Consider the following 57,671-nt stretch of genomic DNA (forward strand, 5'->3'; position numbering starts at 1 on the left):
AATTGAAATGCTTTTAATTGTATTGGAGAATAGCTTCGACAATTTCATCAAGACGCGCGCGTGCGATGAAGCCAGGTATATCCAGCCTGAAAAATCCAAGGTGTCGAATTTATAATTTAGCAACTGCCTTAATGGACAAGAAATTAAAACTTGCATTTGCAGATGATAATGTATTGCACCTGAAAGTAATTGAGCATCTGGCCAGAGAAATGGGAAACTATGAGATGCTATACTCCTGCCATAATGGAAAAGAGCTTTTGCATCTGCTTGAGACAAATATGGAACAACCGGATGTGTGCATTCTGGATTTGCATATGCCGGACATGGACGGCATGGAAACAGCCCGCCTACTAAGACGCCGCTATCCCATGATTCGATTATTTGGTTATTCGGCCAGCGAAAGTGCAGATGAAAAAAAGAGGTTTCTTGACAGCGGTGTTAAGCTCGTTTTCTCAAAACAGTCTCCCCGTAAAATGCTGATCTCTATCTATCATTATACGAGGCTCTGTGAAAATCTGGATAGCATTGATTTTGAAAAGAATTTATTAGGGAAATGGAATTTTGTAAACCAACTATAGGAAAAGAAAAGATGCAATTCGGTGGGTTAGAATTAGCAGAGTATTGTAGTCAGCTGGGTAAAATGCTACACAATAACTTGGTTTTTTCCATCATTCGAACCGGCTCTCCTGTGCGCATAAAAATTGGTCCGACGGTATATGATATTGCTGCTAACGAACTCCTATTTATTGGACCACATTATGAAGTTGGGGTAGTCGAGCCTATTACCGCTGACGGATTTTTATTGTGGTTTACGGCTGATTTTTACGAAAGATCAAAAGCTGACACCAAAATACTCAATTCGGAATTGTTTTTTGGAAGTCATCCCTTTCTTTCTATGCGGGACTATAGAACAGAGCTGGTATTCAAGAAGCTATTTGTAGAACGTTTGAAAGGCTGCGCTGAGTACCGTACCATTGATATGATGGTTGCCCACCACTGCTTTGAGTCCTTGTTGCTCGAAGGATATCAAACTATGTTATCGCTAGAAACAACGCGTGTATCTGCAGAGATCGCTTCCGTTCAGCTATTTAACAGATTTTCGGTCTTATTGCATAAGCACTACCGCGAACATACCAGTGTGCAGTATTATGCGGACCGTCTGCACCTCTCTCCACGAAAGTTGACCGAGTTGTGTTCTGCTGTCGCCGGAAAATCGGCTAAATGTGTGATATCTACTGTTGTGGCCCAACAGGCTTTGCGCTATATAAAGCATACTGATCTTTCGATATCTCAGATTTCCTATGAGATGGGCTTCTCGGATGAATCTAATTTTCGCAATTTTTTTAAAAGACAGACAGGTAGTAATCCGCTTGCCTATCGTCAAATTTAACTTTGGGAACTCGTTTATGCTTTTTTAGATTCTTTTTTGAAGTATAAATATGGACGCTTATTGGCCGGCATCCGGCGGGCAGTTCTCGGCAAGGCTTTTTTGTCGAGGATTCCACTGCCTAAGTATTTTAACAGCAAGGCATATAATCTTTCCGAGGTGAAAGCTGCCTGGTAATCTTTCCTAAAGTCGGCGACCATCGCTTCGAGTGTTTTTGGACTGTCGAAATAGTCGGATCGATAGATTATATAGGCGATAAGCTCGCGTTGTTGGCGATGGTGCTCGCTTTGGCTGTTGCTTTCATCAAATGAAGATGCCGGACTCGTTAATTCTTGATCCGCAAAGTAGCTCTTCTTAAATTCCTTTAAATCTGGTAGGTGTTCTTCGTCTATCTTTAAAGCTAGGGCCGCATCAAAGAAATCTGCTAGTTGAATGGCAAATGGCCGACAGATTTTTGAAAGGCTATCCACAGACAATGAACCGGTTTTACGGTACGCACTCCGAATAGTGGATGTGGATACCCCTACAAAACTGGCCAGGCTCTCTAAGGTTAATCCTGTTAAATCGATGATTTCCAGTATTCTTTTTGAAATTAATTCTGCTATTTGCTGATCTGATATTTTTCCCATAATTCATCTTTTCTTGTCTGCAGTTTTATCATGTGAGCGTATTGCAACACTGTTTAATCCATAAGTTCCACTAGGTACATGAGGGTCTACCGTTGCTTGTTTTAAGAAACTGATCTTCAAAGCTAGGTTAATAAAGTAATAAATAACGTGTAAGAAACAGGGATTATCGTGTGCAAATTCCCATTTCTTTCCAAAGTTCAGCGAGAGGTTTGTGTTATGACAAGAAATTTTCAAAATACCAAGCTGTGGAAATCTATATTTTTGTCCTACAGTCTGTTCTTTTCCTGTGCTCTACTTGCTCAGGAGAATAAAAATTTACCGGACAAGGTGCACCATGCTGAGCCCCTTTATAATGACCTTGTACGCGACCTTGGCGCAAGAAAAGGGGAAAAAGAATTTAATCTGGGAGCGGATATCAAACGAACAAGTCTAAAGGATGACTTTGGATATCTCATGGAGTATGAATTTGCACCAATTGATCGCTTAGGACTCGAGGTGGAAACGGATTTTGCCTATGCTAAAAGCCGTATTGCCAATGTACCTTCAACAAATCAATTGGAAAGATTGCGATTGTCGTCCCAATATTCATTCTATGTATCAAAAAAGAATGCGACAACCTTGGCTGTCGGGTATACACAGATCTTTAACTTTGTCAACGGTGGTACCGCCTTTAATCCTTTTTTTATAGCCGCCAAAAATTGGCAGCGTCATTGGCATACGTTAATTTACACCGGACCGGAGATTGCTTATCAATACGCCACATCCAAAACGGCTTTGAATTGGCAGGTCAATACGTCATTTCATTATACTGTACCGAATACCGATCATTTTGTCGGTGTTGAGATCAACCAGGAAATTTCGTCCGAAGGCATACATACAGTTTTGCATCCCCAGATCAAACTCGGCCTCAGCAATAAGTTGGCCATCGGTATGGCAGTCGGCTTACCGATAGGGGGAGCGGAAAATAGGCTAAGTTCCTTTTTGCGCATTATTTATCAGCTTTAGCGGAACTGGTTTTTCTGATAGCAAAATGTTGCCAGCTGTCACCTATTTAACTTAAAGCAGTTATTTCTCCAGGTTTTAAAATCTCTTCGGAGGAAAATTTTATATCGATTATTAATATATAATTATTTTCAAATAACTATATTTGATCTGTCCATATTATTGAACTTAGTCGATTGTGTTTGAAAAAGCGCTAAAAATTCTATTGCTATTAAGCACTTGTTTTGCTATGCCTGTTTTTAACAGGTTAATGGCTTCAGGCTATTATGAAATCGAAATTCTTTCGGGAATTGATCCCTTTCACCGTAATATAGAATCTGTGGCCCGGGATAAACAAGGGTTTATCTGGTTTGTTGCAGGAAGCCTTCTTTACCGGTATGATGGCATTGCAATAAAAGCATTTAATGAACTTTATACAGAACCTTTGGGTTTCACGGAAGTGAATAAACTGACCACCGATGATTTGGGGCGGTTATGGCTGGAGACAAGAAATGGGCTGTTCATCTTTGATACACAGCTATGGCGATTTATTCAAAAAGATATGTTTTCAAAAGGGCTCGTGGGCGAGGATGTCATTGCACTATTTAATCAAGGGAAAAATCTTTTTGTTGCAACCCGATCGGGTATTCTCTGGCAGATCAGCGGTTCTCGAAAAAAAAAGCTGATGGAGTTTCAGCCCGCTTTATCCGAAATGCGACGGCCGGTGGGTAAAAGTCTCCTTGCGGATGAAAGCAGGCTTTGGTTTGCTTACAACAGCTTACTCTTTTTTGTAGATTTAAAAACGGGGAAAACGCAGCATGTTCAGATGCCAAAAAGGGTCTATCAGGGGCTAGATGATCTATTTTTATTGGAAAATGGTCTGCTGCTGCGAAATTATGGCTTGGGTTATATGACCTTTGACGGAAGGGAATTTCACCAATTACATCTTCAGGGGCTCAATGCAGGTGATATGCGTGATTGGGCGCATTGGTCCTTTGCGGAAACGGAAAAGATCATATTCCTTTTCGGTGATGGCCGCTATTTTGAATTTAGAAATAACCTCGCAATGACGCTCTTACGTCAGGACAAACACGATATCCGCAGAAATCTGTTCAAATCAAGGCTCAACCAGCTTGATTTTAATGGGCACGAAGGTCTCTGTGCAACAGAGAATGGCTTGTATAGTCTTGCCAGAAGAGCCTTTGAGCTGAATTACTGGAACACGGGTACGGCCAGGGCAATCGTAAAACAGCAGGATAAGTACTATGTGGGGGGCTATGCTCCGTTAAAATATTTTACGCCAAATAACCTTGCCATAAAAGAATCAGCCCCGCTCAATAATTATTATGCTTTTCTGCCAATTGACAAAGACACTGCGCTTGTCGGTTTGGAGGGTAATTTTTTGGGTTTATTGGTCAATGGAAAATTTAGATCTTTATCATATAAAAAGGCTAAGGGCACCCTCGAGGATTTGTCCACCATGGTGTACAGCCTCTGTCACTATCGGAAAAACACCTATCTGGTTGGCACGTCCTGTGGACTATGGCTCTACAATCGCGATACGGGATTAGTTAGTCCGTTAAGGGATAGCATGGGAAAACTTGTTGGAATGGGCGAGCGTGTCAATTCCATTCAAGTACGACAACAGGTCATCTCCTATACCACCGAAAACGGTTATTTTGAATACTTGGCGGGCCGGCTGAGGAAAATTTATCCGCAACAAAGCGAGAAACTCCAGGTGTACAGCCATTCATTTCGGCATAATAAGGTTTTCCTGGCCACAAAAGGAAAGGGGCTGATAGCCATTGACGCAAGCACAGGACATGTTGATACCTATAACACGAATGGCGGGCTAGCACATAATGTGGTTTTTAATATGGCATGGGTGGATAACCTGTTGTTTTTGGGGACATTCCGGGGGCTGTCGATTTGGGACGGTAAAAATTTTTATAATGCTTATGCGATGCATGGGCTGCCATTTGAAGAATTTAATCAGGCTTCTATACTCGAAGATAAGCTTCAAGGGCAATTGCTTATCGGCGGTGTGCTCGGCTGTATTGCCATCCAGCCGCAGCAGTTTTTGTATAATCTGAAGCAGGAAACAGTGCCTCCGCCGGTATTGTCAACAATTTCTATGGGTACCAGCTCCGGGAATATCGTAACTTCCTTTACACCAAAGGATGGTCAGGACACGCTGATTTTCGACAAAAAAATTGAATTTGCAAATCTTAGGATAGCAAAAATAGATGCTTATAAGCAAAATTACAAAATCTACTTTCGCCTCCGGCCCCTCATTAAAACCTTTCAGGAAGTGCCGGCATCGGGAGAAATTAACCTTTCCGATCTGAAAACAGGCGAGTACGAACTTGAATTGAAGACGATAAGCGACAATGGTCTAAGTGTGAAAACCAAGCGGTGGCTGTTTTATAAAAAGCCGAAATTTTATGAGACACAGCTTTTTTATGTGTTGGTTACACTAGGGCTGGGCGTTGTTCTTTATGTCATTGCAATTATGCGGTCTTCGCAGCTCAAGCGGGATAAAAAGCTCCGGCTGGAACTCGCGCGCGATCTGCATGACGAGGTTGGCGGCCTGCTCACTGGAATTGCGATGCAGACTGATCTTATGGCTATAGGTCAGCAGTCCGCTGGACGGCATCAGTCGCTAGAAAAAATTGCAGCCTATAGCCGGGAGGCGGTACAAACGATGGATGATGTCATCTGGGCAATAGACTCGCGCAATAATAGTCAGGGAAGCTTAGAAGACCGGATGAGGTTTTTGGTTTCGCAGATCCTGCCGATGCAGGATGTCGATGTCAAATTTGATATAAATCTGCAGAGCGCCGGCCAGCTGCCTCAATATGTACGTCAGAATGTATACCTTATCTTTAAAGAAGCATTGCATAATATCTGTAAACACAGCCCAAATGCGAAAGTTGATATATTTTTAAAAATAGATCATCATCAGCTTATTTTAAAGCTGTCAAATTCCTTAAAGAAAATCGAAGGAACGGCTTCATATCCAGCGTATGCAAGACGTCGCGGTCAAGGTACGATTAATATGAAACGCAGGGCAGAGGCTATAGGGGCTAAATTCGAAGCAGCAAGGTCCGAAGACCGTTATTGCATTCAATTAGTAGCGAAGTTTAAAGTGAATAAACTTTTTCTTGACTTTTTTAATTGATATGATGCAGCATAACCCTCAATTTTGGATAAGTTTAAGCTTCGCTATATTGGGGGGAGTTTTTTGCATATTAGGTCTTTTATCACGCTTTTATCGTTTTTTTAAATACAAGGATATAGGGCAGCTACTGATCAGTGTGGGGGTGATGGCTTTGATTTGGCATGTCATGATCTATTGCATGATCTATACGGGAGAAATTCAATATTATCCGCGTATTTATAACAAAGGGATACCCTTTTATTATCTTGTGGGCCCGTTTTTCTATTTTTATGTTTGGCTCAAATTTAATCCCAATGCGACACTGCCTAAGCATTGGATATTGCATTTATTACCGTTTTGCTTTGGATTGATTGATGTCATTCCATATGCGGTAGCCCCTGTAGAAGAGCAGAAAAAACTACTCAGGATGCTGGTGGAAGACATTCCGCTTGGATTTAAGCACCATTATGGTTTTGTGGATCAGCAATTACATTATATGCTGCGATTTGGGCTCGCTATTGCCTATGTCATTGGGCAATGGCGGATATATTATAATACAGATATAGATGCGAAAGTTACGAAAAGGGAAGTACTGATTTTTAACTGCGTTTACAGCACCTATCTATTGTTGCAATGTAGTATCGTGTTAGCTATTATCCTTAACAGCAGTCAGGAGGCCTATATTCTTAAAAGTCTGGATAAACTTGTCTGGGTAAGCTTTTGCTTTCTTTTGTTTAGCCTGTGGTTTATGCTGGATGGAAATAAAAAATCAACATTATACTATTAAAATAACACACATTTATCTTATATTTTTTATGCCAAACACAAAATTTAGACTTGCAATCATAGAAGACCGTATGCCTGTTCTCGAATCGTTAAAGTCTTACTTTGAGGATAACGCTCAGTTTGACCTGGTCGTTGCTGCACGTGAACTTGATGAGCTGCTGGATGCTGCCTGGAGCCCTGAATGTTTAGATCTACTGCTCTGTGATATTGGGCTGCCAAATAAAAATGGCATTGAAATAACTTGGTTTATAAAACGTAAATTCCCCCATATTCAGGTTGTTATGTTTACGGTGTTTGATGATAAAGAACATATATTTCAGGCACTTTGTGCGGGTGCCGCCGGTTATCTGCTTAAAAGTACACCCTTACCGGAGATGGAGCAGTTGCTCGTGGAAGTCATGAAGGGAGGTTCGGTGATGAGTCCGCAGGTGGCTCGTCTGGTCATATCTCACTTTAACCCTGCACTCGATCATAAAGCCGATTACCGGCACCGTGAGCAGCTTACCCCCCGCGAGATCGAAATTGTATCCCTTTTGCAACAGGGGTATACCTATAAAAAAGTTGCTGAAACCGCGTTTATTAGTGTTGATACCGTGAAATTCCACATTAGGAACATCTATGGAAAATTACAGGTTAACAGCCGTTCGGAGCTTATGCTGAAATATAATAAACCGATTTGACAGAACTTCTTTTCGTGAAAAACAATGCCTAAAGAAAACATGCTGCTCGTTTCAATCGGTGGATTAACTCTGCGGTGCATACACTATCTGTTTTTGAGATCTTCTTAAGAACATCTTAAGAAGATTCTATCCTACCGACAAACACCTATTTTAAGTTAATTTTTTTTGTAAAAACCACCCTTATGGGCGGGTAATCACTTTGCCTGTATTTTTAAATTTGTGATGCCATTTTAAAGCAACTTAATCTATTTAATTAAAAGTATGCAAAGTTATGATCTCCCACCTAAGCAACGTAGGGTGTTTTCGGTATTGCATGCAGACAGCGATCTGCTCATGCGAAAAATAATTTCGAATGTTTTCTCCAATGAAGCATTTCAGCTGGATTCCGCTGCCAATGGAAAAGAAGCCTTTGCCCTTTTAGAAGCGAGAGACTATCAGTATGATATCGTCATTACCGAAATGCATATGCAATATGCAAACGGGTATGAAATTATTAATAAGGTGCTGAAGGAATCGCCGCGTACCCGGACAATTATTACATCCAACATGAGTTACCTCCATATTCGTGAGGGACTGGAAATTGTCCGTGAAGACTGTTTTAAAAAGCCACTTGTCGTGGGAAAACTATTGGAAAGAGTGAAGCTCATCATGGAAGGTGAGCTTGGGCCGAAGGTCATAAATATGCCTGAGAGCCAGTGCGACGAAGCTTTGCCGCATCAGATGCAATTAGATTCTTTCCTGCAAAACTCAAAAATAGCACATTCCGAGCAACCTCAGGGAATAGTAAGTGTACAAGATTTGTTAGCTGGGGAGGAACTAGTAGCTGTGCAAGATTTAGTAGTTGTGGAGGAGCTAATAGCTGTGCAAGATTTAGTAGTTGTGGAGGAGCTAATAGCTGTGCGTGAGATAGAAGAGGTACAGGAAAAGATAGATATGCAGGCGGTGGTACGTGCGCAAGAAGATGCGATGAATGAGCTTTTTGTCGCTGAATATGTGGCAAGGGAAGAAATCTTGGCAATAGATATCGTACCTGAACAACCTGTTTTACTAGCGGCTACACAGAAGTTGCCAGTCATGTCAGGTAAACGATGGTGGTAAATAATTAGTACACACGAAAAATTTTATGTATACAATACAGTCATTCTCAAGCCTAATGCAGGCGACAAATTCCCCCTTGGTAAACACCGCCAATTCACTATTGACCGGCTTGAAAATACAAATGGGGCAGCAGTGGTATATCTGTGGTAAATTGGCACTAAATGAAGGGAATAGCCCTAGAAGACCGCTGAATGCATCTCCGGAATCACTGGAATGCCAGCTGTTGTTTAAGGCTGCAATTTTAACCAGTGGAGTCAGCGCTGATACCCCACTGATGATAACCATCGGCTTACCCAATAGCACCTACCGCTTATACCGGGAAACGGCTGAACAAACGCTCCGTGGTAAACATATTATCCAGTCGGATCCCGCTGTTTATGGTGAGGACGGATCCGGTATCTTGCCAATTGAGGTTGCGCATATTGACGTATTGCCGGAGGTAGTGAGTTGCATGGTGGCGTTGCGCAGGGGAGAAAGTTGTGAAAAGGGGGCTTTCTTCGTTTTTAGTTTTGGCTTCGGCACATTGGAAACTGGGCTAAGTACCGATGAAGGCGTAGTAGAAAATGCGATGGGGAGTGCTCCGGGTATGCATTATGCTGTCAATATCCTCCGCGAACAGCTGCAGCAGACGTATGACCTCTCTTTTCAGAGCATCCAGCAGCTCGATGAGGCTTTTCGAAACGGCTACCTCTATATCAACCGTAAAAAAATTGACCTTCAGGGACTGCGCAAAAAAGCGATACAGATCTATTATGCCGAAATTGTTTCGCCAGCATTGGGTGATGTGGTCAATGATAGAAATCTGGCTAAATCAAACCGGATATTTCTGTGTGGCGGCGGGGCGCACTATGGCGATCTCATCGACTGTATTCTCGAAGAGTTTGGCGATATTGCCGGTGTCAAAATTGTCGACCAGCCTGAATCCCTCGCTGTAAAAGGCTATTTACTAAATTCCATGCGTTACATTCAGGATCAGTCCAAATTACCGGTCGGAATCGATCTTGGGAATATACAAACGCGTGTAGCCCTTGCTGAAAACTAAGGTATGACGGTAGATCAAACGTTTATTGCGGTGATTCAGGGGATTGTGGCAACATCCTTTATTGGAACTTTTGTCGCTTATGCTGTGATCATGGTGCTCCGTTTCCGAACGGCAAAATCACAGCGTCGGCAAGATAAGCTTGACCAGCTGATTGAAGATCGTATACTGCCCCAGTTTATTCAGGAAATGGGGAACGAAAGTGCGCATGTATCCATCGATCAGGCCGTGCTTGATGAGTTAGCCCTGATGGACAAAAGAAACCGCCAAACCTTAATTGATACCTTAATCCGTCTCCGATGGCATGTGGCGGGAACTAATGCGTTGATTCTTCATCGAATTTATGTGCTACTTGGGCTAAATCTGGATTCGCTGCAAAAGATGAAATCGCGCAAATGGTATCGCAATGTTCAGGGATTACACGAACTGACGCTAATGGATTACGCGATCTCTGATATTGATATTCTCCGATTCAATCTCAGCGAAGAATCTGAACTGCGCTCTGCAGCCCGAAGCGCTTTTATGCGCTTCAGCAAGAACGAGCCTTTCCGCTTTTTTGATGAGGTGCGCGATCCATTGAGTATTTGGGAATTGATCGGTTTTTTTCGGATTCTCGAACAATCCCGCGATACGGTAAAATCAAACTTTGCAAACTGGATCCGTTATTCGCGCAACAAAACAGTTGTTATTTGCTGCATGAAGCTTGCCGCACACGAGCAGAGTCTGGAGGCCATAGACAGTATCGAAGGATTGCTCAATGTGAACGACCACAGTTTACGTTCGCACGCCATCAATGCGCTGGGGCATTTAAGGGCTATCCATACACAGGAAACATTGATCAAAATGTATCCAAACCAACCTGTCGACTGCCAGTGCGAAATTCTGTTTTCGCTCGGCATGTTTCGGACGACGAGAGCTATGGAATTTCTAACGGAACAATTCCAGTCAGCTTTTGATTTTGAAATCGAAAATCATGTTGCGTCAATACTCGCCCGCTTAGTACGCAACAAACAATTGGCCTGGAATCCTTTACATCTGCCTTCACGAAAAGAGCGCATTCTAAACTATTATCTGCACGAACAATAACGCATACAATATGATCCAAGATATAATTGACGTTTTCCAACTTTTTATATTTTCCTACAGTAGCCTGACCATGGTGATCTATGTCATCATGGCGGTGCTATCGTATAAGGGAATTATGTTATATAGACGGAAAAATAGAGAGCACTATACCCAAAATGTAATTTCGAGCCCACTTTCACCGGGCATCTCGGTCATTGCCCCGGCTTACAACGAGGGCCTGACAATCATTGATAATGTATATGCATTAATGCATCTGAATTATCCATTGTATGAAGTTATTATTGTCAATGACGGTAGTACGGATGATACATTGGAAAAATTGGTTCAGCATTTCGAACTTAAGGAAGTAGATCTTCCTTACAATGAAAAGATCAAAACGAAGACTGTAAAGCGCTTTTTTCGATCTACTAATCGTGCCTACGAAAAGTTGCTAGTCATTGATAAAGAGAACGGAAAAGGTAAAGCAGACGCTTCGAATGCCGGCATCAATGCCTCAAAATTTGATTATTTTCTCTGTACAGATGTAGATTGCATCCTGCATGAAGACACACTTTCCAGACTAATGCGTCCCATTTTAGACGAAAAGAGCCGGAGCCGCCTAAAAGACATCCAGGTGATACCCGATACCGGATACATCCACGTGGAGAACAATCAGCGACGGGTCATAGCGGTCGGGGCGCCCCTGCGGATGATCAATTCGTCTGAAGTGGATAATGGAGTAATAACACGCTTTAAACCGCCACATAAAGTACTCCCACGTTTTCAGGAACTGGAGTATATTCGTGCATACCTGCTTTCAAAAATGGCGTGGAGCTCAATTAATTGTGTTCCAAATGTGTCTGGAGGACTTGGTCTTTTTGACAAGCATATTGCCGTTAAGGTTGGGGGCTATGATCCACGCTCATTTGCCGAAGATATTGATATGGTGACACGCATGAGTGTTTACATGATCCAGAATAATCACAAATATGCGATTCGGTATATTCCTGTTTCATTGTGCTGGACGGAAGGACCACAAACCTTGCCGGTATTCAGTAGACAACGTGTACGCTGGGCTAGGGGGTTGATCCAGATCATGCTGCTCCACCGTCATGTTTTATTTAATTTTAAGTTTAAAAGGCTCGGGCTGATAGTCTTTCCTTATAACTTCCTATTTGAGTTTTTGGCGCCTATTTTCGAGGTATTGGGGCTGTTGTTTTACATCTATCTTATTGTAATCGGCGCCATCAATTGGGAAAATACATTTACATTACTCGCTTTTCTATATATGTTTTCTGTCCTAGTAAGCTCCATAGCCGTGCTGTGGGATCAATTAATTGAAAGACATTACCGCAAAACGAGTGAGGTGATAGGATTGTGCCTCACGGCCTTTGCTGAACCGTTTATTTATCATCCGCTCATTGTTTTTTTTAGTATCAAAGGCTACATACAGTCCATGTTCAGGCAAAAGCTGGTATGGGGGAATATGCAGCGTAAAGGTTTTGCAAGCCAAAAGTCTACTGTCAAAAATCAAGCTTAAGCTATTATGAATTTCCGTTATACTATTTTTATTCTCTTCCTACTGTCTACACAGGTGCTGCGAGCACAGACCTGGAATTCCGTGCGTGCCGAAAAATTGTACCAGCAGGCTGTGGTAGAAATTAAATCTGCTCAGCAGCAGAAAGCTTTGAAGTCATTGGAGGAGGCCATAAAGCTGAATCCAGCCCATATCGATGCGCAGGTGCAACTTGCCCGAATCTATATGGCGCAGAAACACTATGATCAGTCGATCCGTACTGCACAACTGGTACTGCGTGCTTCGCCCGAATATGAAGATGTGTATTATTATATTATAGGTTCTTATTTATCAAAAAATCGGCCTGCTGAAGCCTTGCGATACGTCGAAATGGGATTGTCGCGTTTTAATGCCAATAAAGATTTCGGAATCAAAAAGCTCAATATACTGGATATGCTCAAACGCTATCAGGATGGAGATTCCTGGGCACAGGTTCTGATCCGGCGTTTTCCTACCGATGGGAGTGTAAGACTCGCGATGGCCGGTCATTATGAAGCAAAAGCGGATTGGTACAAAAGCAATAAAATGGATAATCTGGCCAATTCTTATTATGAAAAGGCGCTCGAACTCGCGCCGAAAAATACAGATCTCATCGAAAAAATGAACAATATTGTGTCCCAAGGCGGTGATTATGACGCCCGAATTGCCAAGGCAAATGCGATATTGAACAGCGATAGTAAATCTTACAATGCATTATTCCAAAAGCTCGGCCTGCTACAGGAATCACATCGTTATGCAGAGGCTTTAGAAGTGTTACGCCTGATCTTACGCTACTATCCGAAAGATAAAAAAGCCCTTGATCTAAATAATAGTTTACGGAAAGAAGCAGCCGGATATTATCAGAACACGGATACTTATGCACTTTATCAGTCGATTTTGGATCAGAATCCAGGCGATCGGGAAGCCTTGGAAAAGGTGGTTGGCATAGCCGCTTCTCGGGGCGAGACGACACAGGCACTGTATTGGGTAGACCGTGCTTTACAGCGAAATGCAGGTGACCGTATATTGCTGCGCCGAAAAATGGATTTTGAATTTCAACTGCGCCGTTACCAGACAGCGGCAGATATTGCTGTTAAGCTGTATGGGGGCAATGGTGATAAAGCTTTCCGATCAGAAGCATTGCAAATGATCAATGCCTGTGGCAGTTATTATTTGCAGCAGCAACAAGCCGACAGCGCCATCGTTTACTACGATCGTACGCTTCACTTAGATCCGAGAAATATGCCAGCTCTGCAAGGGCGTATTTCCGCTCTTATCCTGCAAAATAATTTATCCTCGGCCCTTCGGGAATTGGAGCAGGCGATCAGTTATTATCCAAATGATATCGATTTACACTTAAAAAAGGCGGGTTTCCTGGCACAATCGGGCAAAATACAGCAGGCTGTAGCTTTAAGCGAAAAACTTTACGCCAGTTATCCGGGAAATCCGAAAATTAAATCGCTTTATTTGGAGCAAAAGCTGGCCGCAGCCAATGCCTGCATACTGGTGGAAGAGTACGGAGAAGCGGAAACGCATCTTCGTCAATTACTCATCGAAGACAACGATAATAAAGAAGCCCTACACTACCTTTCTAATATTCTTGACCTCAGAAGACGCTATCCGGAAGCTTTGCTCGTTGTTCAGCAGGCCCTGCAAAGTTATCCGGGTGACCGCGAATTTCTTCAGAAGAAAGCTTCAATCCTTCATAATAGTGCGCAGTATATGGCAGCTGCTCAGGTCGCCACCATGCTGCGGACAGAATATCCGTACAATCAAAAGTACCGTACTATGGTACAGGATGCGTGGATGTCGGCTGGATTGTCTTTTCAGAAAAAGGGGGTAGCCGATAGCGCAATTTTTTGTTTTGATCGCGTGCTTGAGGGCAATCGAACAGATTCGCTTGCTTATAGTAATAAAATAAACCTTCTGATGGCAAAAGGAGACTTTGTATATGCCCTACAGAGTGTGGATACGGCATTACAGCATTTTGAGTATGCCGAGCCTTTTCTTCTAAAAAAAATAATCGTACTCGACAGTTTGGGTCGATTTGTTGAAGCGGCACATTATGCCGATACACTCTCCAAGCGCTTCGACCTACGGAAGCACAGGGAATATGCAGCTCTTTTGCGAAGTAAAACCATGCAGAACGCTTTTGGAATTTCTTTGCTGAATAGCTCCTTTTCAGGTGTTGATGATAATCCAGCGCCACCTGCATACCGTATTGCGACACTGTATTACACCCGTCGATTGTCGCCAAAAATAAGTTATGGTGCACAGCTGTTATTCACGGGAAGGCAATCAGGTGCGGGCATTATGGGAGAAGGCGACCTGACGTATACGGCGAATAAATTACTTTACTGGAATGCTTCGATAGGTATATCCAATAATGTGTTGCTTCCCAAATATAGAATGGCCTATTCGCTTTATCGGCAGCTCGGAAAAGGTTTCGAAGGGGAGATTGGGGCGCGTTTTCTGGAAGTTGTCGCGATCAAAGCGGTATCAGTGGTTGTTGGTGCGAGCAAAAGTTTTGACCCTTTTCTGCTGAATGCACGAATCTTTGCCATTAAGGAGGAAAAGGATTTCTACTTCGCTTTTCAGGCAGGCGCAAAATATGAGCTTACTGAAGCTGATTTATTACAGGCAAATTTTGGACTTGGAACTTCACCAGACGACAGAAGCAGGCTTATTCTATTGCCTGAATTGGGTGGTGTTATGAGTCGAAGTGTGGGCGCGGGATACAGACGTACAATAAATTATCGTACATCGATAGGTTTAAATGGTACTTACACAAGTCAAAAAATTGGTACGGCAACATTTCGTAATCAATATGATCTACTGCTCGCCTTACAGGTGAAATTTTAACTCTAGCCAATAACTGAACAATGAATCGTACAATTTTAATTTTAGGTGCCGAAGGGTACTTGGGCTGGCCGCTGGCCATGAGGTTAGCGCTGCACTATCCAGACCAAAAAATTATATTGCTGGATAATGGCTGGCGCAAAAGCACGGTTGCCAATCTCGGATTTGGGCCCTGGCTACAGATTCCGGATCTCTCAAGTCGTATCGAAGCATTTGGCCGAAAATATCGTTTAGCTAATATGTGTGCTGTGCACGCTGAGGTTTGTTCGGACGAATTGGCGGAACTGATTCGTCGGGAACGGCCGCATACAATTTATCATCTCGCACAGCAGTGTTCGGCGAGTTATTCGATGTTGGGATTACAACAGGCTCTTTACACCATCCGTAACAATGAAGAAGGCAATATGCGTCTGCTCTGGGCAGTACGCGAATATGTTCCGAAAGCCCATATTATTAAGCTTGGATCGTTTGGTGAATATGCCAAGGGCGGATTGCCGATAGCCGAAGGCTATTTTAAGCCTGGTTATAAAGGGCAGTTGGCGTCGAAACCTTTACCTTACCCTAGGGCGGCAAACGATATATATCATGTTTCCAAAATAAATGACTCGAATTATGTAGCGATGGCGGCGCGTACCTGGGGGCTTCGCATCACGGAAGTGATGCAAGCAACAGTATTTGGTCTGCTAACTTCAGAAATGGATGCCTCGCCTGATCTTTTTACCCGTTTTGATTACGATCCGATCTTTGGAACGGTAGCCAACCGTTTTCTAGCGCAGGTAGTTTCTGGTTCTCCGATGACAGTATATGGTAGCGGAAACCAGCGTACTGGACTCATGGCGTTGAACGATGCGGTCAATTCGTTGGCCCGGTTTGTTGAAGATGTACCACCAATTGGTGAACATCGTGTGGTGAACCATGTGACAGAAACACACTATTCCATCAATGAATTAGCGGAGGATATTGCTGACATTGCCAGAGGTGTTGGGTTGGATCCCAAGATTTCTTTTACCTCCGATCTTAGGGGGGAAAGTGCTGCCAAGAAGCCTATATACAGCATTGAGACAAGTTTGCAGGGGAGTCATTTGTATCATACCGATTTCCATACCGTGATAAGGGAATCCATCAGTCTTTTACAAAAGCAATATAGTACACTTCTATCGCATCATTTTTCACCCCATAGTGCCTGGAACGAATTTTCTGATGGGAAAAATCTTGATCTTAAAAGAGTAGATGCCGTCCGAAAAATAGAAAATGAAGCGTATTGGGATCAGATCAGGGTCAATACATTTCCTTCTACCCGGGTGAATCTGAATCCGGGCTGCCTGGCTACGTTGCCACAGGATCGGCTCGAAACCATCAAAAATCAGGTAAACGGCAATCCACTTTCTTTATATGCTTTAGGGAGGGAAGCTTTTACTTCCATACAGGAGGAATGTGCTAAATTGTGGCCGGCTATCGGTTATCGCTGTAATGTGACTTCCAGCACATCTCAGGCCATGAATTTATTGGCATTGGTGCTTTTACGGAGGTTGCAGGAGGATGGGAAGAGGTGTTTTCAGGTCCTGACAAGTGAGCATGAACATCCGGGCGGTATCGGCCCCTTTGAACATTTGCCAGAATATAAGCTCACTTATCTCCCTGATGTTGTCCTTAATGACGCGGAGGAATTTAACAGATGCTTGCGCGAAATGCAACCAGACATCGTGTTCTTATCCCATGTCTATTATCCCACAGGAAAACTGATGCAAGACAAGTGGCGCCTGAGCAATATAAAAAAGGCTGTTCCGAATGCAATTCTGATTCTTGACGTAGCACAGTCGTTAGGGATTCAGCAACTTCCTTTTGGGGATGCTGATGTATTGATCGGGAGTACACATAAATGGTTACATGGACCTTTGGGCGGTGGTTTAGCTTGGTTCAAAGAAGATTTTGCAAGTTGGATCGGGGCCTTATATTGGAATAAGCAGCATCTTTTTGAAGAGCCGCAAACCCATGGGTTCAGCATTCCGGGGGGGCAGGATTTCTTATTGTATGAAAGGTTGAGGCAAAGCCTAAAACGTTATCGAGAAATTGGGCCGAAAGCAATCCTTGATCGCAGTACCTATCTGGCAGCTTATCTGAAAAGAGAGCTTAATGGGATCTTGGGCCATGCAGGCATTACGTACTCTTTTATGGGAGACGATGTATCTCCGGTCGTAAGTCTGCTGGTGTCAGATTATGATCCTTATCCGCTGTACGAGTTTTTGAGAAAGAAAGACATACATATTAAATGCATTAAGCACTGTAGAGTAGAAGCGAAGGTTGGACATGTACTGCGTTTTGGTATACCGTATTATGAAAATATGGGCCGCTTGCGCATGGTACTTGATACGATAGCTTCTTTTGTGGATTGTGCGATCATGGATAAGCAAGAAGTGGACTTGTTGATCTAGTTTAATATGCAATGATGAAAGATGCAAATTATAAACTGAACCTGTTCGTTCTTGTTGGATTGCTGTTGATTAGCAGCTGTATGGCGCAGCAAGTGGACATCGTACGCGATAGGAAAGCCGAAACTGAAATCCTTATTTCCTCGCATCCAACAAATTTGGAGCGTAAGGCGGCTCTGGTATTGCAAGAGTACATTAAACGTATTACTGGCGTACCATTAGCGATATTGTCGAGCCCTTCTGGGACGAAAAAACACGTAGTATATATCGGGAATAATTTTTATCAACAGCGGATTGGAAAGAAGGTTGAGCTTGGAAACGAAGGTTTTGAAATTAGTATTCGGGACGGACAAGTTTATCTGACTGGAGGTTCAGGAAAAGGACTACTGTATGGCGTATATGAACTTATCGAGAAGCAATTTGGCGCTCGGAAATATGATCAAGGGCCTGCATGGGTCCCGAAGCGTGCGAATCTGTCACTTCCTCAGGATTTCAATTTTCGCTTTGAACCTCCATTACGTTATAGAGAGTCTTACTACCCTGCTTCTGCGGATGGTGAATACCTGGATTGGCATCATTTGCATCGATTTGAAGATCTGTGGGGCTTATGGGGACATTCATTTTTTAAAATTATACCACCGGAAGACTATTTTCAGCAGCATCCTGAATATTTCGCTTTAACAAACGGAAAGCGCAGCGCAACACAACTCTGTTTAACAAATTCTGACGTCCAAAAAATAGCAATCAATTATTTTCGACAGGCCATTGCCGATAATCCTGATGCGGTCTATTGGTCTATAGCGCCAATGGATGGAAAAGGTTACTGTACCTGCGATCGCTGTACAAAGGTTGACCAGGAGGAAGGCGGACCGCAGGGTACACTGATCCGATTTGTGAACAGTGTGGCAGCTCAATTTCCAGAACAGAATTTTACGACCTTAGCCTATGGTTACACCGCAGAAGCTCCCAAAATATCTCGGCCATCGGCCAATGTACATGTGTTGCTAAGTACGATAGATGCAACGCGGGAGCAGGGCCTGGCTGTTAATCCGACAGCTGCTCCTTTTCGACGCCAGCTCAAAGACTGGTCAAAGATCTCATCGCATATTTTTGTATGGGATTATACCACGCAATTTACAGCCTATTTAAATCCTTTTCCGATGTATGATCACTACCAGAGTAATATCGCCTATATGTATCAAAACGGTGTAAAAGGGATCTTTGAACATGGGCCTGGACATACGCTGGCTGATATGTCTGCCTATGCCAGTTATATGCAGGCCAAGAGCCTATGGAATCCTGAGCTAGATCAAGCTGAGGTGGAAGAGGATTTTTTGAACGGTTATTATGGTGCAGCATCAAAGGATATTAAAAAGTATCTAAAACATCTTATTGAAGCTCGAAAAACAAGTCGCTCGACGCTTGATATATACGGTAACCCCATCCTTTCGCGACATGGATATCTGCGTTTAGAAAAGATGAAAATTTTTAAGGAACTTTTGAATAACGCACAAAAAGCTGTAGCTGGAGATCCGAAATTTTTAAGTCGTGTCAAATTGATTGCGTTAGGTCTCGAGTATGCAGCCTTGGAGCAGGCAAAGGCTTATGGAGACCATCCGTTCGGCTTTTTGAACAGGAAAGCTGATGGTGAATGGATAGTCAATCCCAATTGGATGAAGCGGATAGATGAATTTTTGGACCATGCAATTCGAGGCGGAGCTATCGAATTGGCTGAAACCGGTGGTAGTCTTGAGCAATACCGGCAGCAATGGCTAACACTATTAAATAAATCCTATTTGCCTTCATTGCTCCAAGGAATACATCCTCAGTTTACACCTTCGTTTTTGGAAGATTTTCCCGCAAATGGAAAAACAACACTGAATGATGGCTTATCGGGAACAACAGATTATAGTTACAACTGGCTATTATTTGATAGTAAGGATGTGGAGATTACTTTTCCTTTTCCGAATGAAACAATGGCTTCGCAAATTCAGCTTAATTTTCTATTGGATCCGGCGCATTATCTATTTCTTCCGGATGGAATAGCGGTAGAATCCTCAGAAGATAATATTTCGTACATGAACATCGGGACGTATAAGATCGATACTGGTCTTATTCCTGAAGGCCCGATATGTTTTCCAGTTTCATTTGGCCTAAAACAACAAAAAGCACGTTTTTTAAAAGTGAAAATTTCTTTTTCGCAAGAATTTCCACATTGGTTTGAAGGGTCGAAGCATCGTAACCCGCTTTTTGCTATAGATGAAATTCACGTGAGAAAATAGGGACGGAGGATTTAGAAATATTTGGGTAATCTTAAAGGGAATTTTTCCTAAATTTATTGAACCGATTATCTGACCTAAGAAAATCATTATGTCATTAGGAAATGGTTTTTTGTCTTTTTTGCTGTATTTACCCTGTGCTATGCTTGGGGCTTTTTTTAGCTATAATTTGATTTGCTGGGGCTATCGAAAGGCTACTGTCGTTAATAGCGCAGGACTAATTTGGGAGCGGATAGCATTTTTTTGTTTACTTGCGCTCACGTTTTCGGCTATGTTAATAGCTGCTTTGAGTATCTCAGATAATGAATTGATCGTGTTGTGGCCGCAGAAATTATTTTATGCTTGTATTATTGTAGGAATTCCCACGCTCGTGATAACGACTTTTGTCATCCTTTTTAGATGTATAGAATCCTGGTCTGAATGCTGTTCGAGCCGCAGAAGAGCCCGATCTGGTTATTTGCTGTTTCTTACCATTTGGTTGTTTTGTTTTTTGGTGCAAGTTATCGTATACATCATGCTGATTAAGCAGATTAGCTGAATCGAGTCAGTAATCATCTTAGTATATAATGAATTAAGCTTGGAGTTTGAGTTCAAATCAAACCCGGAAATAGGTGTTTTAACGAAGTTTGTAAGGGTGTAAAAATAAATGGGGCGAACGCCTTCGCCCCATTATATCCATTAATATTATCAAGTCGAACGCAAAAAAAATGACTTGATGGCCCAAATGTAAAAAAATATTATTGAAATTCTCTGGTAAAAATTTACCATTATCGTGTAAAAATCTACGGGGTAGTTGAAGGGCTACATCATTCATAAAAAAAAGACGGCTAGAATTTCTAGCCGTCTTCGTTTGGTTGCCGAAGCTTTAATTATTACTATTTTTAGTTTGCACGTACGCAGCGAACGTTTTTGAATGATGTACTTAGTACATTTGCACCTAATGCGCTTACACCATTTAAAAGTTCTCCTGTATTGTTTGCCATATGGAATCTTGTCCCTAACGATGGAACAGGTAGTAGAGCGATTCCTCGGCCAGCATTACCATAATAACCCCATGTACCTGCGCCGACTAAGCCAACAATATTTGCGCCTTGTTCATTTGTCCACAATGTAGTTGCTCTACCGTAGCTGTCAAGAAGAGGAAGACCCAAGCTTACAACCTGGAAGTTTGAGATATCAACGCTAAGATCATTCAAGCCAACATTGGCTAAACCACCATTTCCAAGGAGAGGCAATATGTTTATATTTGAAATTTGCCCATTGTAATAGAAGCGTAGTCTGTTGGATGCGCTATTGATATCGCCAAAAGCATTGGAGCCTGAGGTGGGAGCCCCATTAGCTCCGGACGCAAGTGTGTATTGACCATAATTATATGGACTTGATGGTGCCAGTGATGAATTAGGAGCCGCCGTATTGACTAGTACAGATACAGTGTTTCCTAAAAGATTGGTAATGATGTTTAAAACACCGGTTAACCCTGTGGCATCAACAACTTGACCCAAACCTCCCAGCGCTCCTGTAAGAGAATTCAACTCGATGTCCCCACGAACCATATTGGCAAAATCTGCCTTTGCTGGTTGTTTCCAAAGTCCCGCTGGATAAACCAAAGCACAAGGATCTCCATTATTTGTCGTTGTGGTCGCAAATTGTCCAGGAACAATACTTCCGAAAGCAAAATAGCCATTTGCTCTAGCGGTCAGCTGATTATTCGCGTAGAATGCATAATTGCGGCCGTTTCCATTATTTCCTCTATAGAACAAGTTGGAGCGCGCCCATCTCACCGTACGGCCAGCATAACTTGTCACTAATGGAGATTCCACCACGTTTAACAACAAGCGATGGCTATTGCCCAATTGTGGTGTAACAGAAAATCCGAAGTTGGACGCTGTCGAAAAATAGGTGCGTGCTAAACTGCCGTCGACGTGGCTAATGTTTAGGTTTTGGACTTGAACATTAACTGCACTTTGTGCTGCTGTAGATGCGGTATAAACATAGGCAATTTTTGCATCATTGAAGGCAGGGTCAATATTTGTAAAGTTGGCATATGTTAGCGTCGGGGTAAAACTTGCTCCTGCAGTAACAGTTCCACCCAGCAATGCGATACTACCTGTTGCTAAATTTAAACCCGTTACGTTCACTGTAGGATTGCCTGTGATATTACCAAAAACGCCTTTGGTATTCAATTCAATTCCTATGCGTGAAAACTTATGACTGAATTGGATACTGATGTTTGAATTGGTTGCAAGGTTGACAGTTCCACTAGCATAAAGGACATCTTTATTTTGCGCAAGAGCAATTGATCCATTTGTTGGCGTAAGTGCAGGTTGATTAGCATCCGATGTATTGTAAGATAACGCGACCCATGTATACGTAGTCGCGGGATTAAGCCCTTCAATAGTACCCGCTGTTCCTGCCGTAAATTCCTTTGATGTAACTAACGTTGTTCCAGAATAGATATAAACAACATACTTTGTGCCGGATACCATATCTTCTGTGACACCGGGGGCAACATCAGCCGCTGGACCGCCGGAGCGTTTTACGCCGATCGCATCGCTAGTTATGGTTGGTAAATTGTTGTCCGTAGAAACAACCATGTCGACGTCCGAAAATGAATGTACTTTGCTGGTCGTGGCGTTCGATTTTGTCGAGCCGACCTTCACTGCGTCACCAGTACCGTTTGTCTTAATTCCGCCTACGGCGAAAGTAAGTACATTGCTTTTGTTTTCGACATTTTCAGTCTTGTTGTCCTTGGAACAACTTGTGATTAATGTCCCGGGGATTGCTAGCATTGCCATCGCAACAACCCAGTTCGCTCTTTTAGTCAGATTAAATCTCATTTTAGTGCTTTTTCGTGTTGTTAGAAATTTTGATGATAATGCGTTAAGCGCCTTCTCCGGTAGTGGTACCGTCTGGACCTGCTCCCCAACCGTCGGTTTGTGGTGTTACACCGGGTTGTGCCTGAGAACCTGCAGCAATACCTTGCTCAAGTTCTACAACGTGCTCCTTGATGGACGGAGCTACGTACATTTTTTTTGCGTTCTTATTCATGATAATATTATTTGGATAATCCATGCTGTTACCAACATGGGGTTTAAATTTAATGGACAATTTAACCCTCGTTTATTTGGTAGAAATACTTAAGCATATAACGGCTTGCCTTTGCGTATAGGCAATATATTGCTGTTATCACTTAGGTGCTCCTAAATTTTTTGTCTGTTTGTTGATTCCTAATTTAATTGTTAATACTTTTTCGCTATCGGCTAGTAATATTTTTCCCGAATTGAATTGTAATATTACGACTTAATATCAACTTGTGCAAAAAAAAATTGTAAACTTTTTTTTCAACTATTATTGATTTTGTAATAAAACAACTTTCTTCATTGTTATTATTCTATAAAATGTTTCGGTTATTCTCTTTTATCGCTTTCAAATCTGAATTTAAGCGCGATAAAAGCTGGCCCTCTTCCTGCCATCTGTTTCATTAACAAGTCATCGTTTATTTTGTTTAACATTTTTTATAAAATATTTTTTTTGTCTAATTATTGTTTTATAATTAATATGTTTAAACAGTTTGTTTTTAGAAGCCGATTATTCAATATTACGGGCTTTAATTGGAAATATATTTCCTGTTGTGACATGTGTGGTATTTTATTTTTATTTCTTTTTAGTAATTAAATATCTTTATATTCTTCTCTGTAGATGTTTAATTTATCGAAATTCAATATTTTTATAGTTGTGTTATATTTTAATGATACACGATGTTGTTTGTGTTTTAAATTTTAAATTCATTTTATTTGTTTCTTTTGTTTCATTTTAGGAAAATTGCAGTTGCAACTAAACTGTTGTCGCCTTAAGCTGTTGTGTTAAGAAGTGTTAAAAAACAGGCTTATTAATCTTAAAGTGAAGATTTATGGAAATGCCTGTTGGTTTAACTAAATGATTTTTTTGTTGTAAAATAAAAGATTTTTTGAGGGCTGCGTGGGGATAATTATCTAATATTTGTTTCGCCAACCTAATTGTATTCTATTTCATGTTAGTGTCTCTTATAGAATGGTTGGTAGATTTTAGTTGGAGAGCGCCCTCTATAACGAACATTTGAGTTTTTCTGATGCGCTCTAAAAAACATATTGCAAACCCATGGTTTCTTTAGGAAATGAATTTTTTGTGTTTGGCTTTTATTTCCTAAATTGCCCCTATTTCAGTAATATGAATTGGTTGTCGGGCTTTATTTATATGCATTAGATAAAAATATGGAATTTGGAGTTCATCGGGTCATTGGTGTAGCGCAGGAGCCTTCTGAAATTAAGGATGCAACAGCAAAAGAAAATTATGTTGTTCTTTTTGTGTCAAAGGGTGGCTGTAGCGTGGAGGTCAATAATCAGATTACAGAAATTGAAGAATTTTGTTTGGTGTTAATTCCAAGAGGTATAAAAATTGAAGCTAACCCAGATGAACAGCGGTCGTTTCTTATCATTTATTTTTCGGAAAGTTTTTTTGCACGTACGGAGATAGATACCGCTTTTCTGCATAACTTTAAATCATTCAATAAAAACGAATATACTTACCGTGTACTGCGTGTTCCTGCGGAATACGCGAGTTATTACGAATTTGTAAGCATGCAGCTTAAGCTTTCTAAGCAGAATTATAATCTGGCAATTTATCGCGATTTAGCGCATAATATCGTTAAACAGATTGTGCTCCTTGCAGCAATTTCTGCAGAGGATAGGCCGTCAAATGGATTAGTGGGCCAAGGTGCTGATACAAAGCTGATAACACTTTTCCAGGAACTGATCAAAAAACATGTAAAACACGAAAAACAGGTCGCCTTCTATGCCGAACAACTCAAGGTCGGAAATAAAAAATTAACCAACTTAACTAAAGAAATTTTGGGAGCAACTCCAAAAGAACTTATTGTCAAAGAATTGCTACGTGTTAGTAAAAAGCTTATCGTTGAATCGTCGATGAGCATCAAACAGATCGCTTGGGAGCTTGGTTATGCTGATGTGAATAACTTCAGTACTTTTTTCTTGAAAGAAACCACCTTGACGCCCACTGAATACCGAAGAAGGTGGCAGAAATAACCCTTATAGTTAAATGTCTTTTTGTTAGTTATAAACTCTTTTTGTAGTTTACGGTGCGCTGTTGTAGTTGAAGCGCTACAAGATTTGTGATTTATACTGTAGTTGTGTATTTTGCCTTATTCTCAGCTGAATTAGTTATATCTTTGCTTTAAACAGTTCGACCTTAATATTATTCGCAAAGCCAAGTATTAAAGTCTTGTGACATCTATGATGGGGCTGTTTGGTATTGATCTATTATTATTTAATTATGTATAACAGAAAAAGCTTAAATCTCTTCTTGGTGGGTCTTGCAGGGATTGTGCTCTTCGGGGCAAGTTGTTCAAAAGTAAAAGATTTGTACAACGAAACCGAAAAAGGATCTGATTCATCCACTCTTTTACCTGGGGGCGGCAATATTTCAGCCGATTTTATGTGGAATTCAACACGCTCTGTAGATGTGCGCGTTGCTGTAGACGATCAATTTAGCGGTAAATATTTTTATCGGGTTGAGATTTTTGATAATGATCCGACTTTGTCTAGTGGAGCAAATTTGCTGGCTGCCGGTCAGGCTAAATCAGGTCAGGATTTTGTTGGCAAGCTGATGATTCCGACAATTGCGAAATATGTCTATTTGAGAGAAACTAGTCCTCTGGGTATTGCGGCTATCAGCATGATTGAAGTTGGACAACAAAATACAATCACTGTCGACGGTGCGAAAGCGGGATCAAGCAGCAAAGCGAGTGTTTTGCGTGCTGCGACCACGACGAGTGCGTTGGCTAGTAGTAGCTTAAAGGCAGCAGCGGTTGAAGCTACACCAGTAGTGGTCCCTTCGGACGCGATCGCGCTATCGGGCAACTCGACAATTTCGGTCGAGTCGAATAAATCTTATGTAGTCAAAGCTGGTGTTACTTTTACAGGTAAGATCGATGCTAACAACGGTACAAGTAATGTGAAGATTTACGTACAGGGATCTTGGAAAAATACAAGCTTTGAACTAAACCTTGGAAGCAATAATGGACTATACATCACACAGGCGGGTTCGATTGACCTAGTGAATGTAACGCAGAATACAGTGGGTGGCTTTGTCAATTATGGCTCGGCTTCGCTTTCCAAAATGGAAACAAAAAACAATACCTTGTATGTAAACTATGGTACACTTACAGCTGATAAAGCGGATATCACCAATGGTAACTTTACCAATTATGGGGTGGCGACAATCCAAAATCTGAGCAGTACTACAAACGGTACAGTCGTGCGCAATGAGGGGACTCTTACTGTACAGAATGCGACTTTGACCAATGCGACTTTGGAAGCTGTTTGTCATACGGTGATCAATTCATTAACAACCAATGGAGCAACTATTTCGGTTTCTCAAGGAGCTTTATTGAGTTTAGATAAATTAGATGCGGGTGGCACAAAAATTAATTTGGCAACAGCATCTATTTTGGAAGTGAAAACCCTAGCCAAATTTAACAGCCAGTCGAGCACCATGACTGGACCAAGTTCAGGTCAGGCATTGGCTCGTCTCAAAAAGGTTGATGTAAGTAACCAGTGGATGGCTATTACCTATGGTGGTAACCTAGAGGTAGCTTGCTCAGATCATACAGCGAATGCACAATGGAGCACTTATTATGTGATTAATAGTCCAGCAAAATTGGTTCCTTACGATAAATCTACCGTGGTGATTGCAGGTACTTCTTGTAACGCTGGTGGTAATAATGCCTCTGGTGGCAATCCAACAGATCAAACGGTAACTGAAGTTGATTTAGGAACGTATTCTTACATCTTTGAAGATAGATGGCCGTCTAAAGATGACTATGACATGAATGACTGTGTGTTGGATATGAACATCACCAAATTTCAAAATACAGCGAATAAAGTGACTAAAGTGGCCTTGAAAGCAAAATTAAGATCAATAGGTGCTTCGATCCGTTTTTCCACTGCAATACAGCTTGATGGTATCGCAACGGGAAATGTCAAAAGTGTAACGTATTCACGCAAAGATTTGGTAGGTACAGCCTTGCCTCTTGGCGCAAATGGTACGGAATCCGGGCAAACGTATGCTGTGCTTCCATTATGGGATGATGCGCATAAAGCTTTTGGTGTGTCGGATACACGTTTTATCTCGACTCAAACTGGCCAATATGCACCAGTGGAGGTACTTGTAACCGTTGAGTTTAATACTCCGATAGATAATTTTACCTATGGGACATTAAATGCCTTTATTGTAAACTTCAATCAAAACCTTGCCGGCCGAAATGAAGTGCACTTGGTTGGTTATAAAGCGACCGATAAAATCAATAAAAGTTTGGTGTTGAAGGAAACAGGGAACCTGTTGTCAGCTACAGATCCATTTAAGACAAAAGCGAATGAACCATTTGGTTTGTTAGTTCCGGTTTCTTTTGTATATCCATTGGAAGGACAGGCGATTACAACTGCTTATCCGCTCTTTGAGTCATGGGCAACGAGCGGAGGTAGCCAAAATGCAGATTGGTATCTAAAAAAGAAATAATAGAAATAGCAACATCTCCATGTACCAAAGTAGTCCAATAGAAAGGAGTGCTTTGGTACATTGGGATCGCCTAAATAACGCAGTCCCTAGCCTAAACATTATATTCTAAAGACGTCATGAAAAAAAAGATTCTAATAATTGATGACAAACCAGCAATTGGTCAGTTGATTACACTTTATTTAAGTGCAGATTATGACTTTCGTTTCTTTAGTAATGCGATGGACGCCTATAATTGGCTGAAGGAAGGGAACAGTGTTGATTTAATTTTATCGGATTATACCATGCCGGAGATGAATGGATACGATTTGCTCATTATGATTAAGCAAAACGAGTTTCTAAAGAATATTCCGGTTATCTTTTTGTCTGGTGAGGATAGTTCCAATACGCGCATCAGTCTGCTCGAAGCTGGCGCCGATGATTTTATCTTAAAACCATTTAATCCCCTTGAGTTAAAATTACGGATTAAAAAAGCATTAAAATAATGCCCCAATATAGCGATTATATATACTTTGGCGATAATCTCGAAACTTTTGATTATTTTCATCAACAAGTCCAAGACATTTTGGGTGTTGACTTGAGGTTTTTTGACTCATTTGAAGCCATGGATATGTATTTTCAAGAACAAGAAGGGCAGTTTTTTTCTGTAATATTCTATGAAAAAAGCAAAAGTCTAAGTAAAGACTTATCACGGTTGAAAAAGCTTGTTCAACATGGGAAAGATACATTATTGATCTTGATTGGAAATGATCTTTCACGTTTTGAGAAACAATCTTATTTTGAGGCTGGTATCACAAATACCATTAGTCCACGCGCGCATGCAGATGTTTTTGAGTCAATTAGAAAATACATAAGGCTATATTTTGAGGCGACAACGCAGACTGAAAAATTTGAAACAGCAAACACTTCTTTTCCTCAAATAGGAATTCCGCTGGGAAAAAGATTGTTTGATATTGCAGTTTCTTCGATTTTAATCCTCTTACTTTCTCCGATACTGGCAATCGCTTATATTGCCATCAAATTGGAAAGTAAAGGTTCGGCAGTCTATAAGTCGAAACGGATAGGATCTGGCTATTATATGTTTGATTTTTATAAATTCAGATCCATGTACCCGGATGCTGACAAGCGTCTAAAGGAATATATGGCGCTTAATCAATATGCGGATGCATCGTTGAGCGTTAATCGTAGCACTGTCGCGACTATGATAAGCGATGGTGATGCGCAACTTTTTACGACAGATGAGCTACGTGATGTACTTATTGATGATGATACTGTTGTAAAAAGTTCTAATAGTGCTGGAAGACAAAAAAAAGCGGCTTTTTTTAAACTTGAGAAAGATCCGCGTGTAACCAAGGTAGGTCGCATTCTCCGTAAATATAGCATTGATGAACTGCCCCAGTTGTTTAATGTACTTAAAGGCGATATGTCTATTGTGGGTAATAGGCCCTTGCCACTCTATGAAGCCGAGATGCTGACGACAGACGATAGTGTTGAGCGATTTATGGCTCCGGCGGGTATAACGGGCCTATGGCAGGTTGAAAAGCGGGGCGATAATGGAAGTATGTCCGATCAGGAACGAATAAAACTGGATATTGACTATGCACAGCATTATTCGGTCTGGATGGATTTAAAAATATTGTATAAGACGTTTTCCGCATTCATCCAAAAGGCGGATGTTTAATAACATAAATATTAATTTCGATGAACTTATTGCTTAAAAGGGCTTTTTTGCTGTTAAATTTAGTTACAGCAAGCCTATTGCTAAAAGCACAATCTGTGATGGACCCAACGGATATGGTTGATTTTACAAAGCTTAAACTTCCGCCTTTGGAAACCCTTTATCAAAATGCCAAGCAAAGTCCAGGAGTGGAAATGTATGAGGCAAAAATGGAGGCTCAAGCTAATCAGTTGATAACAGAAAAGAGAAGCTGGTTAAAATATTTCAGGGTTGGTGGATCTTGGCAGTATGGCAATATCGCGATTAATTCAGCGTTTACGAATGAATATACTCCTCTTTTTTATCAGTCTTCTGGCGTAACCCAAAGCTCCTATTACGGAACTGCCGGAGTGAATATTCCTTTGGATGATCTCTTCGATCGAGGCAATAAAATCAAACGTCAGAAGATGGAACAGCGATTTACGCAGCTGGAATTGGACAAATGGCTTGATGAGCAACGCATCCGTATCGTCAACTCCTATACGAAAGTAAAAACAGCTCTTTCTACACTCAAGAAAAAAATTGAAGATTACAATATCGCCTTAGCGAATTACAAAATGACTGAGAATGAATTTAAGTCAGGCAATGCAAATATAAGCGATCTTAATACAGCAAAGAAGTTGGAGACAGAGGCTTATGAAATTCTGAAAACCAACGAATCTATTATTACCAATGAAATCCTTACCTTAGAAATCCTGAGTAAGACAAAAATTATAAGCCAATAGCATCATGAATATTTTCCATTATATCTTTCGGGCCATTTTCAGAATTAAGTGGTGGCTGTTGATTTTGCCGCTAGGTTTTGCCTTGCTGGCGATCTACCTGACTCGTCAAATGGATCGGCAGTATAAGACTGATATTACAATTTATACAGGTGTTATTTCAAGTTATGGAAGTGATCCGGGAGAATCCAATGCTTCGCAAGACTGGAACGTATTAAATAATTCGATCCAGAATATTATCAATACCATTAATTCGAAGGAAACGATCAAAAGGCTTTCCATGCAGCTTTATGCACGGCTTATGATTCACGGCGATCCTACTAAAGATAATGTCTATATTACCGCAAAACATTACAAGGAGCTTGTCGCAATTACCCCCAAAGACGTACAGAAGTTGATTGATAAGAGCTCGGAAGAGAATACGGTAAAGAATTTGGAAAAATATGAGAAAGCAGACCGTAATAATTTTGTCTACGGTCTTTTCAACTGGAACCATCCTTATTTCAGCTATAATGCTCTCCGCGAAAATATTAAGATCAACAGGGTAGACAATAGCGATATTTTACAGATCAACTATCAGGCAAACGATCCAGGGGTTGCTTTTCAGACATTGGATATTTTGAGTAAAGTTTTTGCGATCGAATATACCAATTTGCAATTCGGCAGTACCAACAATGTCATCCGGTATTTCGAGGCTGAGCTTGAACGTATAGGCCGGGAACTTCGCGGACAGGAAGATTCTTTGACAATGTATAACGTTGAAAACCGGGTGATCAATTACGATAAACAGACAGAGGCGATTGCGTTATTGGATAAAGAGTATGAACTAAGGCACCAAGATGTGTTGTTTGTGTATAACAGTGCGCAAGCAGCTATAAAACAATTGGAGTCGGGAATGGATGCCAATATGCGTGCGATCAAAAATAATACGGAATTTTTGGCACGCATGAATCAGATTGCAGACATCAACTATAATATTTCAAAGATACGGACGTTGAGTGTAGATTCTCTTAAGCAAAAACAGGGCGGAGCTGATCTAGATGTACTGTCGCATGAATTGGATCAAAAGGAGAAGGGCTTCCGTTCGTTTATGGACCAATATACTGCGGAAAAATACACAAAAAACGGCTATCCAAATTCAAATTATGTGAAACAATGGGTAGAAGAACTTCTACGTTTCAAACGCTCGGAGGCGGAACTTAATGTCGCCCGTGATTTTAAGCAGGAACTGGATCATAAATACACCCAATATTCACCTATTGGCTCTGTCTTAAAACGTAAGGAACGTGGTATATCCTTTAGCGAGCAATCTTATTTGTCAATCTTATCCAGTTTAAATGCCGCGCGGTTGAGATTAAAGAGCTTGGAAATGAATTCGGCTACGCTAAAAGTGATCAATCCGGCAAGCTTTCCATTAAATGCACTTCCGCATAGCAGAAAATTGATTGTATTTGCTGTCTTTTTTGGGACTGTGGCATTTATACTCGGTATTTTACTTATTATTGAACTTTTTGACCGTACACTAAGGGATAAAACACGAACCGAACGGATTACAAAAGGAAAAGTGATTGCAGCGCTACCTAAGCTTGGGAAAAGTGGTGTCAAACAGACTAAAATTGAAGAAAGAGCGATCCATGTTTTGGCCAATAGATTATATGGTTTTTACAACAACTCAAATCCTATAAATTTTATCAATATCGTCAAGTTCTCTTCAACACTAGATTTGGGCTCACTGACAGACATTTTAACAGCCTACTGGCAGGGATTGGGTATTAATGTACTGGCCTATAAAGAAGGAACTGATTTTAGTGCAGAATCGAGGGAATATTTAGTGGATGGTGCCTGGGCTGAAAAACTCGGTAATTATGATATTTCATTAGTCAAGCATGGCTCTATGGCATTACGCCCTATTCCTTCTCTATTTTTAGAGCGCGGGATGGCTACGTTATTGGTATTAAGGGCTGACTCGGTATGGAAAACAGAAGATGAGTTGATGTTTGCAGATCTATTGCAACGTTCTGCCGGTAAACCAATCGTAATTTGCCTGATGAACGCTGAAAAATATGTTGTGGAAGAGTTTACAGGAATGTTGCCTCCGTTTACCTTTTTGAGACGCCTGGAATATCAATTGGGTAATTTTGGTCTGACATCGCTGGGAAAATAGTGGGCTATGATGCAGTATGATCATACAAAATCGATGATAACCAGTCGGCATTTGCTCCTGCTTTTCCTTATACTCGGGGGATTGGCAGGAACTTGCATTTTTATTTTTGCAGGTGTGTCATCGGCTATGGTGTTCTATATGTTGCCTGTATTTCTATTGGTTATTATTGTCCTGCTGTCTTCGCCAATAAGTTGTTTCTTTCTATTATATATTGTATCCTACCTGGTGATGGGTTTTGGTCGCTATATCACATTTCCGCTCCCGGTAGGCGTCATACTCGATCTTTTGATCTTATTTAATTTTCTCTCGCTAGCTTTACATTTTATTCGGGGAAATCCTTTAGGCAAGGTTTACTTTAATTCTTTTCTCCTGATCTCCATCCTTTGGATGCTCTATTGCATGCTGGAGATTGTAAATCCAATGTCCAGTTTTGCGAACTGGATCACGACAGTCCGTAGCATTGGAATGCATATTGTCTTATTTCAATTATTGGTTTTTATTAGTCTGGATAATATTGCCAAATTGCGCTTATTTTTTAAAGTTTGGGGTATACTTGTTCTGTTGGGAGCTTTAAAGGCAATAGGCCAAAAATATATTGGTTTAGACCGATTCGAGTCTGCTTGGCTATATACATTCGGCGCTCATACGCATGTTATTTATAGTGGGATCCGCTACTTTTCGTTCTTTAGTGATGCAGCAAACTTTGGCTGCCATATGGGCTTGGCTGTGGTAGTTTTTACGATCTTAGCTATTTATGAGAAGCAGGCAAAAAGACGTTTTCTTTATATTTTTGTTGTCGCTTTTGCGGCTTACGGGCTAATGATATCCGGGACAAGGGCCGCTATTGCTGTTCCTTTTGCAGGCTTTGCTTTCTTCATTGTCCTTGTAAAGGAGTGGAAGTGGATAATCTTTGGTCTTTCTTTATTAATAATGGCTTTTGCTTTCTTTAATTTAACGACCATTGGCAATAGCAGTTCCGATATCCGTCGTATGCGGACGGCTTTCTCTTTTTCAAAGGATGCTTCCTTTAATGTTCGCTTGGAAAACCAGAAAAAAATGCGAACCTTTATGGGCGACCATCCGTTTGGTATAGGATTGGGCGGGTCTAAACATGCGAATGAAGGAGATGCAATACATGGTATCGCAACAGATTCTTCCTTCGTTTTTATATGGGTAGAAACGGGGATCTTCGGTCTTATTTGCTATATTATTTTATGTCTCACGATATTGGGATATGGCACATACTACGTGCTATTTCGACTGAAAGATAGGCGGATCAAGTCTATTGCAATGGCTTCTGCAGCCGGACTTGCAGGAATTATGGTCGCGGGGTATGCGAATGAAGTGCTCCATCAAATGCCTACTGGGCAGACCGTATACATTCTAATGGGGGTTATTATGCTTTCGCCTTATTTGGACAAAAAATTGAGCGATGACATCAGAACCGTATAAAATATCTTTCATAACGGTCAATTACAATGGATTGGCCGATACAATTTCCCTATTGGAAAGTATTCTAAATGCAAGACTATCTTTTGCATATGAGGTTATTGTCATCGATAATGGTTCGTTAAAAGATGAATATAGTCTGATCAAACGTCAATTTCCTAATATCAAAGGCTATTATAACCGAATGAACCTGGGATTTGCAGGAGGAAATAACTTGGGGCTGGAAATCGCTACTGGTGAATTTATTTATTTCTTAAATAATGATACACTGCTTCCAGAAAACGCCGATAGCGAAATTTTGGGCATGTTAGAAGTATTTGCGCTAGATTCACAAGTAGGTGGAATTTCACCTAAGATAATGTATTATCAACCCAAGGGAATGATCCAATTTGCTGGGTGTACACCGCTGACATCAATTACCCTACGTAATAAACAGATCGGTTATCGGGAAATGGATAAAGGTCAATATGATACAAGCATGGAGATCCCCTATTTGCATGGTGCAGCTATGGTGGTACCCAAAAGAACGATCAGAGAAATTGGTATGATGTCGGAGCTTTTCTTTCTTTACTATGAGGAGTTGGACTGGAGCTGTCGGATCAATAAAAAGTATAAATTAGTGTATTTTGCAGCTGCCCATATCTATCATAAAGAAAGCGCTTCCACGGGCCAGGACTCCCCATTAAAAACATTTTATCTGACACGTAATCGCTTGTTATTTGCTTATCGAAATAGGTCGGGGATGAGCCGGATTTTGGCTGTTTTTTATCTTATTGGGATAGCGAATAGTACAAGATTGATTAAATTTGTTTTTTCGGGTATGTGGAGGCATATTGGCGCAGTATGTTCAGGGACATGGTCTGGGATTAAATTATTTTCTAAAAAGAATCTAAGCTGATGGAAACGGTTTTGTTTGTTATTGAAACATTGATTTTTATTCCTTTCCTTGTCTGGATCATGTATTTCTTTGTTTTTGCAGTCGGCTTTCGCATTCCTAAGAAATTATTCTTTGAACGATCGAATATTCAACATCGATTCCTTATCATATTTCCAGCATATAAGGAGGATGCAGTAATCGTTGATAGCATACGCTCTTTTTTAAAACAAGACTATCCAAAAGAGCTTTTCGAAATTATCGTTGTTTCTGATAGTATGACGAGAGAGACAAACCAGGAACTTGAAGAGTTAGGCGTTCGAATACTTATTCCTACGTATGAAAAAAGATCCAAAGCAGCTGCTCTAAATCTGACAATGAACGTTATCAAAGAAGAAGATTTTGATGGCGTTGTTATATTGGATGCTGATAATTTAGTTTCTCCAAATTATCTAGCACTCGTCAACGATTGCTTTGCATCTGGCGCGGTTGCCGTCCAAACACATCGCATAGCAAAAAATAGCAATACCGATACCGCATATCTCGATGGGATCAGTGAGGAAATAAATAATTCAATTTTTAGGCAGGGGCATGTGAACCTGGGGTTACCCGCCGCATTGACGGGTTCGGGCATGTTGTTTGAAATTAAGTGGTTTAAAAATACGATGGCTAAAATAAGCTCCATGGGTGAGGATAAAGAGCTGGAGTATTATTTGCTTTTAGATAAGATATTTACCGTTTATTTGGAAGATGTGTATGTACTAGACGAGAAAGTACAGAACCGTCGCGACCTATCCAACCAGCGAAAAAGATGGATTGCAGCTCAAATTGACACCTTTTTAATCACTTTGAAGCGATTTCGTACAATAATTCGTACCCGCAACTGGCCTATGCTCGACAAACTGATCCAATGGTCGATTCCACCTCGCATTATTTTGCTCGGAATGGTTCCTATTTTGGGCTGTATCGTCTATTTGGTAGCTCCAGCATTGGCCTATAAATGGCTTATACTCTATGGCTTGTTTATCGTGTCACTTGCTCTGGCTATACCTAATAGATTTTATACGCGCAGGACTCTGCTCTGCTTTTTAAAATTACCATTTATTTTTATGGCAATCTTACGTAGCTTTATGGGAATCAAATCGGGACGTAATACTTTTGTGCATACACCGCATGGCGAAAAAAAAGAAGACAATAGTAATTGAGGCACAACGAATCTTTCGCCTTAATAAACACGGGATGGATTTTGTGGCATTGGAAGTAATCCGTGCGCTTCAAAAGTTGGATACCTTTAACCGGTATATTATTGCTGTTGGACCGGGAGAGGACCGCTGTTTGGAAGGTTCAGCAAATTTTGAGATTAAAGTTTTGGAAAGCTCTAATTATTTTATTTGGGAGCAACTTCTCTTACCTAAACTTATTAAAACCAGCAATGCGGATATCCTGCACTGTACCTCCAACACTGCCCCATTGGGGTTATCTATTCCCTTGGTACTTACGTTGCACGATATCATCTTTATGGAGAAAAAGATTGGTAGCAATTCGTCCATGTATCAAAACTTGGGCCGTATCTATAGGCGTTGGGTCGTGCCACGTGTATTGAAAAGGGTTCATACCGTCATCACTGTCTCTAACTTTGAAAAAAGAAATATCGAAGCGGCCTTTCCGCATCTACAGAAAAAACTTATCACAGTCTATAATGGTGTAAGTTCACGATTTAAATCGATTGATATACCTTCGGAAAGTACGTTTTTAAAGCTTGAGAAGGGGGCTTTTTGGCTTCTTTTAGGTAATACGGATCCCAAAAAAAACCTAAGGAATACTTTGATGGCTTATGCTTTTTATTTGAAGAGAAGCAATTACAAGAAAAGGTTGCTCCTGGCCGATTTAGATCATACATATTTGGAAAAATTATTAAAAGAACTTGATCTGTTGACAATAAAAGATTTTATTGTAGTCGAAGAATATATAGCTCATGACAAATTGGTTGAAGTTTACAATGGTGCTTTTGCTTTTTTGTATCCTTCTATCCGGGAAAGCTTTGGACTTCCTTTGCTTGAAGCTATGGCTTGTGGCACACCTGTGGTTACTTCAAATACATCGGCTATTCCTGAGGTAGCCGGGGATAATGTGGTATATACGGACCCGATGGATATCAAATCCATTGCAGCAGGCATGTTGAAATTAGAAGATGAACCACAGTTATATGGCTCGCTTGTTAGTAAAGGTTTGGCGCGAAGCGAAGCTTTCAGTTGGCAACATACAGGGAAACATACATTAGCAATATATGAAAGCGTACATTCATAATCATCCTAAGTTCAAGCGCTTACTGCACTGGTTTATCATGAATCCTGTGCGTACACGGCCGCGATGGTATGTTCGTATGCTGCAGTTTTTTTATGTTAAACGGGGGACGGGTTCGGTGATTTATGGTAGTGTGCGTCGTGATCTGGTTCCTTTTCGTACATGTATTATAGGGTCTCGATCCGTGGTCGAGTCATTTGCTGTATTGAATAACGCTGTCGGCGATTTATTTATCGGCAACAATAGCCGAATAGGAATTTCGAATACGATCATTGGGCCAGTGACGATTGGTAATAAAGTGAATATCGGTCAAAATGTTCTTATTTCAGGATTAAACCACGCATATGAAGATGTGACCAAAGCTATTGCAGACCAAGGAGTCAGCACCGCTCCAGTGACGATTGCTGACGATGTCTGGATCGGCGGGAATGTCGTTATTTTAGCAGGTATTAGCATAGGTGAGCATGCTGTAATAGGCGCGGGCTCTGTGGTTACAAAAGATGTTCCGCCATATAGTGTTGTCGTTGGAAACCCGGCCAAAATTGTGAAAAAGTACGATTTTAATCTTAATGTCTGGATCAAACAATGAATGAAAGACCGTTGATTAGCATTATAATGCCTGTTTATAATACAGCTATGTATGTTGATCAGGCTATACAGAGTATTATTCATCAGGAATATGCTGATGTTGAACTTATACTAATCAACGATGGTTCGACCGATCAAAGTCTCTCCATACTGGAAAAATGGAGTTCATGCGATAACCGTGTCAAATTATTTTCCCAGGAAAATCAAGGCCTATCTGCTGCCAGAAATAGAGGCCTTTCTCTTGCGAACGGCCAGTATATTTATTTTATGGATAGTGATGACCTGCTGCGTGCAGATGCACTATCCATGTGTTTGGATTATTGTGAAAAGAAAGACCTCGATTTTGTTTATTTTGATGCTTCGGTTTTTGCGGATAATTCGGATAGCTCCATACTAAAGGATTTTAATTATTCCCGACAAAAAATGCCGGCTTATATTGTTTTTAGTGGGCCCGACGCATTGCAACAGCAACTGAACACAGACGACTTTTTCTCTTCAGCTTGTATGTATTTAATTCGTAAAGACATACTTGATCGTAATGGATTTGGATTTGAACCCGGTATTGTGCATGAGGATGAATTATTTACAGTCTTATTGTATCTAGTGGCAGCTCGAGTTGCTTATATCCCACAGCAATTTTTTCAGAGGCGTGTCAGGCCGGATTCCATTATGACAAGCCGACTAAAACTTTTTAATATAACATGTTACTTCACAGTTGCCCGGCGTTTGAGGGAGTACGGACGAAAGTATTCGGATAGCAGACAAATTATTGAGTCGTATCTGCATCGTATGTTGAACGCAGTGGTATGGAAAGCACATGTGCTATCGACCGCTGACCGCTGGAAAGTATTTCTGTTGGTTTTAACGCATTGGCGAAGATATGTTTCATTTAAAACGATCGGAGTTCTACTGTTTAAGAAAGGCTTTTTGCATGGATAACATAAAAAAGGAAATCGTTTCTGGGGTATTTTTCACGGCATTGGCCAAATATGCGAATTTGGTGATTTCGCTGGTCGTTACCGCGGTTTTAGCACGATTGCTCGCACCAGATCAGTTTGGCGTAGTGGCCATAGCTACGGTGGCGATTGCTTTTCTAAATTTAATAGCTGATTTCGGACTGTCTCCTGCAGTTATACAGCACAAAGAGCTGGATCGAAAGGCATTAGGCTATTTATTTTCCCTTTCTGTATATATTGCTATCACTTTGTCAGTACTATTCTTTTTGTCTGCTGAAATTATTGAAAAATGGTATGCACAGCCCCAATTGAAACCAATCTGCCAATTGCTGGCGCTAAGCCTATTTTTTTCGGGAATTACCGTAGTTCCCAATGCCTTATTTTTTCGCGATAGGTTATTTAAATCGATCGCTTTACGAAGTTTGATTGTTCAAATTGTGGGCGGTGGTCTATCTATAATTGCTGCCTTTAAAGGAATGGGGGTGTACGCGCTTATTTTAAATCCGATATTCTCATCACTATTGATTTTTATTATTTCATATTTAAAGTATCCATTAAAATTTAGCCTACGTTTTCCATTTCAACCTCTTCGGCCTTTATTTTCTTATTCTATTTTTCAGTTTTTATTTAATATTATCAACTATTTCAGCAGAAATTCGGATACGCTATTAATTGGTAAATACCTGGGCATGGTACCGCTGGGATTCTATGACAAATCTTATCGACTAATGTCATTGCCACTCCAAAACATTACGCAGGTGATCACACCAGTGATCCATCCGATATTAAGTCAGAAGGGAAAGGATAATGGCTATCTTTATGAGGCAAATCTAAAATTAACCAGTTTATTGTCGCTGATCGGATTTCCGCTTTCTGTTTTCCTTTTTTTTTCGGCTGAAGAACTCATTTTATTATTTTTTGGACCGCAGTGGGGATTAGCTATTCCTTCCTTTAAAATATTGAGTCTAACGGTCGGGATCCAATTGATACTATCCTCATCGGGCTCCATTTTCCAAACAGCTGGTGATACCAAAAATCTGTTTATATGCGGCTTGTTTTCGGCCGTATTAAATGTTGCGGGAATACTATTTGGTGTATTTTACGCTAAAAGTATTGACGCAGTGGCTATGTGTTTATTGGTTACATTTAGTGTCAATTTTGTACAGGCCTACTGGCTAATGTATCGCGTGGTATTCAAACGGAGTATGGTTGGCTTTTTCAATAGCCTATGGCGCCCCATCTTTTTTGCACTCCTACTTGGGCTTATTTTTCATTTGGTAGTAGGGTACTATTTGCCCGATAGTTTGGGGTTTCGCTTAGCACTCAAAACAGGTATCTATGTTTTTTCTATGATATTAATGATTTGGTTCGGAGGGTATCGCAATCTGCTGTTGGCATTTTTACGTAAGTCATCACTTTAACAAGATTAAAATAGCTTACTACGCATTTTAATCAGAGCATTTTGATCATTTTTTCTTGTATTGATATTCTTTTCGTATTTTCCAGTCCAGCAGCAAAAGTATTTAACAACAATCGAACGTGAAGGTTCCAGTGAAAGATAAATCGTATAAGGTACTTTTTTTAGTATTCCATGGTTTTAGTGAACATAATGGTATAAGTAAAAAAATATGGGGTCAAATTAATGGTTTGAAATCCAATGGCGTCGATGTGCAGCTTTGTTATTACACTGTAGAGAGGAATGGATCACGTGTATGGAAGATCGGAGACGAGATTCTTAGGGATTTCGGTAGAGGTCCAATAGCCAAAATACGTAAACGTATAGACTATCGGGCGATTTCAGAATACGTACGGAAAAATAAGTTCCAACTGATTTATATCCGGTCCGACCATAATGCCAATCCTTTCACATTAAACATGGTGAAGAAGATGCGGCTTTCGGGCGCAAAGGTGTTATTGGAGATTCCGACTTATCCCTATGATCAGGAGTATGTCACCTTGCGCATGCGCCTCGAATTGGCAATAGACCGTCTTTATCGTAAAAAGCTTGCAAAGCAATTAAATGCGTTTGTGACTTTTTCTGATGTCCGAACAATTTTTGGGCAGCGAGCGATACCTATCTCCAATGGGATAGACTTCAGTGCCATTCCAGTTCGTAAACCGCAGGAAGGAGCAGAAAAACGAACGATCCATTTGCTGGGCGTTGCGGAAATCCATTATTGGCATGGATTTGACCGGCTGGTTCGCGGACTTGGTATTTATAAACAAAGTCACCCTGATTGCCAAATCATTTTTCACTTGGTGGGGCAATTCACCGGCGAACGTGAACGCTCATCTATTTTGGAACCGATAGCACAATTCAATCTTCAGAAACACGTCGTCTTACACGGTCCGCTTTGGGGAGAAGAATTGGATGCCATATTTAATCTGGCCAACTTTGCAATCGGTAGTTTAGGCCGTCATCGCAGTGGTATACAGGTCATAAAAACCTTAAAAAATAGAGAATATGCAGCGCGCGGAATTCCCTTTATCTATTCGGAATCTGACGCTGATTTTGACAGTAAACCTTATGTACTTAAAGCGAGTCCTGATGAATCCGCTATTGATATCACTAAAATACTGGAATTTTTAAAGAAGGAAAAATTTGACCCATCCTGTATTCGAAATAGTATTTTGGACTTATCATGGGCCGAACAGATGAATAAAGTGCTGCAAGCAATTTAATGTTTAATAAAATAATTGACGCTAGGATGGCTAAATGGTATACACAATATGCGAAGGTCTATGACCAAGAAGTGGGTTCTGTAGATAATGATGTTATCGAGAAGGTTCGGGCACAGATTCAGCTTTCTTCAAGTTCTGACCCAATTATAAGTATTGTGGTCATCGCTTATAATGAAGAAAAGAAGCTTTTGGCATGTCTCTGGTCTTTAGCAGAACAGCGTTGTCATTTGCCCATGGAATTAATTGTCGTTAACAATAATTCGACGGATCAAACGGAATCACTTTTAAAGCGACTTGGTGCGACTTATCACAATGAACTAAAGCAGGGGCCGGGCTTTGCTAGGCAATGTGGTCTTGATCAAGCACGTGGCAAATTAATGCTTTGCGTAGATGGAGACACCATGTATCCCCCAAGCTACGCTGAAATGCATGTGAAATTATTAGATAGGCCAGGTATATCAGCCACATGCAGTTTGTGGAGTTTCTTGCCCCAAGCTGGGCAGTCGAGAACTTTCCTTTGGTTTTATGAAGGACTTCGGGATATTTACCTGAACCTGCAATTTATAAAAAGGCCTGAATTATGCGTGCGGGGGATGGTTTTTTCCTTTAAGACCGAGCTGGGGCGAAAGGTTAATTTTAGAACAGATATAAAACGTGGCGAAGACGGGTCAATGGCTTTGGGACTTAAGGCCTATGGAAAGATTCATTTTATTCGAAGTTCAAAGGCGCGGGCGATGACGGGACAGAATACAATCTCTGCCGACGGATCTCTTGCGAATAGCTTTTTTGTCAGGTTGCGCAAAGCGATAACATCCATGGGTGGGCTATTTTCGGGAAAAAAGCATTACCAGGATGAGGAATCGAATAGGATTCAGTAAAAATAATTGTCTATTTTTGTCTAAATTCTATCCGCCTATGCTTCAATTTGTCTTCTGGACTTGTATATCCTTAGTGCTATATACCTATATCGGTTATGCTATCATAATTTATATATTGGCAAGATTATTTCCATACCCTATTGCCATAAAGGAGATGTTTCAAAATAGCGACGGGAATGAGCTTCCGCCATTGACCCTATTTATTACAGCCTACAATGAGTCCGAAATAATTGCAGATAAAATGCTGAACTGCCTTGAGCTTGATTATCCTAAAGATAAATTAAACATTCTTTGGGTTATAGACGGAAGTACTGATGATAGTCGTGAGCTGTTAGCAAAGTATCCGATGGTAAAGATTATCGGTTCAGCCCATAGGAAAGGTAAAACAGCTGCCGTTAATCACGGTATGGAATATGTGAAAACTCCAATTGTCGTCTTTAGCGATGCAAATTGTTTACTGAATGCCGGGGCGTTGAAGATTATTGCTCGCCAATTTGAAGATCCGACAATTGGCTGTGTCTCGGGTGAAAAAAGAGTGGCTTTTGATAATGACGATACTGTTTCTTCAAAAGGTGAGGGAGCCTATTGGAAATATGAGTCGCTATTAAAAAAATTGGATTACGAATTTTATTCTGCTGTAGGTGCCGCTGGAGAATTGTTTGCTATACGGACAGAATTATTCGCTGCGATGGAGGAAGATACCTTGTTGGATGATTTTATGCTATCCATGCGCATCGCATTAAAAGGCTACCGTATTGCATACACAGCGGACGCCTATGCTGTTGAATATGGTTCGCTGAATATGGAAGAGGAAGGAAAAAGGAAACGACGTATTGCTGCTGGGGGATGGCAGTCTATAGGAAGATTACTGCCGTTACTAAATGGCTTTAAATTTGGAAAGTTGAGCTTTCAATATATTTCACATCGTGTATTGCGTTGGTCTGTTACACCTTTTGCGCTTTTTACACTCTTCCCCTTGGCGGCAATGCTTGGATATCGGTGTTTGTCACCTCTCAATGTGTTTTCTGTCATTTTTGTGCTTCAGTGTGTCTTTTATCTTTGTGCGGTTTTAGGGTATTTGATGCGAAATAATCCCAATAGTACAAAGTTGTTTTATATTCCATATTACTTTCTGTTTATGAACATCAATGTAATACGCGGGATTTATTATTTGTTTAGTAGAAGCTTTATTGGCGGGTGGGAGAAATCTCAAAGAAAATAATCTAATGAATGTTATGGATAAAAAAATATTACATGATTTAAAGTTCTTGGAGAAGGTCTTGAATATGACTTGTGATACATTGTTGCTGGTGAATAAAGATAATATATGTGTAGATGCGATAATGAAGACAAACAATCCGGTTTTAAATTCCGATATTGATATAGTTGGGAAAAATTTGTTGTCTATTTTACCTCAGCCAACTTCGGCGCTTATCGAACATGAATTTAACTTTTGCCGCCAAACAGGAGAGACTTCCAATCTAAATTACGACCTGCCTACTGAAGAGCAGATGTATTATTTTAAGTTCGTCATTCACAAATTTGACGAGGAACATCTGATTTGCCAATATCGGGATATCACGCAGCGTAGTAACATGAAGTACCGCCTTAAATCTGCACTGACCGCCCAACTTGAGGTGGGAAAGGTCGCTATGATTGGGCATTGGACTTATGATCAGCAGCAGCAGGAGTTTACGCATAATGGCTATTCGAACCTTCGAAAGAAAAATCTTGAAGAGCCTGAGAAAATCGCTTTGCAGGATCTGCTCGCACAGGTTCACCCGGATGATAGAAAGAAGATGGAGGCTTTTCTGCATAATGACGCTATTGAGTATAGCACATTTGAGTACCGGATAAAACAGCCCGATACACCCATCACGTATGTACGGGCGACAAAATATGCGAAACGCCTTGAAAACAATATTCGTATCATAGATGGCTTTTCACAGAATGTAAGCGATTTTATTAAGAATCGAAATGAACTTGAAATGGTGCTTGCTGTTGTTGATAATGCACCATACAGTATTTTCGCATGCCATAAAAATGGGACGATGGCTTTTGCGAATAAGGCATGCCGACAGCAAAATGGCCTGAAAGAAGAAGAGATCATTGCTGGCTTAAAAGTTTTTGAATGCCTGCGGGAGTTTACAACAGAAGAAGCCTGGGCCTTATCTGTTCGAAAAATCATTTCTGCTTCGGGTTATTATCAATATCGTTGTGATACGGTGTATCCAGAACTGGATATAATTGGCTCAGAATGCAGTTCGTTGATGATCAAAAATGGTAACGGTGAAGATATCATCTGGACCATCAAGCGGGATATTTCGGATCAGCTTCGTTACGAGGAGCAGCTGTTGCGTTCAAAAGAAGCTGCTGAGGAATCTGAGCGGTTAAAATCTGCATTTATCTCCAATATGAATCATGAAATCCGGACGCCGCTTAGCGCCATTATGGGCTTTGGAAGTATTATTGCCGATACGCCAGATCCTGAGCTGCGAAAGGAATATGGTGAGCTCCTCAATGCAAATAGCAGCCAGTTGCTACGGCTGATAACGGATGTATTGGAAATGTCACAGATGGATGCGGGTAAAGTAAGGTTAAAGAATTCGGACGTGTCCCTTAAAGGAATATTAAACGAGCTATCGATGAGTTTCTTGTCAGATGAGGAACAGCCAGCCATAATTTTTGACATTCCTGAAAAGGAATTGGTGACACGTTTGGATCGTGGAAGAGTGATTCAGGTACTTGTCAATTTAATTAACAACAGCTTAAAATTTACACCACCTGAGGGTACTATACACGTTGGTTACAGATTAAGTAATGATCATGTAGAATTCTATGTTATAGATAATGGTATTGGCATAGCCAAGGAAAATCAACAGTTGATCTTCAATAGATTTTATAAGATTAATTCAATGGATAAGGGTACGGGATTGGGGCTGGCAATTTGCAAAAGTATTGTTGAGCAGATGAATGGACAGCTGGGTGTCGAATCGGAGCTTGGACAAGGAGCTACTTTTAGCATAAGATTGCCCTTAAGCGAACAAAATTAAAAGAGCACACCATGACTAAAGGTATTGAATTTAGGCCGGTGAACATCTCCGGGTTGCTGATCCGGATTGTCATCCTTATGGTGGCTATACTTGCCTCCTTTTCGTTTTTGGCTTTGTTTATTTCCCCGCAGACCACTGTTATTTTCCAATGGATTGGTGTGTTGTTACCAGGGCTTATATGTAGTAATTTTCTTTTTTTTATTATCGGGGTATATAAGCGTAGTTGGTACAGTATTTGCCCTTTAATAGCACTATTGGCTAACTTTCATTATTTCATAAAAGTAATTCAGATAAACGGGATAGCGCAAACAGAAACGATAGACATACATTTCGCATCTTACAACGTTCGTGAATTCAAAATGATTTTTAATCTATCTTCGATGCAACAGATTGCTTCCTATATTGATTCGCAGCGAGTAAATACCTTATGTTTACAGGAAGTCCCTGCCGACTGTTCCGTGTCGGAACTCAAGCAGTCGTTTGGCCAGTTTCAATATTTCATAATGACAGGGAGTAAATCCGGGCAGAATCAACTTGCTATCTTAAGTAAATTTCCGCTGGACTCAGTACAGGCTGTTTCGTTTAAAGAGCGGCCTAACTGTGCACTTTTTGCCGATCTTTCCCTCAGAGGCGAAAAGATCAGGATCGGAACATGTCACTTGCAGACAACAAATTGGAACCAGGTAAAAGGGGATTTACTGCCTGCTGAGAATACGGCCTTTAAATGGTGGAATGCAATTAAAACAATGTCTGAAAATTTTAGGCTGAGAGGTGGGCAGGCTGATTATTTAAGAAATTTAATCGATCAATCTTCTTTTCCTACGGTTATTTGCGGTGACTTTAATAATAGTCCTAATTCCTATAGTTATCATAAAATTAAAGGAAACTTAAAGGATGCTTTTCGCGAAGCAGGGAATGGCTATGGATATACTTACAGTAATTTAATGAAGCTCTTTCGCATTGACTTTGTATTCTTTTCTGGAGCTACTTTTCAGGCTGTAAATTACAGAACAGGCGATGTAGATTATAGCGATCATCTTCCTGTATTGGTTGATTTTAAAGTAAATTGATATATAACATTTTTGCTACACAAATTATGGGTGCAATTATTAGTGTATTATTGATTTATGAATTTTATAAAAAGGATAGCATCCTTCTAGACAGTGTCTAAACAAGCTAATAATGATCTATGGAAATCGATTTTTCAATGTATAATATTCTGATCTTAGAGGATTCTGAGCTCAATCTTTTTGTGCTAAAAGAGATTTTAGAACGTGAGCACTTCAACGTATTCTCCGCTTCCGGTGCTAAAGGGGCATTTGAAAATTTGCAACAGCAAAAGATAGATCTTATTTTAATGGACGTCATGATGGGGAATACCAACGGATTTGATCTAACCAAGGAACTGAAATCCATGGAGCTCTATAAGCATATTCCAGTGTTATTTATTACGAACTTAAAATCGCCGGATGATGTTGTACGTGGATTTGATAGTGGCGGTGTAGATTATATTCCGAAACCTTTCAATAAAAAGGAATTACTTCAGCGCATCAAACATCAAATCAAGCTTATTGAATCGAGCCATACAATTGCCAAGCAGACAGCACAGCTTCAGGAAGCAATATTAAACCGCGATAGAATGTATGCTATTCTGGCACACGATCTCCGAAGTCCGATTTCTTCGCTCAAAATGATCTTAAATATTTTGACTATGAGTCCTGAGGGAAGTGATACTGGGTATGGAGATATGATCAATACAGGCAATGATATTGCGGAACAACTTTTCAGTGTTTTGGACAATCTGCTTAAGTGGACCAAAAACAGCCTGGGTGTATTGAGCTATATGCCACAAGAAATTGAACTCGATGAAATGATCAAAGGTGTGGTAGAGACTCTTCAGCCTACAGCTAAATTAAAAAATATCGAAATTCAATTAACATTACAATCCGGATTACAAATCTTTTTTGATGCGGATATCATGAAAAGTATCTTAAGGAATCTTTTGATTAATGCTGTGAAGTTTAGCCATGAAGATTCCCTGATTAAGCTGAATTTATACCGAGATGGAGATGATGTTCTTGTTGAATTTGTCGATACGGGGGTAGGAATGAGTGTGGAAGCACAACGCCAACTGCAAGAGCAGATAATGGAAGAGGGAAAGATAACCCCTATGCGGGAGAAAGGTAAAGGTTTAGGTCTATGGGTAGTTTACCATTTTATCCATCAAAATGGTGGAGCATTCTTTTTTGAGTCGGAAGAAAATGTCGGCTCCCGTTTCGGTTTTCGTATTCCGCTAATGGACACAGCATCTAATCGGTAAAAACTCGAAATTATAAATTGATAATTTATGTATAACCTAAAAAAAAGAATTCTGGTTTCGGGTGGAGCTGGATTTATAGGGTCTCATCTTTGTGAACGTTTATTGAACGATGGTAATGAAGTGGTCTGTATGGACAATTTTTTTACTGGGGATAAATCGAATATTGTTCATTTGCTACAGAATCCCTATTTTGAGCTTGTGCGGCACGATGTGACGGAGCCTTTTTTGGCTGAGGTTGATGAAATATATAATCTGGCCTGTCCAGCAAGCCCTGTTCATTATCAGTACAATCCAATTAAAACCATTAAAACTTCGGTGATGGGAGCGATCAATATGCTTGGGCTTGCAAAACGGGTCAACGCACGCGTTTTACAAGCTTCTACCAGTGAAGTATATGGCGATCCGAAGGTTCATCCGCAGCAAGAAAGCTATTGGGGAAATGTAAATCCTGTCGGTATTCGATCTTGTTATGATGAGGGAAAGCGATGTGCAGAAACGCTCTTTATGGATTATCACCGACAGCATCATATTGCGATAAAGATCGTACGGATATTTAATACTTATGGTCCACGCATGCACCCTCAGGATGGACGTGTAGTTTCTAATTTTATTATGCAAGCTCTTCAAAATAAAGACATTACCATTTATGGTGAAGGCAATCAGACTCGTAGTTTTCAATATGTAGATGATCTGGTAGAAGGAATGATCCGCATGATGGCTACTGAAAAGTCTTTTATTGGGCCGGTAAACATTGGTAATCCCAATGAATTCACTATACTACAATTGGCGGAACAGGTGATTCTACAAACTGGATCAAAATCAAAGATTAAGTTTTTACCATTACCACAGGACGACCCACAACAAAGAAAACCAGACATTGAACTTGCGAAGAAAAGCTTGGGTTGGAATCCTACAGTTCAACTGGAAGAAGGACTGTCCAAGACAATAGCGTATTTTAAAACATGTTTATAAAGTATTAACGCCAATCTGTTATATTATTGCTTTATCCAGCGATAACTTGCGCTTTATGCTGCGTGATATGATCAAGAAGCGTTTCATTTAAAATTGGTGAGGTTTTCAACATCTCACGAATGGGGTATTTCTCAACAATATTTTTTAAAGCGTCCAGATGGCGCTGATGGTGCAGGTCAGTTCCCACAAAATCATACATGCCTGATTTCAATAGAGTCATAGCAATGGCTTTCACATCGACACCATAATATCGGCTTAATGAAAGGAGATTTAACTGTAGCAGACAACCTGCATCTTTAATTTGCTTATAAATATTAAAATTGCTATGGTAATAATTATAGCGTTCGGGATGCGCAAGAATGGGTTTATACCCTAATTTTTGAATATCTCTAATCGTGTGGAATAAAGCTTTCGATTCTGAAAGGTACGACATCTCGATCAGCACATAACCACCGGGCATGACGCACAATTCATTTTCACGAATTAGTAAAGGAAGATTTTCGTCAATCATATGCTCGGCAGCGCCAAATATATCCACATTATTGGCCGAGTTTTTTAGTCCCTCGACAAGCGAATCTTTCGCATGTTCAATACTGAATTTGGTGTTTTGATGAACACCAGCCATGATATGTGGCGTACAGATAAACTTTTTAAGGCCTAAGCGTTGAAGCTCCTGTATATAATGTAAGGACTGTTGTACAGAATCGCTTCCATCGTCAATACCTGGCAACAGATGATTATGCATATCTACTTCTAGAAATTCCAACTGCGCAAAAGAGCGAATAGATGAAGTCTTTTTCCCAAACAGGTTGCTAAAAAATCCCATGATGTACATTAATTATGTTGTGAAAAATAGTTTAGTTAAGGAGCGGCGTTTCAGTTTATATTAAGCGGAGAAGTAAAAATTTAATTCCTTTCCATGACTATCAATAAATTAACACAAACAATATGCCAATAATCATGTTAGTAACTAAGGTGGTGCATAGAATGCCGGATTGTATCGAAGGATGCCGGTAAATATTGGTCTTTTATGAGCCTGCATTTTAAATTATAATGATATTTCATAATATTTTGTCAATGTAACAGTTTCGGTATAATAGTTGCTTAATCCACGTTGATAAATTGATCGAATGATTAGGGTTCTTTTTTAATGATATTTTATCAAAGAGGTGTTTGACGTGTGAAAATTTGACTATCTTGCGTCTCCTTTGTAAAATATTGTAATAAAGCCATATCAGATCGTGTTCGTTTGTCGCAGACACGGTCAGTAAAATTTTAATTAAATAAGAGAAAAAGCTATGATGGGTTCTCTAGGAGATTTAAGAAGGCGCCTGAGAAAGGACAATCCAAGATGGGTCATTTTAATGATCGATATGTGGTTTGTATTTGCAAGCTACGTCTTTTCTAATTTTGTGGTCAATAACTTTAAGGGGGTATTTGATATCGGATTGATGTTGAAGAAAGTTGTCGTGATATTGCCGATATACCTTTTAATGTTTTTATGCTATGATACTTTTAGGGGTATCGTTCGGCAGACGGGTATTCGGGATACCATTAAAATCTTTAAAACAGTTGGTTCTGCCTATGTGATTTTAATGCTGTTCACCTTCATTATTAAAGCTATTTTTGAGAAAGGAACTTTGGCGGGAGATTATCTTAGATTGTCTTACGGTGTGTTGACTATGCAAGCCACAATATTGCTGGTTATTATGGTAGGCGCACGTGTAATCTATCGGACAATTTACGAATATCTCTTCTTGCCTAGCCGGAAAGGTGAAAATGTGTTGATATTTGGAGCTTCGAGACCAGGCCTAGTATCATTCTCCTTATTGAAGGAGGATCCGAGAACGAAATATCAAGTAGTTGCTTTTGTGGAAGATAAGATATCACGGATAGGAAAGCGATTAGCAGGAATTAAAATTAAAGATATTACCGAGATTACAAAAGACTATGTCGAAAAATGCCAAATTTCGCAGGTCATCATCGCAGTTGAAAATAATGACCCCGAGCGTTTGGAATATGTATCAGACTGGTTCCAAAATATTGGACTTGAACTCAAAATCATGCCGCCGGCACGAATTTTACTTAATTCAGGAGCCAAACGTGAAATCAGGCCACTAAAGATTGAAGATTTATTGGGACGTAAGCCGATCAAATTGGATCATCCTGAAATTGAACAAGAGATGCAAGGGAAGGTGATTTTGGTGACCGGCGCCGCCGGATCCATCGGTTCGGAATTGGCCCGTCAGATCGCCAGACGTCACTATAAGACGTTGATTCTATTGGATCAAGCCGAGTCTGCGCTATATGATATCCAGCAGTCGATCAGGGCTACACAGCCTGAGCAGATGCATTGCGTGGTTGGTGATGTGCGTAATTATGCCTTTATGCAGAAAATTTTTGCGCAATACAAACCCGATTTGGTTTTTCATGCCGCGGCTTATAAGCACGTGCCATTAATGGAAGCGAACCCCTACGAGTCGATTCAGACCAATGTATTGGGAAGCAAAAATGTGGCTGATCTCTGTATGCAATATGGCACTAAAAAGATGGTCATGGTATCTACGGATAAGGCTGTTAACCCAACCAATGTGATGGGGGCGACTAAACGCATGGCTGAGATTTATGTGAGCAGTTGCAGTGGTAAATCCAATACGAGTTTTATCATTACACGTTTTGGAAATGTACTTGGTTCAAATGGTTCGGTTATCCCGCTCTTTGAGAAGCAAATGGCAGAAGGTGGCCCACTTACCCTGACCCATCCTGAAATCACGCGTTTCTTTATGACCATACCCGAAGCATGTCAATTGGTACAAGAGGCTGGCGTGATGGGTAAAGGAGGTGAGATCTTTGTGTTCGATATGGGCAAGTCTGTTAAAATCATCGATCTGGCAAAACGCATGATCAAATTGAAAGGTTATCGTTACCCGGAAGATATTGATATTAAAATTGTTGGGCTCCGTCCTGGCGAGAAAATTTATGAGGAATTGTTGGCAAATAATGAGAATACGGTAAAGACACACCATCCAAAAATCATGATCGCAAAAGTAAATCACGATGAATTGTCGCTTAAAGCAGAACGTATTAATGCGATCTGTCAGCGGATTTTGGATGCTGATACTAAATTGCCAGATTTTATGGAGCTTGTTGCCGGAATGAAGCAAATTGTTCCGGAGTTTAAATCCCAAAATTCGGAATATGAAGTGCTGGATACAGTGGCGGAGGAAAAGGAGATCGAATTGATTCATGAATCCGCAGCGGAGGTGCCGGTATATTCGTTGGTAAAGAATGTATTGTAATGCTATTATAAAACAGGTAAGTTTTAGATAATAGCACGATAAAGAAGTGAAAAGCCCTCTGAATAGAAGGCTTTTTTTGTTTATTCCATTTACTCATGGATTAAAACTTGTCAATTAACAAAAATCATCCTAATTTTAGCGAACTATTTGGTGAACTCATCATTCGCAGACCAATGGTCTAAACATTCGAGAATCATTATATGAATAAAACAATTTTAATTACTGGAGGAGCAGGCTTTATAGGTTCACACGTTGTCCGTGAGTTTGTGTTGAAATACCCTGAATATCAAATTATAAATTTGGATGCTTTGACCTATGCTGGTAATCTAGAGAATTTAAAGGATATAGAGCATTTGCCAAATTATACCTTTGTTAAGGCGGATATTACGGATCAGCAGGCTGTCGCGGCTATTTTTCAAGAATATCAGCCCGATGGTATTATCCATTTGGCTGCAGAGTCGCATGTCGATCGTTCAATTGTCGATCCCATGGCTTTCGTTATGACTAACGTGATTGGAACGGTCAATTTATTGAATGCGGCGAAGACAATTTGGAAGGATAATTTTGAAGGAAAGAGATTTCACCATGTATCAACGGATGAGGTGTTTGGCGCGCTCGGTGACACCGGATTTTTTACGGAAGAAACAAGCTACGATCCCCACTCACCGTATTCGGCCTCCAAAGCAAGCTCCGATCATTTTGTGCGCGCTTATCATGATACTTATGGCTTGCCTATTGTTTTAACGAACTGCTCCAATAATTATGGACCGAATCATTTCCCGGAGAAATTGATTCCGCTGTGCATTCATAATATTTTAAATCATAAACCGCTACCTGTTTACGGTGATGGGAAATATACTCGCGATTGGTTATACGTAATAGACCATGCAAAAGCCATCGACCTCGTTTTTCATGAAGGGAAAAATGGCGATTCCTATAACGTGGGTGGATTCAATGAATGGCAAAATATAGACCTGATCAAGGAGCTGTGCAAACAAATGGATGAGAAATTGGGGCGTGAAAAAGGCTCCTCAGCACAGTTGATTACCTTTGTGAAAGACAGACCTGGTCATGATTTGCGCTACGCCATTGATGCCACGAAGATTAATCAGGAATTGGGCTGGAAACCTTCGGTAACCTTTGAAGAGGGTTTATCCCGGACGATAGACTGGTTCTTAGCTAATCACGAGTGGTTGGATCACGTGACTTCTGGTGATTATCAAAAATATTACGACAACCAATACAAAGACGCATAGCATGACATATACGGAAACAAAATTAAAAGGCTGTTTTATACTTGAACCGACTGTATTTGAAGATGAGAGAGGTTATTTTTTTGAAGCTTTTAATGAAAACAAACTAACCGCCATACTCGGTTACACACCGCACTTTGTACAGGATAACCAATCCAAATCACAGTTTGGTGTGGTGCGAGGTCTACATTTACAGGCCGGTGAAAATGCGCAGGCGAAATTGGTCCGTGTTGTGGAAGGTAAAGTATTGGATGTCGCTGTCGATGTGCGTCCAGGATCACCTACTTTTGGGCAGCATATTTCGGTTGAACTTTCGACTGAAAATAAAAAGCAATTATTTGTTCCTAGAGGCTTTTTGCATGGCTTTTCTGTATTGTCTGAACATGCGGTCTTTTTCTATAAATGTGACAACGGCTACCATAAAGAGTCGGAAGATGGTGTAAATCCATTGGATTCAGAATTAGCGATAGACTGGCAAATTCCTAGCGAACGAATGATTCTCTCTCAAAAAGATCAGAAGGCACAATCCTTTGAAGAGTTACGTTTGAAATTAATATCATAGGATATGCGGATTGTTATAACCGGAGCTTCAGGACAACTTGGCTCAGAACTAAAAGATCTTTTGTGGGATAATACCCAAAAGGAGTGTTATTTTCTAGACCGGAAACAATTACCATTGGATCAAATTCAGATCATACAGCAAATTTTGGCAATGTATGAGCCGGACCTTATTATTCATGCGGGAGCTTATACGGCTGTGGATAAAGCGGAAGAGGATCAGGTAACGGCTGATTTGGTCAATCACGTAGCTTGCGAAGAGATCGCACAATACTGCCATCTACATGGTACACGCCTAATCGCTATTTCGACAGATTATGTTTTTGACGGGTCTTCTGCTTCTGCTTTAGCAGAAACTGCCCATACAGCCCCTATCAATGTATATGGACGAACGAAACTGGCCGGGGAACAGGCAATCCAAAAATGGTGTCCTGAAGCAATCATCATACGTACCTCTTGGGTATATTCCACCTACGGCAAAAATTTTGTTAAAACCATGTGTCGTTTAATGGATGAGCGTGATGAAGTAGGTGTCATTAAGGATCAAATTGGAAGCCCGACCTATGCGAAGGATCTAGCCTCGGTAATAGTAAAAATTGTAGATTCCTACGAATGGGAGGGTGGTATTTATCATTATAGCAACGAAGGTGAAATTTCTTGGTACGATTTTGCTGTAGCAATACGTGATTTCCGATCGTTCGATTGTCAGGTAAAACCGATTCCCACAAGTGCGTACCCCACACCTGCTCGCAGGCCAAAGTATTCGCTACTTGATAAATCAAAAATTAAGAGAATATTTGGCGTGGAAGTGCCGGATTGGAAAATAAGTCTGGGCGATATGCTCGCTGAAGGATTTAAAGATAATTAGAAAGAATAAGGAGACTTTGTCAATATCGTTGTAAAGTCTTTTTTATTAAATAAAAGTAAAATGAAAGGAATTATATTAGCTGGGGGCTCAGGGACTCGCTTACACCCACTTACATTGGCCGTAAGCAAGCAATTAATGCCTGTATATGATAAACCTATGATATACTACCCCTTGTCGACATTGATGCTGGCTGGTATACGCGAGATTTTGATTATATCGACACCGCAAGACTTGCCAAATTTTGAAAAGTTATTGGGGGATGGTTCGCAATTAGGCTGTCGCTTCGAATATAAAGAGCAGCCTAGTCCAGATGGACTGGCGCAAGCATTTTTGCTTGGAGAAGAATTTATTGGTGAGGATAAAGTAGCCTTAATTTTAGGCGATAATATCTTTTATGGCTCAGGGCTTTCAAAACTATTGCAATCATCGGCAGATCCTGATGGTGGGGTAGTCTTTGCCTATCCGGTGCAGGATCCGGAACGGTATGGTGTCGTTGAATTTGATGAAAGAAATAACGTTATTTCTATTGAAGAAAAGCCACAATTTCCAAAGTCGAATTATGCTGTTCCTGGCGTTTATTTTTATGACAACGAGGTGGTTCGGATTGCTAAGAATATAGAGCCTTCTCCTCGTGGTGAGCTCGAGATCACGGATATCAATAAAGAGTATCTTCGCCGGGGCAAATTAAAGGTCGGTATTTTTGATCGTGGCACAGCATGGTTGGATACCGGGACTATACAGTCGCTTATGCAAGCAGGTCAATTTGTGCAAGTAATCGAGGAGCGGCAAGGAATGAAAATAGGAGCAATTGAAGAAGTCGCTTACAGAATGGGTTACATTGATGTCCAGCAGTTGCTAAAACTTTCTGTACCTCTCTGTAAGTCAGGGTACGGAGAGTACTTAAAGCGAATTGTAAAAAGCTTTTAATCATTTATTTGCATTCTGTTTTCTGGGACAGAATGCTATTTTGGTATATGAACGATAAATGTACTTCCAAAACCTTCGCTACTTTCAACCGTAATCGAATAACCCATACGGTTTGCAAATTCATGGCAAAGCATTAGGCCGATACCTGCTCCCTTTTCTTCAAAAGTGCCTTCTAGACTGTGTTGCTGTTTCTCCATATTTTTAAGTGCAGCAATTTTTCGCTCGTCCATTCCAATTCCCTGATCTGTAATTGAAATAAGTACTTCGCTGTCTGTTTCCCGCTGGTCGAAAATAATAGTCTTACCACTAAAGGAAAACTTAATAGCGTTGTTAAAGATATTGCGAATAATAAATTCAAATCGTTTAACATCACTTTGGATGGTCAATTGAGGGGAAATACGGACGTCTATTGATAAATTTTTTAGATTAATCCGATCGATAAATAATGCCTCACATTCCCTAACAATTTGATAAGGTGAAATTTCCTGTATTTCAAGCTTTTCATTTGCCATTTGTTGTGAAGACCATACGAGTAGGCTATCGAGCATTTTGGAAGCTGTTGTAACTTGATTGCCTATATTGATTAGCATACTTTTAATTTCGTCTGCTGGAAGGTCGACAATTTTGGATACAGCAAGCAGCGCTTGGAAAGTTGACAAAGGACTTCGGAGGTCATGGGAGACAACGGAAAAGATGCTCGATCGAAATCGATCTGCCTGGACAAGATCTTCATGTTGATGCCTGATCTCGGCGGCTTGCTGAACGACTTTCTGTTTTTCTTCACGTAATAGTCTGTTCTTTTTGATCAGTAACAGTACCATAACTGAGATAATTAAAAGGACAAAGAAGGTGGCTAGCCAAATCAATTTTATCCAATGGGCTTCTCGTTCTACATTCGCGTTTTTCAGTAATAAGTTTTTATTTTCAAGCTCTTTCTTGTCGCTTTCATACTTTTCGCGGAGTTCTTCCCGGATACGTACGCGGAGGACTTCGGCATCTTCGTGAAACTTCCGATCCGAACTATCTTGATCGCTCAGTATTAAATGTGCATCCTGCGCTTTGATTGCTTTTGCTATTTTGTCAAAATCCCCTTGAAGATCTTCCGTCAAATTTGTAAAACCGCTTTTTGCGATCACACTTTTGATAAGAGCTACTTCTTTTGCTGCCAGATCAAAACGCTTTTCTTTGACGTAAATATTGGCTCGATTAATACGGGCATAACTTTCACCAACAGGGTCTTTTTTTGTCGTGGTGATATCAATTGCAAGGTCGGTATAGTACGTACTCCACTCGAGTTTATCCGCCTTGAGATAGAGATAGCTTAGTAAAATGTAGGTGTTAAATAGATCAACTTCCGGCGCATTGGCTTTACAGAATTCAACCGTTTTTACTAAGTAGTTAATAGCATGGTCTACATCCTTCTTGTTTTCTCCATTCAATGCATTTTGCGCATATATATTCCCAATATTGGTTGATATATTGGCTCGATTCCTGGTATCATGAATTTCCTTTGAAAGGTCTAGTGCTCGTTGGTAGTATTTTAAAGCCTGATCGGGATCATAACTCTTATTAAAGACATTTCCTATGTTAAGGTAAGAAAGCATCACCCCTTTCTTATCGTTACGTTCTTCCCGCTTTTTGAGTACGTTAAAATGGGTTTTTACACTTTCATCGAACTTATTTAGCTTCAGATATATAACACCTTGGAGATTAAGCAAGTCAATTTCCAACGCTGAAAACTTCTTTTCTGAAGCCATATTAATGCCTTTTGAAACAATTTCCTGTGCTTCTTGGGGATTGTTGCGGTAAATTTCTGAGGCGGTTTTATAATAAGCCAATACTCGGGTCGAATCGTTGCTTGCTTCCGCGAGTTGCTTGTCTAACTTGTCCCAGCCACTATTTTGGCCGTAGGCAAAAGAGCTGAACAACATTGTTGAAATAAAAGTAAATAAGATAGAAAGGCGGCTCATCGGAATTTTTTTTCAAATATAATTAAGTTTTTAGTAAAGTTTAGATCGCTTTTGGTAGCGTTGTCAATCGCAGATAATGTTATTATCTTGAATTTTCCAACAAGGAAACTTGAATTTCTAAATAATAAAAATTATATTTATATAAATTGTTTTCAATCTATTTGTTGGTCTTAAGTAAATTATTGTGAAATTCATTTTTAACGTTGTTAATTTTAACTGGGTCTGAATTTTATTTTGGCTATTTTTTTCTTTAGAAACAATTTTAAGGACAGGTTTGTCTTTACTACAATAGGTTGATCAGACTGGGATGAATATAGCGTGAGAATTAGTTAAGCTTATAGTTTTCAATTTAATAAAATGTGAAATATCATGATTACAGTTGGAATAATTGATATAGATGAGAAAGAGCGGATACAAACAAAGGAAAACATATCCAAAAACGATAAATCTGAATCAACAATACCGATACATGTACTGTTTGATCAGGATACACTTGCTTCTTCCCGTCGCAACCAAATCCCTGATGTGATGATTATCGATATTGATCATCAAGATAGCTTAATTGTTGAACGGGTTAAGAGCCTGTTTCCACGTGCCGAAA

General features: G+C 40.4%; 44 protein-coding genes (1 of these 44 running past the window's edge). 39 read left to right on the forward strand and 5 right to left on the reverse strand.

Annotated elements, in window-relative coordinates; all coding sequences use genetic code 11:
* Positions 1-131: 131 nt before the first annotated feature.
* Together BGP15_RS17950 and BGP15_RS17955 are read left to right on the forward strand one after the other, a co-directional pair.
* The gene (locus BGP15_RS17950) at positions 132-578 is read left to right on the forward strand and encodes a response regulator (RefSeq protein WP_286770360.1); all 447 of its coding nucleotides are present in this window, start codon (positions 132-134) and stop codon (positions 576-578) included.
* Positions 554-1,390, forward strand: coding sequence for a helix-turn-helix domain-containing protein (locus tag BGP15_RS17955; RefSeq protein WP_286770361.1), 837 nt, complete (start codon positions 554-556; stop codon positions 1,388-1,390). The genes BGP15_RS17950 and BGP15_RS17955 overlap by 25 nt, the downstream gene beginning before the upstream one ends.
* Before the next feature lie 14 nt (positions 1,391-1,404).
* Here BGP15_RS17955 and BGP15_RS17960 read toward each other — a convergent pair whose 3' ends face one another.
* Complete coding sequence (locus tag BGP15_RS17960) at positions 1,405-2,016, reverse strand: helix-turn-helix domain-containing protein (protein ID WP_286770362.1); 612 nt, start codon at positions 2,014-2,016, stop codon at positions 1,405-1,407.
* Between the two features lie 216 nt (positions 2,017-2,232).
* On the opposite strand from BGP15_RS17960, the gene BGP15_RS17965 reads away from it, so the two are divergent.
* The 11 genes from BGP15_RS17965 to BGP15_RS18015 all read left to right on the forward strand — a co-directional run bounded on the left by BGP15_RS17965 (position 2,233) and on the right by BGP15_RS18015 (position 19,950).
* The gene (locus tag BGP15_RS17965) at positions 2,233-3,021 is read left to right on the forward strand and encodes an HAEPLYID family protein (protein WP_286770363.1); all 789 of its coding nucleotides are present in this window, start codon (positions 2,233-2,235) and stop codon (positions 3,019-3,021) included.
* Positions 3,022-3,268: 247 nt separating this feature from the next.
* A complete protein-coding gene (locus BGP15_RS17970) occupies positions 3,269-6,178 on the forward strand; it encodes a sensor histidine kinase (RefSeq protein WP_286770364.1) in 2,910 nt (969 codons plus the stop codon).
* 1 nt (position 6,179) lies between these two features.
* On the forward strand, positions 6,180-6,944 hold the full coding sequence (locus tag BGP15_RS17975; protein ID WP_286770365.1) for a hypothetical protein: 765 nt from the start codon (positions 6,180-6,182) through the stop codon (positions 6,942-6,944).
* 28 nt (positions 6,945-6,972) lie between these two features.
* Positions 6,973-7,623: a response regulator transcription factor gene (locus tag BGP15_RS17980; protein WP_286770366.1), complete on the forward strand. Its 651-nt coding sequence runs from the start codon at positions 6,973-6,975 to the stop codon at positions 7,621-7,623.
* Between the two features lie 261 nt (positions 7,624-7,884).
* Entirely contained in the window at positions 7,885-8,721 is an 837-nt protein-coding gene (locus BGP15_RS17985) for a response regulator (protein WP_286770367.1), read from the forward strand.
* Positions 8,722-8,746: 25 nt separating this feature from the next.
* Complete coding sequence (locus BGP15_RS17990; protein ID WP_286770368.1) at positions 8,747-9,763, forward strand: ParM/StbA family protein; 1,017 nt, start codon at positions 8,747-8,749, stop codon at positions 9,761-9,763.
* A 3-nt stretch (positions 9,764-9,766) separates the two neighbouring features.
* The gene (locus tag BGP15_RS17995) at positions 9,767-10,846 is read left to right on the forward strand and encodes a HEAT repeat domain-containing protein (RefSeq protein WP_286770369.1); all 1,080 of its coding nucleotides are present in this window, start codon (positions 9,767-9,769) and stop codon (positions 10,844-10,846) included.
* 10 nt (positions 10,847-10,856) lie between these two features.
* Entirely contained in the window at positions 10,857-12,365 is a 1,509-nt protein-coding gene (locus tag BGP15_RS18000) for a glycosyltransferase family 2 protein (RefSeq protein ID WP_286770370.1), read from the forward strand.
* Positions 12,366-12,371: 6 nt separating this feature from the next.
* Positions 12,372-15,242, forward strand: coding sequence for a tetratricopeptide repeat protein (locus BGP15_RS18005; RefSeq protein ID WP_286770371.1), 2,871 nt, complete (start codon positions 12,372-12,374; stop codon positions 15,240-15,242).
* A 20-nt stretch (positions 15,243-15,262) separates the two neighbouring features.
* Positions 15,263-17,671, forward strand: a complete 2,409-nt coding sequence (locus BGP15_RS18010; protein WP_286770372.1) for an aminotransferase class V-fold PLP-dependent enzyme — start codon at positions 15,263-15,265, stop codon at positions 17,669-17,671.
* Positions 17,672-17,682: 11 nt separating this feature from the next.
* Positions 17,683-19,950 (forward strand): glycoside hydrolase family 20 protein, encoded by a 2,268-nt coding sequence (locus tag BGP15_RS18015; RefSeq protein ID WP_286770373.1) that lies wholly within the window; start codon positions 17,683-17,685, stop codon positions 19,948-19,950.
* An 878-nt stretch (positions 19,951-20,828) separates the two neighbouring features.
* Here the strand turns inward: BGP15_RS18015 and BGP15_RS18020 are convergent.
* Together BGP15_RS18020 and BGP15_RS18025 are read right to left on the reverse strand one after the other, a co-directional pair.
* Positions 20,829-22,784, reverse strand: a complete 1,956-nt coding sequence (locus BGP15_RS18020; RefSeq protein WP_286770374.1) for a fimbrillin family protein — start codon at positions 22,782-22,784, stop codon at positions 20,829-20,831.
* Positions 22,785-22,827: 43 nt separating this feature from the next.
* Positions 22,828-22,995, reverse strand: a complete 168-nt coding sequence (locus tag BGP15_RS18025) for a hypothetical protein (protein ID WP_153848297.1) — start codon at positions 22,993-22,995, stop codon at positions 22,828-22,830.
* Between the two features lie 1,202 nt (positions 22,996-24,197).
* On the opposite strand from BGP15_RS18025, the gene BGP15_RS18030 reads away from it, so the two are divergent.
* The 20 genes from BGP15_RS18030 (at position 24,198) to BGP15_RS18125 (ending at position 48,195) form a co-directional block, all read left to right on the forward strand.
* Positions 24,198-25,028 carry a helix-turn-helix domain-containing protein gene (locus BGP15_RS18030; protein ID WP_286770375.1) on the forward strand — a complete coding sequence of 277 codons (831 nt, stop codon included), beginning with the start codon at positions 24,198-24,200 and terminating at the stop codon, positions 25,026-25,028.
* A gap of 247 nt (positions 25,029-25,275) precedes the next feature.
* Positions 25,276-27,519 carry an LruC domain-containing protein gene (locus BGP15_RS18035; RefSeq protein WP_286770376.1) on the forward strand — a complete coding sequence of 748 codons (2,244 nt, stop codon included), beginning with the start codon at positions 25,276-25,278 and terminating at the stop codon, positions 27,517-27,519.
* A gap of 116 nt (positions 27,520-27,635) precedes the next feature.
* A complete protein-coding gene (locus BGP15_RS18040) occupies positions 27,636-28,001 on the forward strand; it encodes a response regulator (protein WP_286770377.1) in 366 nt (121 codons plus the stop codon).
* Positions 28,001-29,197, forward strand: coding sequence for a sugar transferase (locus tag BGP15_RS18045; protein WP_286770378.1), 1,197 nt, complete (start codon positions 28,001-28,003; stop codon positions 29,195-29,197). The genes BGP15_RS18040 and BGP15_RS18045 overlap by 1 nt, the downstream gene beginning before the upstream one ends.
* A gap of 20 nt (positions 29,198-29,217) precedes the next feature.
* On the forward strand, positions 29,218-29,958 hold the full coding sequence (locus tag BGP15_RS18050) for a TolC family protein (protein ID WP_286770379.1): 741 nt from the start codon (positions 29,218-29,220) through the stop codon (positions 29,956-29,958).
* Between the two features lie 4 nt (positions 29,959-29,962).
* Positions 29,963-32,119 carry a GumC domain-containing protein gene (locus BGP15_RS18055; RefSeq protein ID WP_286770380.1) on the forward strand — a complete coding sequence of 719 codons (2,157 nt, stop codon included), beginning with the start codon at positions 29,963-29,965 and terminating at the stop codon, positions 32,117-32,119.
* Positions 32,120-32,125: 6 nt separating this feature from the next.
* Complete coding sequence (locus BGP15_RS18060) at positions 32,126-33,571, forward strand: O-antigen ligase family protein (RefSeq protein WP_286770381.1); 1,446 nt, start codon at positions 32,126-32,128, stop codon at positions 33,569-33,571.
* Positions 33,552-34,466, forward strand: coding sequence for a glycosyltransferase family 2 protein (locus BGP15_RS18065; RefSeq protein ID WP_286770382.1), 915 nt, complete (start codon positions 33,552-33,554; stop codon positions 34,464-34,466). The genes BGP15_RS18060 and BGP15_RS18065 overlap by 20 nt, the downstream gene beginning before the upstream one ends.
* Positions 34,466-35,647, forward strand: a complete 1,182-nt coding sequence (locus BGP15_RS18070; RefSeq protein ID WP_286770383.1) for a glycosyltransferase family 2 protein — start codon at positions 34,466-34,468, stop codon at positions 35,645-35,647. Before BGP15_RS18065 ends, BGP15_RS18070 begins: the two co-directional genes overlap by 1 nt.
* Positions 35,616-36,749, forward strand: coding sequence for a glycosyltransferase family 4 protein (locus tag BGP15_RS18075; protein ID WP_286770384.1), 1,134 nt, complete (start codon positions 35,616-35,618; stop codon positions 36,747-36,749). The genes BGP15_RS18070 and BGP15_RS18075 overlap by 32 nt, the downstream gene beginning before the upstream one ends.
* Complete coding sequence (locus BGP15_RS18080; protein ID WP_286770385.1) at positions 36,730-37,335, forward strand: acyltransferase; 606 nt, start codon at positions 36,730-36,732, stop codon at positions 37,333-37,335. Before BGP15_RS18075 ends, BGP15_RS18080 begins: the two co-directional genes overlap by 20 nt.
* Positions 37,332-38,273, forward strand: a complete 942-nt coding sequence (locus tag BGP15_RS18085; protein ID WP_286770386.1) for a glycosyltransferase — start codon at positions 37,332-37,334, stop codon at positions 38,271-38,273. The genes BGP15_RS18080 and BGP15_RS18085 overlap by 4 nt, the downstream gene beginning before the upstream one ends.
* The gene (locus BGP15_RS18090; protein WP_286770387.1) at positions 38,266-39,711 is read left to right on the forward strand and encodes a lipopolysaccharide biosynthesis protein; all 1,446 of its coding nucleotides are present in this window, start codon (positions 38,266-38,268) and stop codon (positions 39,709-39,711) included. Before BGP15_RS18085 ends, BGP15_RS18090 begins: the two co-directional genes overlap by 8 nt.
* A 118-nt stretch (positions 39,712-39,829) precedes the next feature.
* Positions 39,830-40,972 carry a glycosyltransferase family protein gene (locus tag BGP15_RS18095; RefSeq protein WP_286770388.1) on the forward strand — a complete coding sequence of 381 codons (1,143 nt, stop codon included), beginning with the start codon at positions 39,830-39,832 and terminating at the stop codon, positions 40,970-40,972.
* Between the two features lie 26 nt (positions 40,973-40,998).
* The gene (locus tag BGP15_RS18100; protein ID WP_286770389.1) at positions 40,999-41,850 is read left to right on the forward strand and encodes a glycosyltransferase family 2 protein; all 852 of its coding nucleotides are present in this window, start codon (positions 40,999-41,001) and stop codon (positions 41,848-41,850) included.
* Positions 41,851-41,965: 115 nt separating this feature from the next.
* Complete coding sequence (locus tag BGP15_RS18105; protein ID WP_286770390.1) at positions 41,966-43,072, forward strand: glycosyltransferase family 2 protein; 1,107 nt, start codon at positions 41,966-41,968, stop codon at positions 43,070-43,072.
* Positions 43,073-43,085: 13 nt separating this feature from the next.
* Complete coding sequence (locus tag BGP15_RS18110) at positions 43,086-44,903, forward strand: PAS domain-containing sensor histidine kinase (protein WP_286770391.1); 1,818 nt, start codon at positions 43,086-43,088, stop codon at positions 44,901-44,903.
* Positions 44,904-44,914: 11 nt separating this feature from the next.
* Positions 44,915-45,973: an endonuclease/exonuclease/phosphatase family protein gene (locus tag BGP15_RS18115; RefSeq protein WP_286770392.1), complete on the forward strand. Its 1,059-nt coding sequence runs from the start codon at positions 44,915-44,917 to the stop codon at positions 45,971-45,973.
* 119 nt (positions 45,974-46,092) lie between these two features.
* Positions 46,093-47,223 carry a hybrid sensor histidine kinase/response regulator gene (locus BGP15_RS18120; protein ID WP_286770393.1) on the forward strand — a complete coding sequence of 377 codons (1,131 nt, stop codon included), beginning with the start codon at positions 46,093-46,095 and terminating at the stop codon, positions 47,221-47,223.
* A 27-nt stretch (positions 47,224-47,250) separates the two neighbouring features.
* On the forward strand, positions 47,251-48,195 hold the full coding sequence (locus BGP15_RS18125; RefSeq protein WP_286770394.1) for a UDP-glucuronic acid decarboxylase family protein: 945 nt from the start codon (positions 47,251-47,253) through the stop codon (positions 48,193-48,195).
* Positions 48,196-48,226: 31 nt separating this feature from the next.
* Here BGP15_RS18125 and BGP15_RS18130 read toward each other — a convergent pair whose 3' ends face one another.
* On the reverse strand, positions 48,227-49,021 hold the full coding sequence (locus tag BGP15_RS18130; RefSeq protein WP_286770395.1) for a tyrosine-protein phosphatase: 795 nt from the start codon (positions 49,019-49,021) through the stop codon (positions 48,227-48,229).
* 472 nt (positions 49,022-49,493) lie between these two features.
* Between BGP15_RS18130 and BGP15_RS18135 the strand changes: the two genes are divergently transcribed.
* From BGP15_RS18135 to rfbA, 5 genes are all read left to right on the forward strand, one after another.
* Entirely contained in the window at positions 49,494-51,494 is a 2,001-nt protein-coding gene (locus BGP15_RS18135) for a polysaccharide biosynthesis protein (RefSeq protein WP_286770396.1), read from the forward strand.
* 200 nt (positions 51,495-51,694) lie between these two features.
* The gene (rfbB, locus tag BGP15_RS18140) at positions 51,695-52,750 is read left to right on the forward strand and encodes a dTDP-glucose 4,6-dehydratase (RefSeq protein ID WP_286770397.1); all 1,056 of its coding nucleotides are present in this window, start codon (positions 51,695-51,697) and stop codon (positions 52,748-52,750) included.
* Between the two features lies 1 nt (position 52,751).
* Positions 52,752-53,309, forward strand: a complete 558-nt coding sequence (rfbC, locus tag BGP15_RS18145; RefSeq protein ID WP_286770398.1) for a dTDP-4-dehydrorhamnose 3,5-epimerase — start codon at positions 52,752-52,754, stop codon at positions 53,307-53,309.
* 3 nt (positions 53,310-53,312) lie between these two features.
* The gene (gene rfbD, locus BGP15_RS18150; protein WP_286770399.1) at positions 53,313-54,173 is read left to right on the forward strand and encodes a dTDP-4-dehydrorhamnose reductase; all 861 of its coding nucleotides are present in this window, start codon (positions 53,313-53,315) and stop codon (positions 54,171-54,173) included.
* Between the two features lie 60 nt (positions 54,174-54,233).
* Entirely contained in the window at positions 54,234-55,100 is an 867-nt protein-coding gene (gene rfbA, locus BGP15_RS18155) for a glucose-1-phosphate thymidylyltransferase RfbA (RefSeq protein WP_286770400.1), read from the forward strand.
* A gap of 35 nt (positions 55,101-55,135) precedes the next feature.
* Here the strand turns inward: rfbA and BGP15_RS18160 are convergent, their stop codons facing one another.
* Positions 55,136-57,070, reverse strand: coding sequence for a tetratricopeptide repeat-containing sensor histidine kinase (locus BGP15_RS18160; RefSeq protein WP_286770401.1), 1,935 nt, complete (start codon positions 57,068-57,070; stop codon positions 55,136-55,138).
* Between the two features lie 369 nt (positions 57,071-57,439).
* Here BGP15_RS18160 and BGP15_RS18165 point away from each other — a divergent pair, with 369 nt between their 5' ends.
* Positions 57,440-57,671: the 5' portion of a LuxR C-terminal-related transcriptional regulator gene (locus BGP15_RS18165; RefSeq protein ID WP_053003644.1), read on the forward strand. The gene runs 380 nt beyond the window's last position; the window shows 232 of its 612 coding nt (coding positions 1-232); its start codon is at positions 57,440-57,442; its stop codon lies off the right edge, out of view.

The organism is Sphingobacterium sp. 40-24 (assembly GCF_001899705.1).
GTDB lineage: Bacteria > Bacteroidota > Bacteroidia > Sphingobacteriales > Sphingobacteriaceae > Sphingobacterium > Sphingobacterium multivorum.

Excerpts from the sequence above, each read along its gene's own strand:
- BGP15_RS17980 (WP_286770366.1), top strand. The coding sequence starts at position 6,973 with ATGCCAAACACAAAATTTAGACTTGCAATCATAGAAGACCGTATGCCT.
- BGP15_RS18035 (WP_286770376.1), top strand. The coding sequence starts at position 25,276 with ATGTATAACAGAAAAAGCTTAAATCTCTTCTTGGTGGGTCTTGCAGGG.
- BGP15_RS18100 (WP_286770389.1), top strand. The coding sequence starts at position 40,999 with ATGGCTAAATGGTATACACAATATGCGAAGGTCTATGACCAAGAAGTG.
- BGP15_RS17960 (WP_286770362.1), bottom strand. The coding sequence starts at position 2,016 with ATGGGAAAAATATCAGATCAGCAAATAGCAGAATTAATTTCAAAAAGA.
- BGP15_RS18110 (WP_286770391.1), top strand. The coding sequence starts at position 43,086 with ATGGATAAAAAAATATTACATGATTTAAAGTTCTTGGAGAAGGTCTTG.
- BGP15_RS18075 (WP_286770384.1), top strand. The coding sequence starts at position 35,616 with ATGGCGAAAAAAAAGAAGACAATAGTAATTGAGGCACAACGAATCTTT.
- BGP15_RS18060 (WP_286770381.1), top strand. The coding sequence starts at position 32,126 with ATGATGCAGTATGATCATACAAAATCGATGATAACCAGTCGGCATTTG.
- BGP15_RS18080 (WP_286770385.1), top strand. The coding sequence starts at position 36,730 with ATGAAAGCGTACATTCATAATCATCCTAAGTTCAAGCGCTTACTGCAC.
- BGP15_RS18090 (WP_286770387.1), top strand. The coding sequence starts at position 38,266 with ATGGATAACATAAAAAAGGAAATCGTTTCTGGGGTATTTTTCACGGCA.
- BGP15_RS18010 (WP_286770372.1), top strand. The coding sequence starts at position 15,263 with ATGAATCGTACAATTTTAATTTTAGGTGCCGAAGGGTACTTGGGCTGG.
- BGP15_RS18085 (WP_286770386.1), top strand. The coding sequence starts at position 37,332 with ATGAATGAAAGACCGTTGATTAGCATTATAATGCCTGTTTATAATACA.
- BGP15_RS18125 (WP_286770394.1), top strand. The coding sequence starts at position 47,251 with ATGTATAACCTAAAAAAAAGAATTCTGGTTTCGGGTGGAGCTGGATTT.
- BGP15_RS18015 (WP_286770373.1), top strand. The coding sequence starts at position 17,683 with ATGATGAAAGATGCAAATTATAAACTGAACCTGTTCGTTCTTGTTGGA.
- BGP15_RS17955 (WP_286770361.1), top strand. The coding sequence starts at position 554 with ATGGAATTTTGTAAACCAACTATAGGAAAAGAAAAGATGCAATTCGGT.
- BGP15_RS17990 (WP_286770368.1), top strand. The coding sequence starts at position 8,747 with ATGTATACAATACAGTCATTCTCAAGCCTAATGCAGGCGACAAATTCC.
- BGP15_RS18020 (WP_286770374.1), bottom strand. The coding sequence starts at position 22,784 with ATGAGATTTAATCTGACTAAAAGAGCGAACTGGGTTGTTGCGATGGCA.
- BGP15_RS18135 (WP_286770396.1), top strand. The coding sequence starts at position 49,494 with ATGATGGGTTCTCTAGGAGATTTAAGAAGGCGCCTGAGAAAGGACAAT.
- BGP15_RS17985 (WP_286770367.1), top strand. The coding sequence starts at position 7,885 with ATGCAAAGTTATGATCTCCCACCTAAGCAACGTAGGGTGTTTTCGGTA.
- BGP15_RS18065 (WP_286770382.1), top strand. The coding sequence starts at position 33,552 with ATGACATCAGAACCGTATAAAATATCTTTCATAACGGTCAATTACAAT.
- BGP15_RS17995 (WP_286770369.1), top strand. The coding sequence starts at position 9,767 with ATGACGGTAGATCAAACGTTTATTGCGGTGATTCAGGGGATTGTGGCA.
- BGP15_RS18115 (WP_286770392.1), top strand. The coding sequence starts at position 44,915 with ATGACTAAAGGTATTGAATTTAGGCCGGTGAACATCTCCGGGTTGCTG.
- BGP15_RS18040 (WP_286770377.1), top strand. The coding sequence starts at position 27,636 with ATGAAAAAAAAGATTCTAATAATTGATGACAAACCAGCAATTGGTCAG.
- BGP15_RS18160 (WP_286770401.1), bottom strand. The coding sequence starts at position 57,070 with ATGAGCCGCCTTTCTATCTTATTTACTTTTATTTCAACAATGTTGTTC.
- BGP15_RS17970 (WP_286770364.1), top strand. The coding sequence starts at position 3,269 with ATGGCTTCAGGCTATTATGAAATCGAAATTCTTTCGGGAATTGATCCC.
- BGP15_RS18130 (WP_286770395.1), bottom strand. The coding sequence starts at position 49,021 with ATGGGATTTTTTAGCAACCTGTTTGGGAAAAAGACTTCATCTATTCGC.
- BGP15_RS18070 (WP_286770383.1), top strand. The coding sequence starts at position 34,466 with ATGGAAACGGTTTTGTTTGTTATTGAAACATTGATTTTTATTCCTTTC.
- BGP15_RS18050 (WP_286770379.1), top strand. The coding sequence starts at position 29,218 with ATGAACTTATTGCTTAAAAGGGCTTTTTTGCTGTTAAATTTAGTTACA.
- BGP15_RS18030 (WP_286770375.1), top strand. The coding sequence starts at position 24,198 with ATGGAATTTGGAGTTCATCGGGTCATTGGTGTAGCGCAGGAGCCTTCT.
- BGP15_RS18005 (WP_286770371.1), top strand. The coding sequence starts at position 12,372 with ATGAATTTCCGTTATACTATTTTTATTCTCTTCCTACTGTCTACACAG.
- rfbA (WP_286770400.1), top strand. The coding sequence starts at position 54,234 with ATGAAAGGAATTATATTAGCTGGGGGCTCAGGGACTCGCTTACACCCA.
- BGP15_RS17975 (WP_286770365.1), top strand. The coding sequence starts at position 6,180 with ATGATGCAGCATAACCCTCAATTTTGGATAAGTTTAAGCTTCGCTATA.
- rfbB (WP_286770397.1), top strand. The coding sequence starts at position 51,695 with ATGAATAAAACAATTTTAATTACTGGAGGAGCAGGCTTTATAGGTTCA.
- BGP15_RS17965 (WP_286770363.1), top strand. The coding sequence starts at position 2,233 with ATGACAAGAAATTTTCAAAATACCAAGCTGTGGAAATCTATATTTTTG.
- rfbC (WP_286770398.1), top strand. The coding sequence starts at position 52,752 with ATGACATATACGGAAACAAAATTAAAAGGCTGTTTTATACTTGAACCG.
- BGP15_RS18055 (WP_286770380.1), top strand. The coding sequence starts at position 29,963 with ATGAATATTTTCCATTATATCTTTCGGGCCATTTTCAGAATTAAGTGG.
- BGP15_RS18120 (WP_286770393.1), top strand. The coding sequence starts at position 46,093 with ATGGAAATCGATTTTTCAATGTATAATATTCTGATCTTAGAGGATTCT.
- BGP15_RS18000 (WP_286770370.1), top strand. The coding sequence starts at position 10,857 with ATGATCCAAGATATAATTGACGTTTTCCAACTTTTTATATTTTCCTAC.
- BGP15_RS17950 (WP_286770360.1), top strand. The coding sequence starts at position 132 with ATGGACAAGAAATTAAAACTTGCATTTGCAGATGATAATGTATTGCAC.
- BGP15_RS18025 (WP_153848297.1), bottom strand. The coding sequence starts at position 22,995 with ATGAATAAGAACGCAAAAAAAATGTACGTAGCTCCGTCCATCAAGGAG.
- rfbD (WP_286770399.1), top strand. The coding sequence starts at position 53,313 with ATGCGGATTGTTATAACCGGAGCTTCAGGACAACTTGGCTCAGAACTA.
- BGP15_RS18045 (WP_286770378.1), top strand. The coding sequence starts at position 28,001 with ATGCCCCAATATAGCGATTATATATACTTTGGCGATAATCTCGAAACT.